Origin of the sequence: Paraburkholderia dipogonis, assembly GCF_042680985.1 — a bacterium.
GTDB classification, from domain to species: Bacteria; Pseudomonadota; Gammaproteobacteria; order Burkholderiales; family Burkholderiaceae; genus Paraburkholderia; species Paraburkholderia phytofirmans.
This window is the reverse complement of the sequence record NZ_JBHUFR010000013.1, coordinates 313,848-370,164: the sequence shown is the minus strand read 5'-3', so window position 1 is coordinate 370,164 and position 56,317 is coordinate 313,848. Positions and strand designations below refer to the sequence as shown.

At 61.8% G+C, this 56,317-nt stretch carries 55 protein-coding genes (1 of these 55 running past the window's edge); 22 read left to right on the top strand and 33 right to left on the bottom strand.

The window, feature by feature from the left end; genetic code table 11:
- Nucleotides 1–609: the 5' portion of a GntR family transcriptional regulator gene (locus tag ACFSNN_RS19255; RefSeq protein ID WP_134463013.1), read on the bottom strand. The gene continues 132 nt to the left of window position 1, outside the view; 609 of the gene's 741 nt are visible here — the first part of the coding sequence; the start codon lies at nucleotides 607–609; its stop codon lies beyond the left edge, outside the window.
- A gap of 334 nt (nucleotides 610–943) precedes the next feature.
- On the opposite strand from ACFSNN_RS19255, the gene ACFSNN_RS19250 reads away from it, so the two are divergent.
- Both ACFSNN_RS19250 and ACFSNN_RS19245 read left to right on the top strand, forming a co-directional pair.
- Entirely contained in the window at nucleotides 944–1,375 is a 432-nt protein-coding gene (locus ACFSNN_RS19250) for a VOC family protein (RefSeq protein ID WP_134463011.1), read from the top strand.
- Between the two features lie 143 nt (nucleotides 1,376–1,518).
- A complete protein-coding gene (locus ACFSNN_RS19245) occupies nucleotides 1,519–2,832 on the top strand; it encodes an MFS transporter (protein WP_134463009.1) in 1,314 nt (437 codons plus the stop codon).
- Between the two features lie 82 nt (nucleotides 2,833–2,914).
- Here ACFSNN_RS19245 and ACFSNN_RS19240 read toward each other — a convergent pair whose 3' ends face one another.
- The 4 genes from ACFSNN_RS19240 to ACFSNN_RS19225 form a co-directional block, all read right to left on the bottom strand.
- On the bottom strand, nucleotides 2,915–3,265 hold the full coding sequence (locus ACFSNN_RS19240) for a DUF190 domain-containing protein (RefSeq protein WP_134463007.1): 351 nt from the start codon (nucleotides 3,263–3,265) through the stop codon (nucleotides 2,915–2,917).
- Nucleotides 3,266–3,419: 154 nt separating this feature from the next.
- Nucleotides 3,420–4,634, bottom strand: coding sequence for a mechanosensitive ion channel family protein (locus ACFSNN_RS19235; protein ID WP_134463004.1), 1,215 nt, complete (start codon nucleotides 4,632–4,634; stop codon nucleotides 3,420–3,422).
- A gap of 227 nt (nucleotides 4,635–4,861) precedes the next feature.
- On the bottom strand, nucleotides 4,862–5,350 hold the full coding sequence (locus tag ACFSNN_RS19230; protein WP_134463002.1) for an SRPBCC family protein: 489 nt from the start codon (nucleotides 5,348–5,350) through the stop codon (nucleotides 4,862–4,864).
- Between the two features lie 101 nt (nucleotides 5,351–5,451).
- Nucleotides 5,452–5,925 carry a VOC family protein gene (locus tag ACFSNN_RS19225; RefSeq protein WP_134463000.1) on the bottom strand — a complete coding sequence of 158 codons (474 nt, stop codon included), beginning with the start codon at nucleotides 5,923–5,925 and terminating at the stop codon, nucleotides 5,452–5,454.
- 232 nt (nucleotides 5,926–6,157) lie between these two features.
- Here ACFSNN_RS19225 and ACFSNN_RS19220 point away from each other — a divergent pair, with 232 nt between their 5' ends.
- Nucleotides 6,158–6,592, top strand: a complete 435-nt coding sequence (locus ACFSNN_RS19220) for a MarR family winged helix-turn-helix transcriptional regulator (RefSeq protein ID WP_134462998.1) — start codon at nucleotides 6,158–6,160, stop codon at nucleotides 6,590–6,592.
- A gap of 65 nt (nucleotides 6,593–6,657) precedes the next feature.
- Here the strand turns inward: ACFSNN_RS19220 and ACFSNN_RS19215 are convergent, their stop codons facing one another.
- Nucleotides 6,658–7,431 (bottom strand): enoyl-CoA hydratase, encoded by a 774-nt coding sequence (locus tag ACFSNN_RS19215; protein ID WP_134462996.1) that lies wholly within the window; start codon nucleotides 7,429–7,431, stop codon nucleotides 6,658–6,660.
- 453 nt (nucleotides 7,432–7,884) lie between these two features.
- Between ACFSNN_RS19215 and ACFSNN_RS19210 the strand changes: the two genes are divergently transcribed.
- From ACFSNN_RS19210 to ACFSNN_RS19200, 3 genes are read left to right on the top strand one after another with little or no spacing between them, the layout of a single operon-like run.
- Nucleotides 7,885–8,973 (top strand): sugar ABC transporter substrate-binding protein, encoded by a 1,089-nt coding sequence (locus ACFSNN_RS19210; RefSeq protein WP_134462994.1) that lies wholly within the window; start codon nucleotides 7,885–7,887, stop codon nucleotides 8,971–8,973.
- Nucleotides 8,970–9,971, top strand: a complete 1,002-nt coding sequence (locus ACFSNN_RS19205; protein ID WP_134462992.1) for an ABC transporter permease — start codon at nucleotides 8,970–8,972, stop codon at nucleotides 9,969–9,971. The genes ACFSNN_RS19210 and ACFSNN_RS19205 overlap by 4 nt, the downstream gene beginning before the upstream one ends.
- Nucleotides 9,971–10,741: an ATP-binding cassette domain-containing protein gene (locus tag ACFSNN_RS19200; RefSeq protein ID WP_134462990.1), complete on the top strand. Its 771-nt coding sequence runs from the start codon at nucleotides 9,971–9,973 to the stop codon at nucleotides 10,739–10,741. The genes ACFSNN_RS19205 and ACFSNN_RS19200 overlap by 1 nt, the downstream gene beginning before the upstream one ends.
- 90 nt (nucleotides 10,742–10,831) lie before the next feature.
- Here ACFSNN_RS19200 and ACFSNN_RS19195 read toward each other — a convergent pair whose 3' ends face one another.
- Together ACFSNN_RS19195 and ACFSNN_RS19190 are read right to left on the bottom strand one after the other, a co-directional pair.
- Nucleotides 10,832–11,368, bottom strand: coding sequence for a chromate transporter (locus ACFSNN_RS19195; RefSeq protein ID WP_134462988.1), 537 nt, complete (start codon nucleotides 11,366–11,368; stop codon nucleotides 10,832–10,834).
- Nucleotides 11,369–11,402: 34 nt separating this feature from the next.
- Complete coding sequence (locus tag ACFSNN_RS19190) at nucleotides 11,403–11,972, bottom strand: chromate transporter (protein ID WP_134465571.1); 570 nt, start codon at nucleotides 11,970–11,972, stop codon at nucleotides 11,403–11,405.
- A 460-nt stretch (nucleotides 11,973–12,432) separates the two neighbouring features.
- Between ACFSNN_RS19190 and ACFSNN_RS19185 the strand changes: the two genes are divergently transcribed.
- From ACFSNN_RS19185 to ACFSNN_RS19175, 3 genes are all read left to right on the top strand, one after another.
- Nucleotides 12,433–14,067, top strand: a complete 1,635-nt coding sequence (locus tag ACFSNN_RS19185) for a D-alanyl-D-alanine carboxypeptidase/D-alanyl-D-alanine-endopeptidase (RefSeq protein ID WP_134462986.1) — start codon at nucleotides 12,433–12,435, stop codon at nucleotides 14,065–14,067.
- Nucleotides 14,068–14,222: 155 nt separating this feature from the next.
- A complete protein-coding gene (locus ACFSNN_RS19180; RefSeq protein WP_134462984.1) occupies nucleotides 14,223–14,531 on the top strand; it encodes a death domain-containing protein in 309 nt (102 codons plus the stop codon).
- A gap of 52 nt (nucleotides 14,532–14,583) precedes the next feature.
- Nucleotides 14,584–15,432, top strand: a complete 849-nt coding sequence (locus ACFSNN_RS19175) for a transposase (RefSeq protein WP_244322940.1) — start codon at nucleotides 14,584–14,586, stop codon at nucleotides 15,430–15,432.
- Nucleotides 15,433–15,499: 67 nt separating this feature from the next.
- Here the strand turns inward: ACFSNN_RS19175 and ACFSNN_RS19170 are convergent, their stop codons facing one another.
- From ACFSNN_RS19170 to ACFSNN_RS19150, 5 genes are all read right to left on the bottom strand, one after another.
- Entirely contained in the window at nucleotides 15,500–15,709 is a 210-nt protein-coding gene (locus tag ACFSNN_RS19170; protein WP_116122157.1) for a hypothetical protein, read from the bottom strand.
- Nucleotides 15,710–16,126: 417 nt separating this feature from the next.
- On the bottom strand, nucleotides 16,127–16,759 hold the full coding sequence (locus ACFSNN_RS19165; RefSeq protein ID WP_134462980.1) for a response regulator: 633 nt from the start codon (nucleotides 16,757–16,759) through the stop codon (nucleotides 16,127–16,129).
- On the bottom strand, nucleotides 16,737–18,398 hold the full coding sequence (locus ACFSNN_RS19160; RefSeq protein WP_134462978.1) for a response regulator: 1,662 nt from the start codon (nucleotides 18,396–18,398) through the stop codon (nucleotides 16,737–16,739). The genes ACFSNN_RS19165 and ACFSNN_RS19160 overlap by 23 nt, the downstream gene beginning before the upstream one ends.
- The gene (locus ACFSNN_RS19155) at nucleotides 18,395–20,560 is read right to left on the bottom strand and encodes an ATP-binding protein (protein ID WP_134462976.1); all 2,166 of its coding nucleotides are present in this window, start codon (nucleotides 20,558–20,560) and stop codon (nucleotides 18,395–18,397) included. Before ACFSNN_RS19155 ends, ACFSNN_RS19160 begins: the two co-directional genes overlap by 4 nt.
- A 197-nt stretch (nucleotides 20,561–20,757) precedes the next feature.
- A complete protein-coding gene (locus ACFSNN_RS19150) occupies nucleotides 20,758–21,099 on the bottom strand; it encodes a hypothetical protein (protein ID WP_134462974.1) in 342 nt (113 codons plus the stop codon).
- A gap of 255 nt (nucleotides 21,100–21,354) precedes the next feature.
- Between ACFSNN_RS19150 and ACFSNN_RS19145 the strand changes: the two genes are divergently transcribed.
- Nucleotides 21,355–22,236, top strand: a complete 882-nt coding sequence (locus ACFSNN_RS19145) for a hypothetical protein (RefSeq protein ID WP_134462972.1) — start codon at nucleotides 21,355–21,357, stop codon at nucleotides 22,234–22,236.
- Nucleotides 22,237–22,434: 198 nt separating this feature from the next.
- On the top strand, nucleotides 22,435–22,932 hold the full coding sequence (locus tag ACFSNN_RS19140) for a hypothetical protein (protein WP_134462970.1): 498 nt from the start codon (nucleotides 22,435–22,437) through the stop codon (nucleotides 22,930–22,932).
- Nucleotides 22,933–22,955: 23 nt separating this feature from the next.
- On the opposite strand, the gene ACFSNN_RS19135 is transcribed toward ACFSNN_RS19140, so the two are convergent.
- Entirely contained in the window at nucleotides 22,956–25,202 is a 2,247-nt protein-coding gene (locus tag ACFSNN_RS19135) for a sensor histidine kinase (protein ID WP_244322938.1), read from the bottom strand.
- Between the two features lie 386 nt (nucleotides 25,203–25,588).
- Here ACFSNN_RS19135 and ACFSNN_RS19130 point away from each other — a divergent pair, with 386 nt between their 5' ends.
- From ACFSNN_RS19130 to ACFSNN_RS19120, 3 genes are all read left to right on the top strand, one after another.
- Complete coding sequence (locus ACFSNN_RS19130) at nucleotides 25,589–26,908, top strand: MFS transporter (protein WP_134462968.1); 1,320 nt, start codon at nucleotides 25,589–25,591, stop codon at nucleotides 26,906–26,908.
- Nucleotides 26,909–26,957: 49 nt separating this feature from the next.
- A complete protein-coding gene (locus ACFSNN_RS19125) occupies nucleotides 26,958–27,926 on the top strand; it encodes a dihydrodipicolinate synthase family protein (protein ID WP_134462966.1) in 969 nt (322 codons plus the stop codon).
- Nucleotides 27,927–28,041: 115 nt separating this feature from the next.
- A complete protein-coding gene (locus tag ACFSNN_RS19120; RefSeq protein ID WP_208949570.1) occupies nucleotides 28,042–29,118 on the top strand; it encodes a LacI family DNA-binding transcriptional regulator in 1,077 nt (358 codons plus the stop codon).
- 28 nt (nucleotides 29,119–29,146) lie between these two features.
- Here ACFSNN_RS19120 and ACFSNN_RS19115 read toward each other — a convergent pair whose 3' ends face one another.
- The 15 genes from ACFSNN_RS19115 to nac all read right to left on the bottom strand — a co-directional run bounded on the left by ACFSNN_RS19115 (nucleotide 29,147) and on the right by nac (nucleotide 42,212).
- Entirely contained in the window at nucleotides 29,147–29,902 is a 756-nt protein-coding gene (locus ACFSNN_RS19115; RefSeq protein WP_134465568.1) for a glucose 1-dehydrogenase, read from the bottom strand.
- A 36-nt stretch (nucleotides 29,903–29,938) separates the two neighbouring features.
- Complete coding sequence (locus ACFSNN_RS19110; RefSeq protein ID WP_244322937.1) at nucleotides 29,939–30,460, bottom strand: gluconokinase; 522 nt, start codon at nucleotides 30,458–30,460, stop codon at nucleotides 29,939–29,941.
- Nucleotides 30,461–30,572: 112 nt separating this feature from the next.
- The gene (locus ACFSNN_RS19105; RefSeq protein ID WP_134462962.1) at nucleotides 30,573–31,421 is read right to left on the bottom strand and encodes a transporter substrate-binding domain-containing protein; all 849 of its coding nucleotides are present in this window, start codon (nucleotides 31,419–31,421) and stop codon (nucleotides 30,573–30,575) included.
- 85 nt (nucleotides 31,422–31,506) lie between these two features.
- Complete coding sequence (locus tag ACFSNN_RS19100; protein WP_134462960.1) at nucleotides 31,507–32,235, bottom strand: amino acid ABC transporter ATP-binding protein; 729 nt, start codon at nucleotides 32,233–32,235, stop codon at nucleotides 31,507–31,509.
- Between the two features lie 27 nt (nucleotides 32,236–32,262).
- The gene (locus tag ACFSNN_RS19095) at nucleotides 32,263–33,012 is read right to left on the bottom strand and encodes an amino acid ABC transporter permease (protein ID WP_085230658.1); all 750 of its coding nucleotides are present in this window, start codon (nucleotides 33,010–33,012) and stop codon (nucleotides 32,263–32,265) included.
- 1 nt (nucleotide 33,013) lies between these two features.
- Nucleotides 33,014–33,715, bottom strand: coding sequence for an amino acid ABC transporter permease (locus ACFSNN_RS19090; RefSeq protein WP_134462958.1), 702 nt, complete (start codon nucleotides 33,713–33,715; stop codon nucleotides 33,014–33,016).
- Between the two features lie 339 nt (nucleotides 33,716–34,054).
- Entirely contained in the window at nucleotides 34,055–35,065 is a 1,011-nt protein-coding gene (locus ACFSNN_RS19085) for a 2-hydroxyacid dehydrogenase (protein ID WP_134462956.1), read from the bottom strand.
- 249 nt (nucleotides 35,066–35,314) lie between these two features.
- On the bottom strand, nucleotides 35,315–36,073 hold the full coding sequence (locus ACFSNN_RS19080; RefSeq protein WP_134462954.1) for an SDR family oxidoreductase: 759 nt from the start codon (nucleotides 36,071–36,073) through the stop codon (nucleotides 35,315–35,317).
- Between the two features lie 171 nt (nucleotides 36,074–36,244).
- Nucleotides 36,245–37,012 (bottom strand): LamB/YcsF family protein, encoded by a 768-nt coding sequence (locus ACFSNN_RS19075; protein WP_134465567.1) that lies wholly within the window; start codon nucleotides 37,010–37,012, stop codon nucleotides 36,245–36,247.
- Nucleotides 37,013–37,038: 26 nt separating this feature from the next.
- The gene (locus tag ACFSNN_RS19070) at nucleotides 37,039–37,506 is read right to left on the bottom strand and encodes an acetyl-CoA carboxylase biotin carboxyl carrier protein (RefSeq protein WP_134462952.1); all 468 of its coding nucleotides are present in this window, start codon (nucleotides 37,504–37,506) and stop codon (nucleotides 37,039–37,041) included.
- A gap of 3 nt (nucleotides 37,507–37,509) precedes the next feature.
- The gene (locus ACFSNN_RS19065) at nucleotides 37,510–38,517 is read right to left on the bottom strand and encodes a 5-oxoprolinase subunit C family protein (protein ID WP_134462950.1); all 1,008 of its coding nucleotides are present in this window, start codon (nucleotides 38,515–38,517) and stop codon (nucleotides 37,510–37,512) included.
- Nucleotides 38,514–39,185: a 5-oxoprolinase subunit PxpB gene (gene pxpB, locus ACFSNN_RS19060; RefSeq protein ID WP_244323071.1), complete on the bottom strand. Its 672-nt coding sequence runs from the start codon at nucleotides 39,183–39,185 to the stop codon at nucleotides 38,514–38,516. The genes ACFSNN_RS19065 and pxpB overlap by 4 nt, the downstream gene beginning before the upstream one ends.
- A gap of 83 nt (nucleotides 39,186–39,268) precedes the next feature.
- Entirely contained in the window at nucleotides 39,269–40,621 is a 1,353-nt protein-coding gene (gene accC / locus ACFSNN_RS19055; protein WP_134462946.1) for an acetyl-CoA carboxylase biotin carboxylase subunit, read from the bottom strand.
- A 6-nt stretch (nucleotides 40,622–40,627) separates the two neighbouring features.
- Nucleotides 40,628–41,149, bottom strand: coding sequence for an acetyl-CoA carboxylase biotin carboxyl carrier protein (gene accB, locus ACFSNN_RS19050; protein ID WP_134462944.1), 522 nt, complete (start codon nucleotides 41,147–41,149; stop codon nucleotides 40,628–40,630).
- Between the two features lie 127 nt (nucleotides 41,150–41,276).
- Nucleotides 41,277–42,212, bottom strand: a complete 936-nt coding sequence (gene nac / locus ACFSNN_RS19045) for a nitrogen assimilation transcriptional regulator NAC (protein ID WP_134462942.1) — start codon at nucleotides 42,210–42,212, stop codon at nucleotides 41,277–41,279.
- A 274-nt stretch (nucleotides 42,213–42,486) separates the two neighbouring features.
- On the opposite strand from nac, the gene ACFSNN_RS19040 reads away from it, so the two are divergent.
- The 6 genes from ACFSNN_RS19040 to ACFSNN_RS19015 all read left to right on the top strand — a co-directional run bounded on the left by ACFSNN_RS19040 (nucleotide 42,487) and on the right by ACFSNN_RS19015 (nucleotide 49,167).
- On the top strand, nucleotides 42,487–43,695 hold the full coding sequence (locus ACFSNN_RS19040) for an aspartate transaminase (RefSeq protein ID WP_134462940.1): 1,209 nt from the start codon (nucleotides 42,487–42,489) through the stop codon (nucleotides 43,693–43,695).
- Between the two features lie 121 nt (nucleotides 43,696–43,816).
- Nucleotides 43,817–44,926, top strand: coding sequence for a porin (locus tag ACFSNN_RS19035; RefSeq protein WP_244322936.1), 1,110 nt, complete (start codon nucleotides 43,817–43,819; stop codon nucleotides 44,924–44,926).
- Between the two features lie 172 nt (nucleotides 44,927–45,098).
- The gene (locus tag ACFSNN_RS19030; RefSeq protein WP_134462938.1) at nucleotides 45,099–46,241 is read left to right on the top strand and encodes a Re/Si-specific NAD(P)(+) transhydrogenase subunit alpha; all 1,143 of its coding nucleotides are present in this window, start codon (nucleotides 45,099–45,101) and stop codon (nucleotides 46,239–46,241) included.
- A gap of 10 nt (nucleotides 46,242–46,251) precedes the next feature.
- Nucleotides 46,252–46,584, top strand: coding sequence for an NAD(P) transhydrogenase subunit alpha part 2 (locus ACFSNN_RS19025; RefSeq protein WP_134462936.1), 333 nt, complete (start codon nucleotides 46,252–46,254; stop codon nucleotides 46,582–46,584).
- A complete protein-coding gene (locus ACFSNN_RS19020; RefSeq protein WP_134462934.1) occupies nucleotides 46,581–48,020 on the top strand; it encodes an NAD(P)(+) transhydrogenase (Re/Si-specific) subunit beta in 1,440 nt (479 codons plus the stop codon). The genes ACFSNN_RS19025 and ACFSNN_RS19020 overlap by 4 nt, the downstream gene beginning before the upstream one ends.
- 112 nt (nucleotides 48,021–48,132) lie before the next feature.
- On the top strand, nucleotides 48,133–49,167 hold the full coding sequence (locus tag ACFSNN_RS19015) for an L-idonate 5-dehydrogenase (protein WP_134462932.1): 1,035 nt from the start codon (nucleotides 48,133–48,135) through the stop codon (nucleotides 49,165–49,167).
- 115 nt (nucleotides 49,168–49,282) lie between these two features.
- Here the strand turns inward: ACFSNN_RS19015 and ACFSNN_RS19010 are convergent, their stop codons facing one another.
- From ACFSNN_RS19010 to ACFSNN_RS19000, 3 genes are all read right to left on the bottom strand, one after another.
- Complete coding sequence (locus tag ACFSNN_RS19010) at nucleotides 49,283–49,951, bottom strand: RraA family protein (protein WP_134462930.1); 669 nt, start codon at nucleotides 49,949–49,951, stop codon at nucleotides 49,283–49,285.
- Between the two features lie 193 nt (nucleotides 49,952–50,144).
- On the bottom strand, nucleotides 50,145–52,718 hold the full coding sequence (locus tag ACFSNN_RS19005; protein WP_377689074.1) for an ATP-binding response regulator: 2,574 nt from the start codon (nucleotides 52,716–52,718) through the stop codon (nucleotides 50,145–50,147).
- 28 nt (nucleotides 52,719–52,746) lie between these two features.
- Entirely contained in the window at nucleotides 52,747–53,784 is a 1,038-nt protein-coding gene (locus ACFSNN_RS19000; protein WP_106312789.1) for a 3-oxoacyl-[acyl-carrier-protein] synthase III C-terminal domain-containing protein, read from the bottom strand.
- A 591-nt stretch (nucleotides 53,785–54,375) separates the two neighbouring features.
- Between ACFSNN_RS19000 and ACFSNN_RS18995 the strand changes: the two genes are divergently transcribed.
- Nucleotides 54,376–54,573 (top strand): hypothetical protein, encoded by a 198-nt coding sequence (locus ACFSNN_RS18995; RefSeq protein WP_134462926.1) that lies wholly within the window; start codon nucleotides 54,376–54,378, stop codon nucleotides 54,571–54,573.
- 104 nt (nucleotides 54,574–54,677) lie between these two features.
- Here ACFSNN_RS18995 and ACFSNN_RS18990 read toward each other — a convergent pair whose 3' ends face one another.
- Entirely contained in the window at nucleotides 54,678–54,863 is a 186-nt protein-coding gene (locus tag ACFSNN_RS18990) for a hypothetical protein (protein ID WP_012428083.1), read from the bottom strand.
- A 785-nt stretch (nucleotides 54,864–55,648) separates the two neighbouring features.
- On the opposite strand from ACFSNN_RS18990, the gene ACFSNN_RS18985 reads away from it, so the two are divergent.
- On the top strand, nucleotides 55,649–56,317 hold a 669-nt coding region (locus ACFSNN_RS18985), incomplete at its 3' end, for a type 1 glutamine amidotransferase family protein (protein WP_465263558.1).

Genomic DNA, 56,317 nt, shown 5'->3' with positions numbered 1-56,317 from the left:
GATATTCAGTGCGCGCGCCACTTCTTCGTCGGCGATTGCGCCGCCCAGATCTTCCACCACGCGCACGACCGAAATCCCGAAGTGCTCCTGGTAGAAGCCATAAATGGAACCGCGCCGTGCCTTGAACATCTCGGCTTCGAGCGTCGGGAACACGTCGAGCGGAAACCACAAACGATCGAGCATGACAGGCACGTCGTCATGCAGCCGGAGATTGTCGGCAGTGGCAAGCCGTGCGCCGCGCGCCAGCTTGAGCGTCGCGGCGAGTTCCGGGCTCGCGCGCTCCTTGCCGAAACGCAGCAGGCGCGCGGTGACTTTCAGTAATTCGCCGTCGGTATCGACGAAGCTGAAGTAGTGGTCGAACGCATGTTCGTCGGCGAACTTCGCGACGATCGTGCCGCGCCCTGCCCGGCGAATCAGCAGACGCTCGGCCACCAGTTCTTCGACCGCACGGCGAATCGTGCCGATGCCGACGCCGAATACCTCGGCTAGCTGCGGCTCCGTGGGGATCTTGTCGCCGGCCGTCCATTGGCCGGTACGAAGGCGCTCGAGAATACCGGCGCGGACGATTTCATAGAGCGGTTGCTCTCCCGGAGTACGAAGTCCTGGCATTCAGGTCAGTGTCAGAGTGAAGAAAAAGGAATCGGAAAAAGAGGCTCTATCCGCGCTGGGATGGCCGCGCGACGCACACGTTTCATGCGCCGCTTGCGGTCCGATTCGCGGCCCGCATGGCGAATTCCGGAAGGATACAGGATCGACACCCAAATGCATCACCGCGACACGCGCCGAGTTCTTGGCGACCGCGAAGATTGAAGACAATCGGCATCGACCCAAATCCATCAATTAATTCGAATCATTCGAATGATTCGATTGACTATGGCGAGATGACGTTTTAGACTGATCTTCATCGCGCAACCACGCGCGCTTACATCAGAGGAGATGAGCCATGCCGAATTTCATCAAGCACATTGCATTCAAGGTTGAAGACGTCGAGAAGGAACGCGCGTTCTATGAGAACGTGTTCGGCTACAAGCACGTGAATACGGTGCGTCGCAAGGGCAAGAACGGCGACCACATTTCGCATCATCTGACCGACGGTTATATGGACCTGACGTTGATCCACTATGAGCAATCGGATTCGGACGAAGCCGACTTCGCCGGCCCGGCGCCGTGCATTCACCACATCGGCATGGAAGTGGAAGACCTTGACGCGTTCATCGCGCAAATCAAGGAAAACGGCGGCGAAATCCTGACGGCGCCCGGTCATCTGCCGGTCAAGTTCCGTTCGCCGAACGGCCCGGTTGCGGAAGTCGTGCCCATGGAGCGCTGGGAAAAGAAGACGCTCGCCGCCGGCGTACACGGCGAAGTGCTCGAGTAAGTAGTTCAGCTTCGCGTTTCAGCTCGCATTACACCAATTCAATAGCGAGCTATTCGACGTACGGCGACGTGGGGTGATCCCGCGGCGCCGCGACACTAAACGCAACGGCACGTGCCGTTGCGTAGTCGCAAGGAGGAGACAAGATGGAATCGATCCGCCGCCGCAACCGCTTTTCCGCGACGACAGGCGTACTGATTGTCCTGTGCATCATGTCGTTCCTGATGTATGTGGACCGCACCAACATTTCCACCGCGGCTCTCGCGATCCGCCGCGATCTGCATCTGAGCAACTCGCAGCTTGGCATCGTGTTTTCCGCTTTTGCGCTGACCTACGCGCTCGCGATGATTCCAGGCGGCTTTATCGGCGACCGTCTCGGCGCCCGCAAGATGCTCGCCGTATGCGGCGTGCTGTGGGGGCTCGGCACGCTCCTCACCGGCTTCGCCGGCGGACTGGGGACGCTGCTGCTCGCGCGCTTCGTCGTCGGGCTGGGTGAAAGCCCGATTGTGCCCGCTTCGGCCCGCGCACTGACCGCTTGGATGGAACCCGAACGGCGCGGCTTTTCGCAAGGCATCACGCATGCCTGCGCCCGGCTCGGCAATGCATCGACGCCGATTCTCGTCGCCGGTTTGATCACCGCTTTTTCGTGGCACATCGCGTTTATCGTGCTCGGCGCGGCGAGTCTCGCGTGGGTCGTGCTGTGGGTCTGGTATTACCGCGACAATCCCGCCGATCATCCGGGCATCACGCCTCAGGACATCGCTCGCCTGCCCGCGAAACTCGGCAAGACACGCGTGCCGATGCGCTGGCCGCCGCTCTTGCGCGCGCTTTGGCCGGCTACTGTAGTGAGCTTCTGTCACGGCTGGATTCTGTGGTTCTTTCTCAACTGGATGCCGTCGTTTTTCGCGCAGGCGTATCACCTGAATATCCGGCATTCGGCTATCTTCAGTTCGGGGATTTTCCTGAGCGGCGTAGTCGGCACCACGCTTGGCGGCTCGCTCAGCGATCTGATGCTGAAGAAGACCGGCGACATTCGCCGCTCGCGTCAAACGTTGATTACCGTCGGTTTTCTCGCACCGATCGTGTTCTTCGTGCCGATGTTTCTGCATACGTCGTCGACGCTCGCCGCGCTCTCGCTGGCTGCCGCGCTGTTTCTCTCTGAACTGGTCACCGCGCCGCTGTGGGCCGTCGCGATGGATCTCGCGCCCAATCACGCGGCGACCTCGAGCAGCATCATGAACACGGGGCTCGGCATTGCCGCATCGGTGTCGCCGCCGCTGGTCGGTTGGCTGGTCGATACGATGCATTCATGGCAACCGGTGTTCGCGCTGTCGATGTTCTTTCTCGTGCTCGGACCGATTGCCGCGCACTGGATTCGCCCCGACCGTCCCTATCTCGGCGAGCCGGAAGCAGAAACGAAAGAAGCCGGCGGTTTTGCGGCGCAGATGGATGCTTATTAAACGCGCCGCCCGGTCGGCGCATGTCGGTTAGCGACGAGTCGTGTGCGTCGAACCTCGCGGCGTGTGCGTACGAAATCGCAAGCTAGGATTTCGCGGCGTTGCCGTTGCCATTTCCATTGTCATCCCCGATGACGCCGAACTCGACGGGCGTCTTCACGTAGAACAGATGCACGCCATCGGCGCGCAGCCGGTCGAATAACCGGTCGGCTTCTTCGCTCGTCATCGCCATCACGACGGACAAAGGCTGGTCCGCCAACTCGAAAAAGTGCGCGGAGTGAATGCGGTGATGGTGACCGATTCCTTCGCAGGCCGGTATCACCGTTGCACCGCGCAAACCGAGTTCGCCAGCAAGATGGACGAGCCAGTCGGCCAGCGGCTTGCCGTGATGGCGGCGATCCTGTTGAGTAAAGAAGGTGACCTGATAGCCGTTCATGTCGGTGTCTCCCGTCCGGCTGGATCGCTGCCGATATTCCCGTCAGCTGAGAGTTGGGGGCGCGGCTAACCCTGCGTCGCCGGTTCGGCGCAGTCGTTGGCATCGTCAGCCAAGCTATGAAATAAGTGTAGATGCCGGGCAGAACTACTGCCAGCTAAGGCTGCCGGGATGCCGGGTATTCCTGCTGCCAGCAGCGCAGGCCGAACAGCGGCACGAGCCCATAAGCGTGGTCCAGCATGTCCGACTGCAGTATTTCGTACGGTTCCCAGCTGGTTTCGCCGACGTAGAGAAAAATCTCCAGCGCGACGACGGGCTGGCTGGACTGCACCTGGCGAATCACAACAGGCATGTCGTGGCGGATCGCCGGATGAGCGCGAAAATGCGCGCTCAGATAAAGGCGGTAAAGGCCGAGATTCGTGCGGCGCTGCGCGCCGGCGGGCGCAAATGCCGCGAGCGGCGGGTCGATATCGCTATGCAGGCGGGCGAGCAGCGCCTCGTCGGGAAAGCGGACCGTGTCGGCGTCGAAATGAATCGAGTGCTTGACACGTCTGCCGCCCGACTCGGTCATGCCGCGCCAGTTCTTCACACCGTTCGTCAGCAAGACGTAGCTCGGCACCATGACGATCGAGTTATCGAAGTTCTGCACCTTGATCGTGTTCAGCGCAATGTCGATCACCGTGCCATCGGCGACGAAGCCGGGCACTTCGATCCAGTCGCCCACCCGCAGCATGTCGTAGGCGGCGAGCTGAATACTTGCGACGAAACCGAGCAGCGTCTCGCGGAAAATGATGATGAGCAGCGCCGTCATCGCGCTGAGGCCCGTGAGGAAGTAAGCGGGCGAACGCTCGAGCAACACCGAAATCACGGCGATCAGCGCGATCACATAGAGCACGATGGTGGCGATCTGCAGGAAGCTCTTGATCGGCCGCTCGCTCGCGGAGGGGAAGTGACTGTAGCGCTCGCTGACGCTGTCGAGGAACGCCAGCGCGGCGCGCAGCACCGTGTACACCATGTAGCAGGCCGCCAGCACCGACAGCGGATGCCCGAGCGCGGCGATCAGCGGGAACGTGATGCCGGAAAGCAGCGGGCCTGCCGCGTAGACGATCGCGGCGGGCACGAGCGGCGCGAGCCGATGAAAGACCTTGTGGCGCTCGGCGGCTCGCAACCACTTGTGCCGTTCCTGGCGCGCGAGGCGGCTGACGATCAGCAGCATGATCGAACGCGTCAGGTAGTAACAGATCGCGCTGGCCAGCAGAATCGCGACCAGCAGCGCCACGACGAGGAGTATCGCGATCAACTCACTGTCGGTGTAGACGTGGAAGTGATGCCAGTCTGGTCCGCTTTCGATACGCAGCGCATTGTCGAACATGGTTTCTCCCATTGCCGGCAAACCTGGCGCGGCCGCGGCGATTCACGACGCTCGCCGCTCACGCACTTTCTTTTCCACCGCCGCCGCAGCAATGTTCGCAACGTGTGAATCTGCAAGAAGGCGAGCTGCAACCGTTCCAGCGGCTCATGAACGGCACACCGCATCGTACAACTCGCGGATTGGTAATTGCACTGATTGAACGCTGCCTTGTCCCGGATCGAGATACATCATCCCTGCTCGATGCCAAGGAGGCGCGCGTCCAGCCGCCGCGCTAGCGCCGCGCCGCCCTCGCGCATCACCGCGTCATGGTTCCACTGGAAAACCGGTCGCAACAACGGCGCCAACGCATTCATCCATGCGCGTTTCGTATGCACGCACCAGTCATAGCGGACCACGGTCAGATTGCGCCCGTCGGCCGAAAAGCTCCACCGGCCGGCGCCTTCGACGTCGCCACTGGCCTCACCCTCCAGCGCGATCAACGGATCGACGCGCGTCACCCGCATATCGAACACGAGGCGATAGGGCAACCGCCCCTTCCACGTGTAGCGCTGAACGACGCCTACGCCTTGATCCGAACCCGCCTCCAGCTGGTCCACGCGCTCGACGTTATGCCACCATTCGGGCCAGCGCGCCGAGTCCTGGATTGCCGCCCACACGTCCTGCACTGGCGCATCGATGCGCCAGATGGTGGAAAAGCGGTATTCGACCGTGCGCAAGCTGCCTCCATTCTTAGTATTCTTCTAGAGATTCTGGCAGATGCTCGCCGCACTTGCCATCACAGGCGAAACAGCGAAACGCGCGACGTACGGGGCCTTTGTTAATCCGTCGGCCCCGAATAGGCGGATTTCAACGCGGCGATGTCGAGCTTCACCATTTTTTGCACGGCATGGGCAACTCGCCCGGCCTTGACTGGATCGGGATCAGCCAGCATGTCGAGGACATCGGCTGGAACGATCTGCCACGAGACGCCGAAGCGGTCTTTCAACCAACCGCACTCCTCGGGTGAACCGCCGCCCTCTAAAAGAGCGTTCCAGTAGCGGTCGAGTTCCGCCTGATCGTCACAGTCGACCATCAGGGATATCGAGTGGTTAAACGGATCGAGTGGCCCGGCACTCATGGCGATGAAGGGCTGCCCAAAGAGAACGAATTCGACAAGCTTCGTGGAACCGGCGCTCGGCACCGGAGTGACCCGAATAACGCGTGAGTCGGGAAAGATACCTGCATAAAAAGCAGCCGCCTCTTCAGCTTCCGTGGAATACCAGAGAAACGGTGTGATCTTTTGAATCGCCATGGCACATCTCCTTTCAGTGATGGCTGAATGCGCAGGCAAACCGCATGCTGCCATTGAAACGACGAAGGAAGACCATCGGAATCGACATGCCAGGAAGCAAAAGTTCACTTTCTTATCAGCGTCGGCCGCGCCTGCCGTCGATATGACTTATGCTAAGATAAAAGTTCGCGCACGAACTAAATTTCAACAATAACAGCGCCGTCCTTCGGAGCGCACCAGGTGAGGTTGAATCATGGATCATCGGCTCGTGTATCTGCTCAATGTGGGCCAAAAGCGCTTGCATAGGTGGTCGCAGACTCGGACAGCCGCAGGTGGAGTCACTGCGGCGCAGGCCGGCCTGCTTTTCTTCCTCGGAAAAAACGATGGAGCTCTCACGAACGAGGCGGCCGCGGCGCTCGATCTCAAGGCGCCGGGAATGAGCGGGTTGGTCGATAGAGCTGAGCGGGCCGGTCTCGTGGAACGCCACTCCGACGAACTCGATGGGCGTGCGTCGCGACTTTGGTTAACGGCCGCCGGACGCGCCGCACTCAAGCGATCGAAGTCGGGTCTCGCCGAGTTGAATGCCCGCCTGACGGAGGGATTTACGGAGTCCGAGATCGATGTGGTTGCCCGCTGGCTGACGAGTTTGCAGGACAGGTTTCCCGACGCCGACGAGGAAACAGCATAGGGCGACACCTGAACACGGCGGCACCGCCGTGCCGCCGTTTTGTGCAGCAGTGCGCGCCCCTCCCATCAGCGCGCGATCTTCGTGAAGTCTGGCCGGCGTTTTTCAGCAAACGCCAGGAACGCTTCTTTCGCCTCCGCGCCGGCAAGCCGCTCCATGAATGTGATGCTTTCCCGATCCATCTGGGCTGTCAGCCGCTCTGCGTCCCGCATGAGCCGTTTCGTTGCTGTTAGTGATCCGTAGGGCCTGGTGGCAATTTTCTCGGCAATCCGGCGTGCTTGCGCGCGCAGTTCCGCAGCAGGGACCGACCGATTGGCGATGCCCCAGGCAACCGCGCTATCCGCCGAAACCGGCTCGCCGAGCGCGAACATTTCGAATGCCCTGACATGTCCAACGTGGAACGGCAGAAGGTAGCTCGACGCGGCTTCAGGAACCAAGGCCAGGTTCACGAACGGGGTCATCAATTGCGCCTCCTCTGACAGCAGCACGTAGTCGCAATGGAGCAACATCGTCGTGCCGATTCCCACGGCCTTGCCCTGAACGGCGGCTACGACAGGCACTGTCGCGTTAGCCAGAACCCGAAGAAAGCGCACTACGTGACGTTCCTGCGGACCGTTGCCCGTAGCCTGCGCGGCGAATTCCGAAAGGTCGTTACCGGCTGTGAATGTTTCCCCGTCTGCCTGAATCAACAATGCGCGAACGTCGTCATCGACATTTGCCCGCTCGACTGCATCCGCAAGCGCGCCATACATCACGTTTGTAATGGCGTTCATTTTTCCTGGTCGCGAGATCGTGACGGTCAGCACGCCATTTGCAAGCTCTACATTCACTTCTGCACTCATTGCTTGATCTCCAAAGATTTGCTCAGACTATCCAGGGGTATGCACGTCGGGCACATTTGAGCGCACCAACATGTTCGCATGCGAAGTATATTCTATTCGCATGCGAAGTAAACGTGTTTGTCGTCGGCAGGTGGGCCCGCAGCAAGCTTTTCAAAAAAGCGCTTTGCCTGTCGCGAATCCCAATAATTGGTCTACAGATGCCCCAAAGCGCGAGCGAAAATGGAGCGAATTGCTCGCCGGTGATTCACTAGTCAGAGTAGTTAAGGGTATACATCGATTAGTAGCCAAAAGTGCGTGATATAGCATTTTCGAGGGTAGTCATGCGTACGCGCGTGCACGTGGGCATTTCGAAAGGAATGGTGCCCGGCTCCGGTGCCTGTCTTGCCGGAGCTTTTCCTGCTTGCGCCGTTACAACCAGTAAAACGTTCGACAACTGAGAGACGGGAGACTGAGATGGCGCAATCGAAGGAAGACAAGGACGAAGTACAGGGCATGCGTCGCGGACTGCTGCAGGGTGCGGGCCTGTCTGCAGCACTGGCGCTAATGGGCGGAATGGGTGGAATGATCTCGTCGGCCCAAGCGGCGGAAGGCGGTTCGTTTCCGGCGCACAAACGATGGAAGATCGTCTTCGTCAACCATGTCACGACGAATCCGTTCTTCGTGCCCACGCAATACGGCATTCAGGACGCGACCGCCTTGCTGGGCATGGACTATCAATGGACCGGCTCGGCCAACGCCGACATCGGCGAAATGGTGAATGCCGTCAACGCGGCGATTGCCGCGAAAGCCGACGCAATCGCAGTCCCGATCGTCGATCCCAAGGCGTTCGACAAACCCATCCAGGCCGCGCTCGACGCCGGCATTCCCGTTTTCGCCTACAACGCCGACGCGCCTTCGGGTTCCACGAATCCACGCCTTGCCTATATTGGCCAGGATCTTTATCTGTCCGGTTATCAGATGGGCGAGCGGATCGCGAACCTCATCGATAGCGGCCTGGTCGCGCTCTTTATCGCCACGCCGGGCCAGCTCAACATTCAGCCCCGGCTCGATGGCGCGGTGGCCGCAATCAAGAAATCGGGCAAGAAGATCGACGTGCAAACCATCGCCACCGGCGCGACCGTCAACGAAGAACTCTCGAAGATCAAATCCTTCTATCTCGGCCACCAGGATCTCAAAGGCATGTTCGCGGTGGACGCGGGCAGCACGCAAGGCGTCGCCGTGACAATGAAGGAATCCAATCTGCCGTCCAAAGGCGTCCACGGCGGCGGCTTTGACCTGTTGCCGCGCACGGTCGATCTGATTAACGAGGGCTTCCTCGATTTCACGATCGACCAGCAACCGTACGTGCAGGGTTTTTATACCGTGGTCCAGGCGTTCACCTTTCTCGCCTCCGGCGGACTCGTCGGGCCGGCCAACGTGAATACGGGTTTGAAGTTCGTCACCAAGGGCACAGTCGATCCGTACCTGAACACGTCGACGCGCTATGAAGGCAAGAGCACGAAAGCCCAGATCGTGCCACGCACGGGTGCGATCAAAGGGTGACGTCTTCCGTGACGGACGCCCAAAAACCCGCCAAACGTCCGAGGCGCTGGTCAGGCGCGCTCGGGCGATCCAGCGAGATCCGCATCTTTGCGGTGGCGCTCATCCTTTGCATTTACTTCGAGACGGTCAACCATGACTTTCTGCTGACGGGCGCTAGTCTGCAGAATCTCTCGCAGTTCATCGCGCCAGTGGCGATCATTGCGTTTGGCGAGATCATGCTGATGATCGGCGGGGAGATCGATCTTTCCGCCGGGATGGTCTTTGCGTTTGCGCCTTTCATCATGTATTTCGCCATCGAGGCGGGCTTGCCGCCATGGCTCGGGATGCTCACCGGCGTGGTGGCCGCGGGCATCGTCGGGCTGATCAATGGGGCGGTGACGGTGTACCTGCGCATCCCTTCGTTCGTGACGACGCTCGGCACCTTGTTCTTCGTGAACGGCCTCACGCTGACGATCTCGCGAGGCACGCCGGTTTCGCCACCGGAAAATTCAGCGTTCGCGGCATTCATGGGCGGATGGGGCTACAGCGAAATCATCTGGACGCTCGCGATCGCGGCCTTCATGCACGTGCTGCTGCGCCACACACGCTGGGGTTTGCATACGATCGCTTCAGGCGCGAATCCGCTGGGCGCGAGCGAAGCGGGCATTCAGGTCAGACGCCTGAAGCTCGGCAACTTCATTCTTGCCGCGCTGCTCGCCGGACTGACCGGCATCCTGGAAGGTTTCCGCATTACGTCGATCGATCCGCAAGCAGGCGGCAACCAGATCATGTTCCTTGCCGTCGCCGCGGCCGTGATTGGCGGCACGCCCCTCGCCGGGGGATCGGGCACGATCATAGGCGGGCTGATCGGCGCGGCGGTGCTTGGCATTCTCAACGACGGCTTCACGCTGATCGGCATCAACGCCTTCACCTTCAACATGATTCTCGGCGCGGCGATTCTCGGCGCCATGATCTTCAACATCCACGTGGTTCGTCTCGCACGCAAGGGGGAGCTGTAATGTCCGACGTGCTCGAGGCGCTGCGCGGCGAAGACATCGTCAAACGTTTCGGCGCGGTCACCGCGCTCGATGGCGTTTCGCTGACGCTAAGACAGGGCGAGATTCTTGGCGTACTCGGTGATAACGGCGCGGGCAAATCGACGCTGATCAAGATTCTGACCGGCTTTCATCAGCAGACAAGCGGCAAGCTTTTTGTCGGCGGCGAGGAAACGATGCTGCGCTCGGTCGATCACGCCCGTTCACTCGGCATTGAATGCGTCTATCAGGATCTGGCGCTCGCCAATTCGCTGAGCATCTATCACAACATGTTCCTGAATCGGGAAATCATCCGCAGAGGGCCGTTTCGGCTGTTGGACAATCGCGCCATGCGCGAGCGCGCCGCGGAGTGTCTTGAAGAAATCGGCGTGCACGTGCCTTCGGTCGACCTGGCGGTCGAGCAGCTTTCCGGCGGGCAGCGGCAGGCTATCGCGGTCGCCCGCGCGGTCAATTCAAATGCAAAGATACTGCTGCTCGACGAGCCGCTCGCCGCGATGGGCGCCCGCGAGGCGGGGCTCATCATCGACCTGATCCTTCGGCTCAAGGCGAAAGGCGGCTTGTCTATCGTCATGATCATGCACAACTACGCGCAGACGCTCGACATCGCGGATCGTGTGATGCTGATGCAACGCGGACGTGTGACTTATCAGCGTGAGGCAGCCAGCACATCCGTCGAGGAGCTGATGGAAATCGTGCGACGCGAATACCGCGCAATGCGGGCATCGACGCACTGAGACGCGCGCCGAACGCGCGCAGAATCTGCCGCGCGAAAATCATCTCCTGCAAAGCATCGACCGGCAGATTGCGGGCGCGTCGGCGCCGGACTAGAGCAAGCCCGCGAAGTGCAGCACGACAAACGACCCCGCGCCGCCCGCTATCAACACCAACGCGTTGATTCGAGTCGCCATCACCAGCACCGTCGCGATTGCCGCGGTGAGCCACGCTATCCAGCCGCCGTCGAGTTGCTTCATCAACACGTAGACGGCGGCCAGAATCAGACCGGTGGCAACGGGCCGCAGACCCGCCTGTAATGCGTTCAGCCAGCGGGCGCCTTCATGCCTGTTCCACACGTGCACGACACCGCACATCAGGAACGCCGTTGGCCCGAATAGAGCCAGCGTCGCCACGAGCGCGCCGCCCAAGCCGCCGACCTGCCAGCCGATCAACGTGGCCAGCAGCGAGCCAGGACCCGGCGCGAGGCGCGCAATCGCGAAGTCGTTGAGAAATTGCGCGTGCGTCATCCAGTGATGCACGTCGACGACTTGCCGTTGGATCTCGGCGATGATCCCTTGCCCGCCGCCGACCGTCACGATCGAAAGCGGCGCAAAAACCGAAAACAGTGCGATGAGATTTCTGGACACGTGATGTGGCTGGTTGAAAGTTGCCCGACTGTCGTTATTGCTGCCGCGGCGAACGGACGTATTCATAGCCGACGCTCAATGCGCCCGCTATCAACACTGTCCACACGAGCGACGCCCTGAATAACGCCACCGCCGTGAAGGTCGCGATCAGCATGAGATACGAAAACAGGCGCCGCGGCAGCCTGCGCGCGGCGGTGATCGCCATCGCCGCGGAAAGGCCGATCGCTCCTGCCGCCGCACCGGCCAGCGCGATATGCGTGAGCGGGAGATAGGCGATGGCCGAGAAGAACGCGCCGAGCAGCACGATCACGATGGCCGGCGGAAAGATGACTCCGCAAAATCCGGCCAGCGCCCCACGCCAGCCCAGCAAGCGATAACCGATCCAGATGGCGAGGTTCTTGATGTTGACGCCCGGCAGCGCCTGCGACAACGCCAGTCCGTTAAGGAACTCGTCTTCGCTCAACCATTGCCGGTCATGCACGAATTCGCGCAGGAACCAGCCGCTCAAGCCGCCGCCGAAACTCGTCAGGCCGATGCGGGAAAAAACGACAAACAGGCCTAGCGCGGTCACCTTGACAGGCGCCGGCCCATCGCCTTGCCCGATAGCTTCGCGTCCCGGTGCCGGTTCGAGAAACTCTCGGCCGTCAGTGCCATTAGTGTCGTTATTGCCGTTAGCCAATACCCTCTCCTTACGAACTGCGCGGCAGAGCCGGTGAATACGGACGCGCCATTGACGTTGTTGCGGCCACAACGACGCAATCACCCCGCCGAGCCCTGGTGCTAAATAATAGCTGCAATAAGCCGGCCCAAATCCCCCGTCATGAAACGACGCCAAAGCTTCGCCGCCCGCACGTGAGGGCGAACAGTGTCCTTGACACCCGTTCAGGACGGTATTTAATTTCACTATCTGGCGGGCGGGTCTAAAAAAAACAGAAGTACATTGACCTGCTGTTGCCGGACCTTCCGATGCCGTAATCTCGCCGTGACGGGATGCATCCGCTGCGAATCGAGCCGCTTAACGTACAGTCAGGTGCAGTCAAGTGCAATCACGCCGGAGACATGCCATGAGCCCGACAATCGATCGACAGTGGAAATGTTGGGCCGCAATCGCAAGCGCCGTTCTGCTGGTGTCATGCGGCGCATCGCTCAGTTCGAATACGGCGGTTCCCGATTCGATCATGCAGGTGATGCAAAAACCGGTCTACAAGAACGCGACGTGGTCGATGCAGGTGGTCGATCTCGACTCCGGCCATGTGATCTACGACCTGAATTCGAGCGCCCAGATGTTGATTGGCTCGGTGCGCAAGCTCTTTTCAGTCGGCTCCGCGCTGAATCAACTGGGTGCGCAGCATCAGTTCGTCACACCGGTTTACCGGCAGGGCACGCTCGATGCGGGCGGCACCCTCACCGGCAATCTGATCCTGCTGGCAAGCGGCGATCTGACCATGGGCGGCCGAGCCAACCCGGACGGCACGATCGCCATCACGAACTTCGATCACAACGAGGCCAACTCGCTCGGCAACGCGATACTCGCCACGCCCGACCCGCTCGCCGGCTTCAACTCCCTCGCGACGCAGGTGGCGGCGGCGGGCATCAAAACGATCAAGGGCGATGTCGTGATCGACGATCGCCTTTTCCAGCCGTTCGACTTTCGCGGTGAATTCAACGTGCGGCCGATCTTCGTCAACGACGACGTGGTCGACGTCAGCCTGAACCAGAGCGCCGAAGGCTCCGCCGTTCCATTCGACTGGCGCCCGAAGACGGCCGCGTTCAGTGTGCAATCCGCGCCCGCGACGGGCAGCGCGGCTTCGCAGCTGGATGTCGAACTCGCGCCTGAACTGCCTTCGTGCATCGGCTCGCCGGGTTGTATCGGCAACATAACCGGCAACGTGCCGGCCGGTTTCGTGCCGCCGCTGACGAACGCCTACCCGCTGATCCGCACGTTCCGCGTGACCGAGCCGTCCAATTACGCCCGCACGGTCTTCATCGAAGCGCTGGCGCGCGCGGGTGTCTCGGTTACGGCGGCGCCCGTTGCCGCCAATCCGGTTCAATTGCTGCCCGCGCAAGGCTCGTATTCGAGCGCGATGCAGGTTGCGCAACTCACTTCGCAACCGTATGAGCAATACGTCCGATACATCATGAAGGTCAGCTATAACATCGGCGCCGATACGAGCCTCATGCTGTTCGGTCTCGCACGCGACGATTCGACGACGCTGACCGGCGCGTTAGCGGCGGAACAGGTGGAGTTGTCCACGACGTTCAAGATCGCGTCGAACCAGTACCACTTCATCGACGGCAGCGGTGGCGGCGACTCGACCGCGAGCGGCACGGCGGTCATCGCCATGCTCAGAGGCATGAGCACGACGCAGGTCTTTTCGCCCTACTTCGACGCGTTGCCGGTGCTGGGCGTGGACGGATCGCTGGCCACCATCACCGCGTTCGAATCCGATGCGACGCTTGCAGGGGCGAAAGGCCAGGTGCATGCGAAAACCGGCACGTACGTCACGGAGAATCCGAACACGCCAACCTTACCGTTCCTGAGGGGACAATCGCTCGCCGGCTATATCGATGCGAAAAGCGGCCGCCGGATCGCATTCGTCCTGACGGTGAACAACGTTCCTATTTCGGGCATCAGCGACGTGCTAGCGGTCTTCCAGGACGAAGGCACGATATCGGCGATGCTCTGGAAACTGCAGTAATGCCGCGCGCCCGCTCTGCGCGGCGGGCCTGCTAAGGATTCCCTGACCCAAAGTTCAGCATCGCCCCCTCTCATTTTCTTGATCTCCTGACAGCCTCGCGAAAACTGGCCGCATACGATGAACGCACGCCGATCGTCCTTCATCCGAGTGCTGCCATGGTTCCGTATCTGTCTGAAAGAGAAAACTCGATCGAGCACGTCAACGCGACGTGCTTACGCCTCTTCGACAGGTGGTGCGAAACCAGAAGCGTCGTGCCGCTGACGTATCTGCTAAAAGCCTGGCCGATGATGAACGGCGACCCCGAAACCCTCCGGCGTCTCGCAACCGCGTTGCGCGAGATCAGACGGCAACATCTGCACGACTCCAACGACGCCGCTTTTCAGGAAGTCTGCGAGCTATCGGATTGTGTCGAGGATCTGCTGGACCTTTCATCCCTGCCAACGTGGCTGGCGAGCGGCTGGTAGCGCGAACGGCGACAGCCGCGCCCGCGCAATGCAATGGGTAGGGGAGGACAGCGTGCATTTCGACGAAATCAGTGACGAAGAGTGGCTGCAGCTCGCGCCAGTCCTCGCGGATCCCCCGATTGTTCACCGGCAGCGCGGCCGGCCACGCGCATCGGTTCGCGTGGTGGCGAATGCCGTGCTATGGGTACTGACGACCGGCGATTCCTGGTCGATGTTGCCGAGCCACTACCCGTCGGCGCCGACGTGCCGGCACCGCTTCGAGGCGTGGCGTTCGAGCGGCGCTCTCGCGGAGATGTACCGGATCCTCTTAAGCACCGGCCGCAGGTTTCGGTGCGGTCCGCAACTGACACTGCAACGCCGCGACGCCCTGACGCGCGGCATCGACCGCCAGACTCGAGACGAAGGTTGTCGCCGGGTGTTCTGGAGAGACCAGGCGTCGTGGCAGGCACCGCGCGAAACATGGCAGTCGTCCCAAACGGCGGATACGTTCAAGGATATCGCGCGCGAACTCCCGAATCCTGCCAACTCCGCGCATGCCTTACCCGAGTGCGTCGAACCCCGCGCGCCGGTGACACCCCTCCATTCCATCCATCGAATCGACTCGCCGTGGATGGGCCTCGCATCGAAAGGCCACACCGAATCCGACCCGCGCGGCTACGTCATCTACATTGCCGCCGATCGGCTGGCGAACGCCCGTTTCCGCGGATGGGCCGAGATCGTGCGCGATGACCGGCGAGTTGCGCGCTCAGGGCTGATCGGTCCGAGCTTCAAGAACTGCGAGACGGCACGGCAATACGCGCTCGAATGGGCGCGGCGGTGGATCGACGAAGAAAGCGGTGAAGACGGCGGCGCCGCCGAACTGGCCGGCGGCGTCCGTCAGCAAAAAACGCGCTCGGGGTGAGCCGCGTACCGACGCGGCGGATACCCCGGTGCGTCAATGCGTCCGATGCGTCGATGCGTCCAGCGCGTCAATGCACCACGCCGAAAATCGCGTTGACGCCCTCCGCGGGCGTCAGCCCCACGTCGAAGTAACCTTCCAGCCTCAAAGCGGTCGCGTCGTCGAGTATGAAAGGCGGCCGGATGAAGCCGGTCGCGAACGCGTGGTCGTACCAATCGCTCAACCACGCGCGCAATTTGGTTTCGTGGCCCGACAGCGTCCCCAGGTTGTCTGCGTTCATCGATAATCTCCTTTGTCCGGCCTCGTTCATATCAACCCACGAGCGGCTCGAAGCTCATTCTGCACAGGTTCTTTGCCGGCGGAAATACGTGCCAGGTACCGTCGTCGTGCCGGAAGAAGAACAGCAGGATCGGACCGTCCGGACGCCTGATTTCGACGCATACCCGGCAAGTCTGACCGTCCGGCGAACCATGCAGCGTAAGCACACGGACCGGCAGCGTGCCTGCCGTCGCCAATAATTTATCGCGCAGTCCGCGTAGTGAGCTTTTCGTCGCATCCACATCTGCCCCCGCACTTCAGGTTCCCATTTGACAATCGTGGAACAACGGCGAGGATTCTTCAGTCAGCAGCGCCGGATTGTTGATTCGGGAAATGCTGCTTCGAGCCTCAGGATATCCCTAAAGGCTCCGTCACTTCGTCACTCCGTCACCAAACCGTGCCTGACTGCATACCGGATCAGCTCGGCGTTGTTGTTGAGGCCGAGCTTTTGCATGAGACGCATCTTGTGGGTGCTGATGGTCTTGGCGCTGAGCGAGCACGATTCGGCAATCTCGTTGATGCTTTGACCGGCCGCCAGCATCCGTAATACCTGAAATTCACGGTCGGACAACACCTCATGCGGCGGCGCATCGCCGGAATGCGTTTCGAAGACCATGGCGTCGACCAGTTTCGGATCGATGAATCGCCCGCCTCCCGCCAATTTACGGATCGCCGCGAGCAGCACGTCCGGATCGCTGTCTTTCGTTACATAGCCGGTCGCGCCGGCGCGCAGCGCGCGCGACACGACTTGCGCCTCGTTGTGGATACTGAGCACGAGGATCGGCAAGGGCGGCTGCTCGGCGCGTACGCGCCGGATCAGGTCGACTCCGCTGATGCCGGGCATGGTCATGTCCAGCAGCACGAGGTCGAAGCGCCTCGCGCGCAGCCGGTCGAGCACTTCCGAACCTTGCGTGGCTTCGGCGGCGACGACGATATCCGTGGTCGTCGCGATAATCTGTTTCAGGCCGCCACGCACCACGGCGTGGTCGTCAGCAATCAGGACGTCGATCATTTTCTGCCCCGCCTGTAAGCGGAATGTGAATGGAAATAGCGGTGCCCATGCCCTGCGCACTGTCAATTGTCATCGCGCCGCCGATCAGACGCGCGCGCTCCTGCATGCCGAGCAGTCCGTAGGAATAACCTGTGCGCGCCATGCCGGGATCGAAACCGCAGCCGTCGTCGCTCACGTGAAGGTCGAGCGCCGCCGCCGTGCTGGTCAGCGTCACGTCGGCTCGCGTGGCATGCGCGTGGCGCCCGACGTTGGTGAGCGATGCCTGGACAATCCGAAATACGGCGGTGGCACAAGCCTCCGGCAGCACCGGTTCGCCTCCGTTGATATGCAGCTGGCAAGGAATGCCATGGCGTCGAATGAAGTCCTCCACGAGCCACTCCAATGCCGACACGACCCCGAAATTCAGCGCCACCGGCCGCAGATGGTTCGCGACATTGCGGACCATCCAGATTGTCTTCTCGACGAGTTCGCGCATGTCGTCGGCTTTGCGCATCGCGTCCGGATCCTTGCCGAGACGCATCTTCAGCAGCGACACGTCCATCTTCAACGCGGTCAGCAACTGGCCGAGTTCGTCGTGAATCTCCATGGCGATGCGCTTGCGCTCTTCCTCGCGAATCGCCTCCATATACGCGGACAATTCGCGCAACTGATTGCGCGATTCGAACAGCTCCTGCTCGATGCGCTTGCGCGCCGTGATATCGCTGAGGCCCACGTAGATCGCCGGGGCATCGCCGAAAGTCGCCACGCGCGCGGTCGCCATGGCCCAGAACGGCGAGCCGTCCACGCGCCGCATGTGGACTTCGCTGTTGTTGAAACTGCCCTCCGTGCGCAGATGCGATACGAGCCGGTCACGATCGGCGGGGTCGATATAGAAGTCGACGATATTGGTCAGCGTGCGCATGCCGGTATCGAGGCCGAACAGTTCTCGCAGCGGCTCATTCACATACAGGATGACGCCTTCGGGCATCGACGTGATGCACAGCGGGATCGGGCTGGTTTCGACAATCGTGCGAAAGCGCGCTTCGCTCGCCTGCAATTTCGCTTCCGCACGGCGGCGCTCGTCGATCTGGGCGGACAGCCGCACGTTCGACTCCGCGAGTTGCCGCGTGCGCTGCTCGACCTGCTGTTCCAGCGCATCGCGCGCGCTCGACAGTTCCGTCTCGGCCTGCTGGCGCACCGCGACCTCTTTCAGAAGCAGGCGGTTCTGCACGATGAGCTGCCTGTGCATCACGCGCAGGGCGAGATGCGTTTCGATGCGCGCCATCATTTCGTTGACGCGCACAGGCTTGGCCACGTAATCGACGCCGCCGGCCGAGAAACCCTCCACCATGTCTTCCGCGCCCGTCAGCGACGTCATGAAAATCACCGTGATGTCGCGCGTGCGCGCGTCGGCCTTGAGCCGCCGGCAGGTCTCGAAGCCGTCGATGCCAGGCATCTTCACGTCGAGCAGGATCAGGTCCGGCTGGGAAAACAGCGCGCGTTCGAGCGCCTCTTCGCCGTCGAGCGCAACGAGCACCCGAAAGCCGCGGTCCGTCAGGCTTTCCACGACCACGCCGAAATTCGCCGGCGTGTCGTCCGCAATCAGGATGGTCGGCCGTTCGCCGGCCTCCACGTTGGCCTCCACGTTCAGCTCGTTCATGGCTTGGGCTCGACATTCAGATGCCGCTCGACCAGATGGAGAATGGCTTTCGACTGGTAGTCGCGAGCGAGCGCGCAGAGTTGCGCGGTGAACGAGCGATAACGTGAATCGCCCGCCGCCACGCTCTCGGCCCAGACGATAATCTCATGCATGTCGCCAAGGCGGGCAAGATGATGCAGTTCTTCCATCTGTTGCCGAGGCACGGCCGCCAGACCGATTTCGGGCGTCGCCGCGCGAGTGGATAGCGGCGGCGACGCATGGCTCCACTTCAGTCCGAGCAAAGCGGCGATCTGTGTCAGCAGCGCTTCGAGGTCGACCGGTTTGGACAGAAAGGCGTTGACGCCCGCTTCGATGCTCATCGCCCGGTTGACTCCGGATGGGCTGGCGGACATGGCCACGATGGGGACATTGGCGAACTCCTGCAATCGACGCAGGTTGCGTGTCAGGTCGAAGCCGTTCATCTCGGGCATCACGATGTCCGTGAGAATCAGCGCCGGCCGTTCGCGCTGCGCCTTCTCCAACGCCTCGCGACCGTTTTCCGCCTCGACGGTATCGAAGCCGAGACGGCCCAGCAGATCCACGACAATCGCGCGATTGATCTCGACATCGTCGACAATCAGCACCTTCCTGCGCGGCCCCTCATAGCCCGTCGCCGTGGACGAGAGCGGCGCCGGCTCCGACGTCTTGCGCAACACGGGCGTCACGCTGGCTGCCGGCAGTTCGAAGCGGAAGGTACTGCCCTGCCCGATCTGGCTTTCCACCTCGATCTCGCCACCCATCGCGCGCACGAATTCGCGGCTGATGGCCAGACCGAGGCCCGCCCCGCCGGCTCGCCGCTCGGCCGCGCCCAGTTGCTCGAACGGCTCGAAGATCGTATTCAACTGATTGTGACCAATGCCGATCCCCGTGTCGCGCACTTCGAAACGAACGTGGTTCGACTCGGACCTCAAGATATGCAGGGTGACGCAGCCCGCATCAGTGAACTTCACCGCGTTGGCAAGCAGGTTGAGCATGACCTGCCGCAGGCGCCGCTCATCGGCACGCACGCCGACCGGCGCATCCCCGGTGATTTCGCAGATAAAGTCGAGACGCTTCTGCTCCGCTTTCACATCGATGATGTCGCGAATGACATCGACGAACCCCGCCAGCGGCACGTCGCCGATTTCCACACGCAGCTTGCCCGCTTCGATCCTCGCGAAATCGAGCGTGTCTTCGATCAATGTCAGCAGATGTTCGCCACTATGGCGGATGGACGACGCGCGTTCGCGCTGCCGCTCGCTCAATGCGGCATCGCTTTCGAGGATCTGGGCGTAGCCGAGAATGCCATTCAGCGGCGTGCGCAGCTCATGGCTCATATTCGCCAGGAATTCGCCTTTGGCCCGGTTGGCCGCTTCCGCCAGATTGCGTGCTTCGCGTTCGGCCGCCGTGTCCTGTTCGTCGCGATACGCGCAGTACAGCCGCGCGCCCATCGCGTTGAATGCGGCCGCCACGCGATCCAGTTCGTCCGGCTCGCGCCGTTTGCGCCGCTGGAGACTGAACGGCCTGGGCGGTTCACGGAAATCGTAGCTCTCCACCGTGCGCGCGATGGCGGCGACATGCCGCATCACGAGACGGGACAGAATGTAGACGATGAACAGCGAGATCAGAAAGGTGTTGGCGGCCTGAGTGACGAGGATCATCACCGCGGTACGCGTCAGCTCATGGTATAGGTCGAGCAGCGTCGCCTCGACGTAGAGCCTGCCGATCTCGCGCTCCTTGCCCTGCACGTTGTAGAAGAGCGGGAATTCGCGGGCGATGACGGGACCGGCCGAGCGCTGGCCGGCACTCACATAGGCCGACTGCCCCGCTTTGCCCGTCTCGCGAATTTCCACGGCACGAATGTCCGCGAGACGCAGAATGCCGTTCAACTCCAGTTGCAGTTGCGAACCGTCCAGACGCCAGAGCGCTTCCGCGAGACTGTCGCGATTGCTGCGATCGATGTCCGCAAGGCGATTTTCAATCTGCTCCACGCCGCGGTAGTAGTCGCCGTAAAGCTGCAATCCGGTCAATAACACAGTGACGACGCAACTGACCAGCAGCACGGTCACGAGAAGCCGCGATACAAGGCTGCTCCTGAAGCTGCCGATCAAACTCCACCATGCGTCGAACAGGTTGTGCTTCATACATCCCCGCGAGTGCTACGGTTCTTGTTTCGTCTATTCTGCACTCGTTGCCGCCGAGCGGCCCAGACCAATCGGTCGCCGCATCGGCAGGGAGGCGATTTAACATTTGCCTTCCCCGGCCACCCAGTCACTCTCATTTTCTGGACTGTGCCGGCGCTCATTCCGGATGAACGCGTTCCGACGAATCCGATGTGAATCTACATGACGTACAGGCTCGGCTCGATAGGCGGAGAATCGTTGATCGCCCGCGGCAAGCAGATTCGCGGATACAGCAGAATCTCATCGATGCACGACGTCAGCTCGCCGAGGATCGGCCGCACGCGGCCGCCGAGCGCGTCGGGGTTCGATATCCTCAGTTCGCGCAATCCGTCCGACAATTTTTTCACGGACGCGTACCCCCAATCCGGCAACGGCCAGCAGTGCAACAGATAGCTGAGCGGTATGACGCTTCTGCTTTCACACCAGATGTCGAACAGGCGCTCGCACGCGGTGTTGAGGAATTCAACCGCGACTTCGCGGCTTTCTGAATGACCGTTCATAACGGGTCCGCTGATATAGACGATTTCGATAGTCCATCCTAGGGAGACCGTTGGCATCACACAGTCAGGAAGCCCGGAAAAATGCACTTCCGATCGGCTGAATATGCCGTCAGGAAATCCTGAATGGTCCTGACAAAGGGATTACACGGTTTGTCTGCACTGGCAAGACGTGGCACGATGAAGCACCGACAGGGCGAGAACCCGTGCGGACAAGCGCCGGTTTGAGCGCATCACTGCTGTTTCGAGAAACTATCCATGCATCGCAGGCGCTTTGTTCTGGCCGCGCTGAGTGCGGCGGGCAGCACGCTTCGCGCGCGTGCCGCCCCTGCCGACCCTCCCGTCCATTTCGACATCGTCTATCCCCGCATCCGGCCTACCCGCGACGTGCAAGTCGCGTTTGCCCTCGCCGTGCTCGATCTGGCCATGAAAACGGCCAACGCCTCGTACACGTTGCGATCGGCCGACATCGAAATGGAACGCGGCCGCGCGCTCGCCGAACTGGCCGGCGCCGACAATATGATCAATCTGCACTGGACGAGCATGGAGGCGCAAGCCGAGCGCGGCCGGAACGTCGTGCGGATTCCGATACACCGTGGGCTGATTGGCCACCGGGTGTTCATCATCCGCAAGGAACGGCAAGCCGATTTCGACAAGGTCGAGCGCTTCTCCGATCTCAAAGCGTTCATGTGCGGCCAGGGACTCGGCTGGATCGATACGAAAATCCTGAAAGCAGCCGGTCTGAACGTCCAGACCTCGACCTATGACACGATGTTCGAGATGACCCAAGGCGGTCGCGTCGACTTTTTTCCGCGCGGCCTGGTGGAAGCATTTGCCGAACTCGACGGACGCCGGCAGCTGGAACCTGACCTCGTGGTCGAGAACCGGCTGCTGCTGAAGTATCGGTCGGATTTCATTTTCTATGTCGCAGCGGGCCATGAAGCACTGGCACAGACCATCGAAGCGGGGCTCGTCGCCGCGTATCGCAATGGCGCATACATGAGGCTGTTCAACACCCATCATTACATTCAGGATGCGCTCGCGCGCGCGGATATCGCATCCCGGTTGATCTTCACGCTCGACAACCCCTTCCTTTCCGAAGCGGACCGGAGGATTCCAGACGAGTACTGGATGAGCTGATGTCGCCGGCGGCGGCTTTCTTCCGTTGGCAAAGAAAGGGCAATGCCTGGGCCAAAATCAGGAAATCCTGACATCAAGCTGCTTCGGGTGCCGCCGTATACATGGAAAGACGGCGCGAATCCCCCGGCGCGACGTCGTTTCAAAGGCAAGCGGGGTCATTCATCGCCACTCACGAACCTTACACATGGACATCGACAGGTGAAGCCGCACACGTTCGTCCTACAGGCGCGGCTTTGCGATCGCGCCACGGCGCTCACGACGCGCATGGCCCAGGCGCATGACAAAGCGAAGCAACTGGTCGAGCGCGCCGAGGGCTGCCTCGCGGTGCTGGATCACGTGCGGCAGGGCACCTCCGCCTCATCCGACACCTCACTCGCTGACGATGCGGGTCCGCTCATCGCGGCGCTGCATCGCGCGGAAAGCGACTGGCACGATCAGCTGCAGATGTTGAAGGCGCTGCTGACCGAACTCATGCATCAAAGTCAAAGCAACCGCGGCGAGATCGAGTCGCTCGCCGCGCTTGCGTTTCGCTCGCAGACGACTCCTGAAGCAATCGCCGCAGCCGAGCGCGCCGCCGAAGCGCACCAGTCCCACTTTCAGGAACTCGATGAGCAACTGGAAGTGGCGCGCGCATGGTTCGAACGCTTCGATATGCAGATCAATGCGCTTGTCGCCCATTTGCGGAAATCGCCTTGAAGGTTCAATCAGGTTCCCGACTGCTATGAAGCGTCGTCGACCGGTATGCACACGGTGATCGACGTGCCGCTGCCCGGCGCGCTGCGCACCGAAATCTCGCCGCCCAACATCAGTACGCGTTCTCGCATGCCCACCAGCCCGAACGACTTCATCCGCGCCGCCATCGAATCGAAGCCGCAGCCGTCGTCGCTTATTTCGAGGACCCAGCAGCGGCCGGTCTGTTCGAGCGAAATCGTGACCTGGGTCGCCGCGGCATGACGCGCGACATTCGTTAGCGCCTCCTGCACGATGCGAAACAGTGCGATTGCCCGCGCCTCGTCGAGGACCAGACTATCGTCAGGAATCCGTAGATGGCAGGCCACCCGGCCGTCGCGCGAGAATTCGGCGGCCAGCCACTCCAGCGCGGCGACGATGCCGGCATCGATTGCGGCGGGACGCAGCGATGCAACCACATTGCGGACCACCTGCATGGTGTCGTCGGCGAGCGCCAGCAGGTCCCGGAATCGTCCGGCCAGCGCCGGATCGTCTCGCGCGAACTCGATTCGCATGGCCGATACACCAAGCCGCAGCGCCGTCAGTTGCTGCCCCAGTTCATCGTGCATCTCGCGGGCAATACGCTTGCGCTCTTCCTCACGCGCGGTTTCGCGCAACGACGTCAACTCCTGCAACAGCGCATACGATTCGCGCAAACGGAGTTCGGCTTCCATTCGCTCGGTGATATCGGTCCAGATCGTCAGCGCACCGCGTATGTCGCCGTTAGCGCCGTGTTCGGGCACCGCGCTAACGTGCCAGCCCACTGGCTTGCCGTTCTTCTCCGACGTGAGATCCACCTTCGCGCCGATGCCGCTTGCCATCACCTGCTCCAGCGTGGCGGTAATCATCCGCAACTCGGGCATTACGCTGTCCGATAGCTCGGCAGGCGCTTTATCGATGGCGTCCGCCGCGCGCATCCCGTTGACCTGTTCGAACCGCGGATTGACGTAGCTGTAGCGACAGTTGCGGTCGTAGCGAACGATCATCTCCGGCGCGTTTTCGGTCAGCGTGCGAAACAGTTGCTCACTGCGCTTGAGTTCGTCGATGTCGCGGCAGATGGCCAGCACGGTGGCGACCTGGCCGTCGGCGGCAAACTCCGGCACCATCCGCATGTGCCCCCAGCGCACCTCGCCGTTGGCGTTACGGAAGCGCACTTCGTCCATGCGCTCCGTGCCGGTCTCAAGGACGCACCGCAGCCGGTCCCGATACCGTGGCACATCGACCACCGGCGACTCGTCCACGCTTTCCGTGCCCATGGCTTCGTCGGCCACCGGCGGCAGGATCGCGCGCAGCGCCGGATTGGCGTAGATGCGCCGGCATTCGCGGTCGAAGCGCGCAATGTAGTCCGGCGAATGCTCGACCAGCGCCCGGAATGCCTGCCCGCTCGCATGCAAACGCTCTTCCGCCTGCTTGCGTTCGGTAATGTCGCGCCCCAGCGCCAGTACGCTCGTGATCTCGTCGTGCAGCCCGCGCTCCGCGAGAATGCGCACGTGGTGATAGCTCACGTCATTCGCGCCGTCGCGCAACGTGAGTTCGTGCGTGCGTTCCGCGCCCGTTTCGAGCGTGGCCGCCAGCGCATTCTGATAAGCGACGAACTGGGGATCGGCGGTGTGTTCGGTTGGCGTCGCACCGAGCATTTCGTGCAGGGGACGGCGCAGTATCGCGGCGAGTCCGGAGTTGGCATAAACCAGCCGGCAGTCGAGGTCATACCGGCAAATGATATCGGGCGTGCTTTCCGCGAGGCGGCGGAATTGCGCCTCGAGTTCCAGTTGCGCGATCAGAAGCTGCTCGGTGCGCTTGCGCTCGGTAATATCGCGCACGAGCGCGAGGTTATACGGTTGGCCTTCGTACTCGAAATAGCTCGCGCTGATTTCCACCGGCAAGGTCGTGCCGTCCTGGCGGCGCTGCATCGACTCGATCATCATCGAGCCGTTCTCGCGCAGCTCTTTCCAGGCGCCGCGCCACCGTTCAAAGTTCCACTCGGGATCGACATCCATCACGCGCATTCGCAGCAACTGCGCGTGACTGTATCCGAGCGTGCGGCAGGCCTCTTCATTGACGTAGATGAAGCATGCATTCTGGTCGATCAGATAGGCAGCATCGCTGACCAGGTTGAGCGCGCAGCTCTTCAGGTGCATGAGCGCATCGGGCTCGGCCGCGGGGAGCTCGAGGCGCCCATCATCCTGCCGGGTCGCGGCTGCCGGTGCCTTGCGTGGGTCACCGCTGATCTCTTTCATTGAATTCCGCGCGTGTCGGGTCAGAAGTTGCGTGTCGTCGTCGATAACCGGCCGCGTCCGGCTGTGTCGCGGGCAGGGCAGACAACTTACTCGATAAGCATAGCCCGGAAAGCGCCGGCGAAATATTCGGTCTGGCGCCAGGCGAAGAAGCAATCAGCCGACGCTTCGCTTTCAACAGCGTGACATTAGTCGGCCAAACGCCGGGGTTTACCCTTCAAGGCATCGCTATCGCTTGCAATCTCTTCGAAGAAAGGCCCAAAATGTAAGCGCTATCATTTGGATATGTGACGCAAGGTTGCTGGTAAAAACCCCATGATTCGCGCAAAGTGCCGTCAGATGTAAGCGCTAACATTAGTGACAGAACGAAACATTCGGAGACAACGATCATGAGCGCAACACCGAGCCTCGAGCAGGCGCCACCGAGAATCCGCCGCGCCCAGGTCGTGGCGCTCACGCTGCTGATGGTGAGCGGCATCGTCAACTATCTGGACCGCGGCACGCTCGCAGTCGCCAATCCGTTGATCCGTCACGACCTCGGCCTGTCGCTCGGACAAATGGGGCTGCTGCTCTCCGCGTTCTCGTGGAGCTACGCGCTCTTCCAACTGCCGGTGGGCGGTCTCGTCGACCGCGTCGGGCCGCGCAAGCTGCTCGGCATCGGCCTGATCGTGTGGTCGCTCGCGCAGGCGTCGGGCGGATTCGTCTCGACCTTCGGCTGGTTCATCCTCGCGCGGATCGTGCTGGGCATCGGCGAGGCGCCGCAGTTTCCGTCGGCGGCCCGCGTGGTCAGCAACTGGTTTCCGCTGCGCGCGCGCGGCAAGCCGACCGGCATTTTCAACTCGGCGTCGCCGCTCGGCACGGCGCTCGCGCCGCTGTGCCTGTCGGTTCTCGTCGTGGAGTTTCACTGGCGCTGGGCCTTCATCGTGACGGGCGTGCTCGGTCTCGTCGTGGCGCTCGTATGGCTCGCGGTGTACCGCGACCCCGTCAAGGCGACTATGACCGAAACCGAACGGCACTATCTCGAAGGCGACGAAGCGGACCGCAAGCCGGCCCCCACGGTCACCTTCGCCGAATGGCGCTCGCTGTTTTCGCACGGCACGACGTGGGGCATGCTGATCGGCTTCTTCGGTTCGGTGTACCTGAACTGGGTGTACCTCACGTGGCTGCCCGGCTATCTGACGATGGAACGCCACATGAGCCTGATGCACACGGGCGTCGCGGCATCGATACCGTTCTTCTGCGGCTTTCTGGGCTCGCTGACGGCCGGCTGGTTCTCCGATCTCATCACGAGCCGCAGCACGAGCCCGGTCGCGAGCCGCCGCAATGCGGTGGTGATCGCGATGCTCGGCATGGTCGCGTTCACGATTCCGGCGGCGCTCGTCGAGAGCAACACGATCGCGATCGTGTGCATCTCGGTGGTGATCTTTCTGGCGAATGCCGCATCCGCGAGTTCATGGGCGCTCGCCACTGCCGCCGCGCCGCCGAACCGCGTCGGCTCGCTCGGCGCGATTCAGAACTTCGGCGGTTTTCTGGGCGGCGCGCTCGCCCCGATCCTGACCGGCTATATCGCGCAGAGCTGGTCGTTCGTCCCCGCGCTGCTGACGGCCGCGGGCATCGCGTTTATCGGCGCGATGAGCTACCTCCTGCTGGTGCGCAAGCCGATCGAAGACCAGTCCACCCCGACCGAACCCGTGCGAGCGCCCGCGTGAAACGCGCGCGCCGCCAGACTCAACGAACCCTTTCCGGGAGATCACGAGCATGACCACCTCCAAGCAATTCGCCACGTCGATCGAAGGCATCGTCCCCGTGATGCTGACGCCGTTCGACGACGCCGGCGCTATCGATTACGCCGGACTCGAACGCCTGATCGAGTGGTATATCGCGCATGGATCGGACGCGCTCTTCGCCGTCGCGCAGTCGAGTGAAATGCAGTTCCTGACACTCGCCGAGCGTGGCACGCTGGGACGCTTCGTCGTCGACAAGGTGGCGGGCCGCATTCCGGTCGTCGTCTCCGGCCATATCAGCGACGACCCCGACGCGCAGGCCGAGGAACTCAACGTCGCCGCCGCCACCGGCGCGCAAGGCATCGTGCTGGTGACGAACCGGCTCGACCCGAAGCAGCAAGGCACGCAGACCTTCACGGCGAATCTCCGGCAACTGCTCGCGCGCCTGCCGTCCGACCTTCCGCTCGGTCTGTACGAATGCCCCGCGCCCTACCGCCGCCTTCTCTCCGACGATGAATTGAAGCTGTGCATCGACACCGGCCGCTTCATCATGCTGAAAGACGTGAGCTGCGATCTCGCTACGGTCCAACGGCGCGTCGCGCTCGCCGAAGGTTCGCCGCTGAAAATCCTGAACGCCAACGCGGCCATTGCGTGGGACGCGATGAAGGCGGGCTCCGCCGGTTTCAACGGCGTGTTCACGAATTTTCATCCGGATCTGTACAAGTGGCTGCGCAACGATGCGGCGCAAGACCCGGCTCTGGCAGAAGAACTCGCTACGTTTCTCGTGCTCGCCGCGGTCTCCGAGTCGCTCGGCTATCCGGCGCTCGCGAAGATCTATCATCAACGGATCGGCACGTTCGACTCCATTCGCTGCCGCGTGATCGACTACGACGTGCGCGAACGCTTCTGGGCCCTCGACGCGGTGCTCGATAAGATCGTCGCCGGCACCGAGCATTTTCGCGGCCGTATCGCGGCCCTCGGTGCGAACCGCTCGGTTCGCTAGGCGTAGGGCCGGTGGAGGATTTCCGGATCACAGGTGGATCCGCTAAAGCCGTCACGCGCGTCCACGGCGGTAAGATGGCGGGCGTTCCCCGATTCACTCTGCGCTCTCCAACCTGATGCCTGACTCTCTCGACCCGCCGGCCGCCGCCCGCACCCAGACGAACCGCGTTCGCCGCAGCACGGGCCGCAGCGTGCTTTCCGATGTGGCCAAGCTCGCGGGCGTCTCCACGGCGACCGTCTCGCGGGTCTACAACGAGCCGGACAAGGTCTCCGCGAACGTGCGTGAGCGCGTCGAGCATGCCGCGCTCACACTCAACTGGTTTCCGAATGCGGCGGGCCGCGCCCTCGCCTCCACGCGCAGCCACATTGCCGGCATCATCATTCCGACTCTGGATGATCGCGTGTTTGCGTCACAGGTAAGCGGCATGCAGGCGGCGTTCGCGGCGCGCGGCATCACGCTGGTGCTCGGCTGCTCGAATTACGACCCCGCGCAGGCGCTCACGCAGGTGCGCGCGATGCTGGCGCGCGGCGTGGAAGCAATGGCCGTGGTAGGCGAGGCGCATCCGGCCGAACTCTTCGATGCGTTGCGGCTCTACCGCGTGCCGTACGCGGTCACGTACGCGTATCGCAAGGACAGTCCGCACACCTGCATCGGCTTCGACAATCATGCGGCCTATGCGGAGATCACCGAACATCTGATCGGCCTCGGGCACCGCGCGTTCGCGGTCTGCATCCAGCCGACGCGCGACAACGACCGTGTGCAGGCACGCGTCGCGGGCATTCGCGCGACACTCGAACGTCACGGCCTCGCGGTCCGGCCGGGGCATATGTTTGAAGGCGAATCGACAATGCGATTTGGGCGGCGCAGTCTGCGCACGATCTGGCAAGCGTCGGGCGAGCGCCCCACCGCGATCGTCTGCGGCAACGACCATATCGCGCTGGGCGTATTGCGCGAGGCCGAGGAACTGGGCATTGCGATTCCGGGCGAATTGTCCGTCACCGGATTCGACGACCTGGAAATGGCGCAGGAAATCCGCCCCGCGCTGACCACGATGCGCGTCGACACCTACGAGATCGGACGGCTTGCCGCGCAGTATCTGCTCGACACGCTCGACGGTAAGCGTCCGCTGCACGGGCACGAGGTGCATGCGTTGTTTCAGCTCAGGCAATCGACGGGACCGGCCGCGAGATAATCTCGCGGCGCGATGCCTCGACGACGGACTACAGTGTGGCGGTCACGCCGCCGTCCACGTAAAGAATGTGGCCGTTGACGAAGTTCGAAGCGTTGCTCGCCAGGAAGACCGCGGCGCCGACGAGATCTTCCACATCGCCCCAACGCCGCGACGGCGTGCGTCCAATCAGCCACTTGCTGAAGGTCTCGTCCTTGACGAGCGCCTCGGTCAACTCGGTCTTGAAGTAGCCCGGCCCGAGACCATTCACCTGGATGCCGTGCTGGCCCCAGTCGATTGCCATGCCTTTCGTCAGCATCTTCACGGCGCCCTTGCTCGCGGTGTAGGCGGCAATGTTGGGACGGCCCAGTTCGCTTTGCACCGAACAGATGTTGATGATCTTGCCGCGTTGCCGCCCGATCATATGCCGCGCCACGGCCTGCCCGACCAGGAACACGCTGTCGATGTTGGTCTTCATCAGTTCCTGCCACTGCTCGTGGGAAAACTGTTCGAGCGGCGCGCGACGCTGCATGCCCGCATTGTTGACGAGAATGTCGATTGCGCCGATGTCGCGCTCGATATTGACGATCGCATTTTCCACGTCATCTGCCGATGTCACGTCGAAACTCGCGGCGTGGACAGTGGCGCCCTCGTCACGCAAACGGCTGACCGCCTCGGCGAGGCGCGCCGCGCTGCGACCGTTCAGAATGATTTCGGCGCCCGCGCCGGCTAGTCCTTTTGCGAGCGCGTAACCGATTCCGGTACTCGATCCCGTGATGAGCGCACGGCGCCCCGACAGATCGAACATGTTCAGATTGCTGTTCAACTCAACCTCTCCTTGATTCTAGTCTTCCGATTCCCATGACGCCTCGGCGGGCCTGCTTAACCATTGCATGACCTCTCTCAGGTTGCAAGCGCTGTCTCGTGACGCGCAAAGATGCAGCACACCCGCCTCGCCCACCGGCGGCTCGAGCGTATCGAACTGATCCGCGACCAGCGTTGCGGGAAACTCATGATCGGCCCGTCCCGCCACGCGCGCAATCGCAACCGACAAGGGAATGTCGAGAAATACGAAGCGCAGCCCGGCGACACGCGCGCGCAACCGCTTACGGTAGCCCCGCTTCAATGCCGAACATGACAGCACGGCGGCGCCTCGACTCTCGTCCATTTTCGCGCCGAGACGATCCAGCCATGGCTCGCGGTCGCCGTCGCACAAGGCGATCCCGCGGCACATCTTGTCGCGGCTTTGCGCCGAATGGTGCTCGTCCCCTTCGATGAAAACGCCCGCCAGCGCAAGCGCCAATTCGCGCGCGAGCGTCGACTTGCCCGAGCCCGACACGCCCATCACCACTATCTTGTCTGTCACGTTGCACAATCCAGCCACGTTGTTCCGGCAATCGATCGGCGGGATCGCGCCGGCCATTCGACAGGCACGGTGCGCCGCTCAACGCGCACCGCTGCGTCGCACGCTTACCGCTTCAGGACACCGGTGTGAACTTGAGCTGGTTGATCGGCGTGACCTTGTCTGTGCGAGTCAGACCGTAAGGCGTCTTCGGTCCGAGCCACTTATTGAAGATCATGCTCATCTCGCCGTTCTGTTCCAGCGTAGCGAGCGCCTTGTTGACCGCACCCAGCATGGCCGGCTCGTTCTGCCGCAAGCCCACCGCGATCGGCTCGACCAGCATCGGCTCCGACGCGATCGCCACCGCGCCGTCCGTGCCGTCCACCTGCTTCGCGATCTTCGTGGCGGTCATCTGATTGGTCACGAAGCCCTTCACCTTGTTCTGCTCAAGTGCGAGAAAAGCGGAACTGGTATCGTGGAAAGTGACCGCCTGGCCATCCTTGATCGAAATCGGAATCGACTGCGCGGATGTCGAGCCGTCGGCGGCGCTGATCTTTTGCCCCGTGAAATCAGCCAGTTTCTTGCTGGCGTCGGCCTTCTTCACAACCAGAACTTCTTTGGTGGAATAGTACGAATCGCTGAAGGCAATCTGCGTGGCGCGGGTTTTCGTGTACGCCAGGTTCGCCACCACGATGTCGACACGTCCGAGCTTCAATTGCGGAATGCGTGCTTCCACCGCCAACGGCTCCAGCTTCGCCTTCACGCCCAGTTGCTTCGCCACGGCGTTGCAGAGGTCCACGTCCATGCCTTCGAGCTGACGCGTCTGCGCATTCGGATACGAGAACGGCTCGACATTCGAATACACGCCGCAACTCAATTCGCCGTGACTCTTGATGTCCGCCAATTGATCGGCGTGGGCCGGGGCAATCGACGCGAGCGCACCGCCAAACACCAACATCCCCGAGAAAATTTTCTTTACCTGCATCGTGATGCTCCTGAAGTGTATGTGTAAAGCAACCCATTGCTGATGGAAGGTGGGCAATCTGAACTACCGTGGCGAACCTCTCGCCTCAATGCGTACGAAGGTCGGATAGGAATCGTTGCGCGCGCTCGTGCTTGGGACGCAAAAAGAACTCTTCCGGCTCCGCCGTTTCGAGAATCTTCCCTGCATCCATGAACCACACGCGATCGGCGACTTCACGCGCAAAGCCCATCTCATGCGTGACGCACATCATCGTCATGCCTTCCTGCGCGAGACTCTTCATCACATTCAGCACTTCGCCGACCATTTCAGGGTCGAGCGCGCTGGTTGGTTCATCAAACAGCATGGCCGGCGGGTCCATCGCCAGTGCTCGTGCAATCGCGACACGTTGCTGCTGGCCGCCGGACAACTGCGGCGGGAACGCCTTGGCCTTGTTCGACAGACCCACGCGCGACAGCAAATCCGCCGCCTTGCGTTCCGCTTCCGCTCGCTTGAGGCCGTTCACGCGCATCGGCGACAGCGTAATGTTGTCGAGCACGGACAGATGCGGAAACAGGTTGAACTGCTGGAACACGAAGCCGACCCGGCTGCGGTATGCATTGAGACCCAGCTTCTTGTCATGAATGTCCTGACCATCGAAAAAAATCTGGCCACGGTTGATCTCCTCGAGCCGGTTGACGGTGCGAATCAAGGTTGACTTGCCGGAACCCGACGGCCCGCACACCACCACCACCTCGCCTTGGCGAACCTCGGCGTTCACGTCCACGAGAGCGTGATATTCGCCGTACCATTTGTCGACGCTGGAAAACTTGATCATGCGAATTACCTCGAAATGATTGAACGCCTAGTTCTCGGTGGGCAGCGGATCGGCCAGCGCGACGGCGTCGGCCTTGCGGGTCTTCGCCACGACGCCGGCACGCTTGCGTGTCACGCGCCGCTCCAGGTACTGCGCCAACTGCGTCAGCGCATAACAGAGGGCGAAGTAGCTCAAGGCGAGAATCAGGTACACCGGAAACGGCTTCGTCAGCAGCCGGTTGTTGATCTGATCCGCCGCGAAGGAGATCTCCTGCACGTTGATGATGTAGCCGAGCGAAGTCTCCTTGATGGTCGACACGAACTGCGTGACCATGCTCGGCACCACGTTGTAGAGCGCTTGCGGCAGGATGACCGCGCGCATGGTCTTCATGTAGCTCATGCCGAGCGCACGCGACGCTTCGGCCTGCCCTTTCGGCAATCCCTCGATGCCCGCGCGAATGATCTCGCCGAGATACGCGGAGTCGTAGATCACCAGCGCGCACAGCATCGTGACGAATCCGGTGACCGGATAGCCGGTCAGCACGGGCACGAGAAAGTACACCCAGAAGATCACCATCAGCAGCGGAATGCCGCGCACCATGTAGACGAGTCCGGTGGCCGGCGCCCGCAGAAAGCGCAACGGGCTGATACGCGCCAGGGCAACCAGAATCCCCAACGGAAAGGCAATCACAAGTGCCGACAGCGACAGCAGTATCGTCAGCACGATGCCGCCTAACGGCCCATGCGGATACTGCCCGATGAGCAGCAGTGTCCAGTTGTCGCGCAGGATGTCGAACATGTCACTTCACTCCCGGAATGCGGTAGTGCATCGCGATTCTCGCGCCGCCCAGCATGATGACGAGCGACAACCCGAGATACACCACGGTGGCGACGAAATACGATTCGAAGGACAGGAAGGTTTCGTTCTCGATCTGCCGGGTCACGTACGTCAGCTCCGCGGCGCCGATCGCCATGGCGAGACTCGTGTTCTTGAACAGCAGGACCGCGTGATTGACCATCGGCGGAATCGCGTTGCGCAGCGCTTGCGGCAGAATCACGAAGCGCATGCCATTCAGGAAGTTCAAACCCAGCGCGCGCGAGGCTTCGTACTGACCGTAGGAAATCGCGCGCAGGCCGCTGCGAATGTCTTCGGCGAGATAAGCCGCACTGCACAAACCGATCGCGATGACCGCGAAGATGAACTGACCATTGTAGTGATTCAGCACCGTTTGCAGCGAGTCCGGCAAGATGTTCGAAATGCCGAAGTACCAGAACAGGATCTGGACCAGCATCGGCACATTGCGATGGTAGGCAACGAACGTCGCGACGAAGGCCGTGGCGATACGATTGTTGGTGAGGCGAATCAGCGTGAGAAGAATGCCCACCACCAGCGAGAGCGCCCACGCCAACGCGGCCATCGCGAGTGTGAGCTCGATCCCGTGAAGAAACAGCGCGCCGTAGTCGCCTTGCAGCACTGTCGCCAGATCAAAATGAAGTTTCATGTTGCCCATCCCAATGGCTCGGATCGAAGCAATGACCCCGGTCTGAGTCGACCTGCGGCGGCATCGCTATTCCTGCGAGAGTCGCCGTCGACTCTCGTGTTGAATTGATACTAGCTCGCAAAAAAAGGGCGTTGCAGAGGCCTTTCTTCTGGCGCAATAAGTTTCGGGAATGATGAAACGGGAGGGTTTCCGGCAGGGGAACAGGTGTGCAGTTGCATGGTGTTTGTCTCCTGTATGCAGCGCCTCTTCGGACGCCTCATCAGTGGATGCGCGCCTTTTTTCAGGCGCGCACATTTCTCGTGAAACGGCGCAGGCGCGCCTTGGCGCGCCGGTCTTCGCTCAGGCAGCCGCGCTTGGGCGAGCCAGCACTTGCGGATTCACCGGCGTCGGCGGCTTGCCGGCCGAGGCGCCAATGCCCAGCGCGGCGAGCAAATTGTCTGCGCAAAGCGAAGCCATCGCGCGCCGCGTGCTGACGGACGCGCTGCCGATGTGCGGTGTCAGCACCACGTTCTTTTGCGCGAGCAGCGCCGGGCAAACCACCGGCTCGCCTTCGAATACGTCCAGACCGGCCGCCGCGATGCTGCCTTCTTGAAGCGCCACGGCCAGAGCCGCGTCGTCCACCACGCCGCCGCGGGCGATATTGGTCAGCGTGGCCGATGACTTCATCTGCTTGAGCTCCACCGCGCCGATCGCATGATGCGAGCTCGCGGAGTACGGCACCACTACGATCAGATGATCGGACTCGCGCAGCAGTGTCTCCTTGTCGACGTAGCGGGCCTTGCAACTCGCCTCGACCTCGGGAGCCAGTTGCGAGCGGTTGTGATAGATCACGCGCATGTCGAAACCGAATGCGCCGCGTCGTGCGATGGCCTGACCGATGCGGCCCATGCCGAGAATGCCGAGCGTCGATCCATGCACGTCGCCGCCGACGAACATGTCGTAGCGCCCGGTCTTGATCCATTCACCGGCGCGCAGGAAGCGTTCCGACTCGGTGATGCGCCGCGCCGTTGCCATCATCAGCGCGAAGCCGAAGTCGGCGGTGGTGTCCGTAAGCACGTCGGGCGTATTCGTCACCAGCACGCCGCGCGCGGTACAAGCCTCTACGTCGACGTTGTTGTAGCCGACGCCGATATTGCAGACCGCCTTGAGTTGCGGGCAGGCGTCGAGCAAGGTGGCGTCGATCCGGTCGCTGCCCGCGGTCATGGCGCCCGTTTTCCCTTGCAATCGGGCGATCAGTTCCTGCTGCGTCCAGATCGTATCTTCCGGGTTGTCGGTCACGTCGAAGTTCGCGCGCAGGCGATCGACGATGTCCGGAAATGACGCACGGGTAACCAGTACCGATGCACGCATGGAAAACCTCCTTATTGAACTCGGGTGATGTCTCTTACGCATGGGCCGTTGGCCGCGCGAGAGCCGTAATGGGTTTCGCCGGGCGCGGCGACCTCGTGGGTCAGCGCGCTCGATATCTCGCGAATGCAATGCAAACGCCGCGACGTCGGCATGAAGGTTGGGCGTGCTCGCGCGCTCAGGATCCGGCCGCGCGCCGCCGGCAGCAAAGACAGCGCCGCCAATCTCGCGCGTAAAAACACAGGCGTAGACTTAAGCGTCGTTACCGGCCGGATCGCGTTTGATCGTCGTCAGCCCACCCGGCACCTGCAGCGTGGGCAGGATTTCCATATTGCTGATGTTCACCGCCAGCGGCGCGGCGATCGCGAAGGCGATGGCGTCGGCGATATCGGACGGCAGCGGCAGCTCGAAACCATCGATAAACTTCTTGCGCGCTTCTTCGATATCGCCATGCACGTGGCCAAAGATATCGGTAGCGACACGGCCCGGGCAGATCTCCGTCACGCGCACGCGCCTGCCGGTCGCATCGACGCGCAACTGGCGCGACAGCGCGTGAATGCCGGCCTTCGTGGCGCTATAAATGGAGTTGCCGTTGAACGTGTAGATGCCCGCGATCGAGCTGATGTTGACGATATGGCCGCGATCGCGCTCGACCATGCCCGGCATGGTGAGGCGCACTAGATGCAGGACAGCTTGCAGGTTCACTTCCACCTGCAAATCGATGTCGTCGGCACCGGCATCCAGGATCGAACCCCTGGTCGATACGCCGGCATTGTTCACGACGATATCGAACGGCACTTCCTGCGTGAGTTTCGTCAGTGCTTCCAGATCGCGCACGTCGATCGCATGCGGAATGCAACCGGTGCGTTCCGCCAGTTCATTCAGACGATCGGCGTTGCGGGCAAGCGCATGCACTTCGAGTCCTTCACGGCGGAAGCGCTCGACGATCGCAGCACCCATCCCTGTCGAAGCGCCCGTCACCAGCGCGGTCTTATAGTCTGAAAACGGCATGAATGACCTCTGTCTGTAGTTCTGAAATGCCGCGCCTTCGAGGCGTGCGGCAGGCCTGTTACTAATGTATATGCCGTGAAAACACGGAGCAAAGACGGATTGGCTTTGCCGCGATAAGGCCGGCTTATGGTTGGCCGACGAGCGGGCTCGCATAAGCCGGCCACGCGCCGCCTAGCGCACGAGCTTCGACACCGGCACCACCCGGCCGCCCGCCGCTTCGATCACGTCGCGCACCGTGCGCGCGAGTTCGACGGCGCCCGGCGTGTCGCCGTGCAGCAGGATCGATTGGACCGGCATCTTGAGCTTGTTGCCGGTAATGGTCGTGATACTGCCTTCTTCGAGCAATGCCTTGACACGCGCCAGCACGGCCGCGCGGTCCTTGATGACCGCGCCCTCGAGCTTACGCGACACCAGCGCGCCCTGGTCGTCGTACGCACGGTCGGCGAGAAACGTTTTGGCCGTGCGAACGCCGATGCGATCGGCGGCCCGCTCGATCTCCGTGTTCGTCGAGACGCTGATGATCACGTCGCGGTCGAACTCGGCGACCGCCCGCACCAGCGGCTCGGCCAGTTCATACGACGCCGCGGCCATGTTGCCCAGCGCGCCGTGAAAGCTCATGTGCGTGACGCGATGCCCCGCCGCTTTTGCAATGCCGGCGAGCGCGCCCATCTGATACACCACATAGTTCGCCAGTTCCAGCGGATCGGCCTGAATCTGCCTTCGGCCGAACCCCATCAGGTCGGGAAAACCCACGTGCGCGCCGACGTCGATCTGGCGCGCCAACGCCATCCGCACGGTCTTGTCCATAATCACGGGATCGCCCGCGTGATAGCCGCACGCGACGTTGGCCGACGACACGATGTCGAGCATCGCTTCGTCCTCGCCCATCGTGTACGGTCCGAAGCCTTCACCGAGGTCCGCGTTCAGGTCGATTTCCACCATTCACACTCCATACTTTGATTGCGCTACGCCGCGGGCGAGAGCTCGAGCAAGGGGGTTCCATATCCGACCGTCGTTCCGTGCGCGGCAAGCGTGCGCGTCACCACGCCGTCGATCGGCGCCGTCACCGGAACACACAACTGCGCGATCTGAAGCAAGCCGACGATGTCGCCCGGTTTCACCTGAGCGCCCGCTTCGACCAGGGGCGTCGAACGCGCCGGATGCATCGTCAGAAAGATGCCTGCGGAACTGGCGCTCACGCTGACGGTTTGCGACTGCGCGCTGTTCGATCCGCCCGCGTTTGCCGCGGCTGAAACCGCACGCGCAACGACCTGCTGCGTCGCGCTCGCATCGGCCGCACACGCGGCCTGCTCCAGCGTCAAACGAACTCTCGTCCCGGGTTTGCTGATTTCGATGAACTCGACACCGACCGCTGCCAGCCACGACGTGATCTGCCGAAGTTCGCCGATATCCACTTCGTTATTTTGGGTCATGTTTCAGTGTCGGGAAGGACGAAAGAGCTCAACGAGATTGCGCACTTTGACGAGATAGGCGTTCAGTTCATCCAGTGCCGCGACGGCCTCCGGATAGGTCGTCTGAACGAAGCGAATCTTCGTACCGATGCGCGCCTGCGCGAGCCGCCACAAATCCGCTTCGATCACCGTGCCGATCTTCGGATAACCACCCGAAGGCTGCGCATCCCGCAGCTGAATGATCGGCTGGCCGCTATGCGGCACCTGAATCACGCCCGGCACGATGCCATGCGAACGTTTCTCGATCGCATGCGTCGCGACCAACGACGGACCGGCGAGGCGATACCCGTAGCGATCGCTCTGCGGCGTCACTTTCCAGCCGTCACGCCAGAAAGCCTCTAGCGATTGCGGCTCATAGCAGTCGTATTCGGCGGCGGGCAGCACGCGGACCGCTGTTTCGCCCGGCTCGGCTGCGGGAACGGACAACGGCGCCGGCAACGAGTACTCCGGCGGCACGGTGCCGAATCCGGCAGCGTGTACGGCCTCTTGCGACACAGCACGCCCGGCCGGTTCCACCGCATTCAGCACATCGCCTTTCTGCAACTGACGACCGTTGTAGCCGCCGAACTGACCACGCAACTGCGTGCTGCGCGAGCCGAGCACCACCGGCACATCCACGCCGCCGGCAAGCGAGAGATAACAACGCGTGCCGCTGGCCGGCACGCCGATCGTCAGCACGTCCCCCTGTTTGGCCTGCACTGTCCACCACGGCAACACCGGCCGCTCACCCAGGCGCGCCGCGCAATCGGCGCCTGTAATGGCAAATGCAAGGTCTTCGAGAAAGCGGATGCGAAACGGGAACATTGGAATCTCGATGCCGGCCGCGTCGTCCGGATTACCGAGCAACAGGTTGCCGACCGCAAGCGCGAGCCGGTCCATCGCGCCGGCCGTGCCGACGCCGTAGCGCAGATAGCCTTCGCGCCCCTGGTCCTGCACGGTCGCGAGCGCGGACGAAGACAGTATCTCGATCATGGAACAATCCTCTCGACGCGAAAACGGATCATGTCGCCTGGTGCGAGCGTCGCCGGGTTCTCGCGCGCCGGGTCGAAAAACGACATCGACGTATGGCCGATGGTGTTCCAGCCGCTCGGTCCCGCGGATGCCGACACACCCGTCTGCACACCGCCGATCGACACCGCGCCGCCGGGCAAGCCCAGCACCGGCACCTTGCGGCGCGGCGTGGCGATACGCGGATCCATGCCGCCGAGATAGCAATAACCTGGATGGCTGCCGAGCGCATAGACGGTATAGAGCGGCGCGCAGTGCAGTTGCACGACTTCATCGACGGAAAGCCCTGTGTGATTCACGACGTCCTGCAGATGCGGCCCGAACTCGCCGCCGTACTCCACCGGCAGTTCCACGACGCGGCCGTCGATCTGCAATTCGCCGGCCGCGGCCCACGCGTCGCGCAATGCGGCGTCGAGCGAATCCAGGTCCGCCGGCGGCGTGAAAAACGTCAGCATCAGATTCGTCACCCCGGGCACCGCTTCACGCACGCCCGGCCATGTTTCGACCTCGCGCGCGAGCGCCCAGACGCGGCGCTGCGCATGCAGATCGAGTGCGCCCGGTGCTTCGAACAGCATCGCCGTGGTGCCCAGCATGCTGATGCGAAGCAACTGCTCCGATTCGTCCTGTTTCATTGCAAGGGCAGTCCTGTGTGAATCCGGTCGTAGCCGTTCGACGACGTCCGCGTATGCGATCGACGCCTGTTCAACGGTCAGCGTCATGTCTGTTTCCTCCTGGCGAGCCAGCGCTCCAGATGATGAATGTCGACCCCGCCTGCGGCGAATCCTTCATCTTCGAGCATGGCCCGATGCAACGGCACGTTGGTGTGAATGCCTTCGATGCGCATCTCCGAGAGGGCCAGGCGCATGCGCGCCAGCGCCTCGTCGCGGCTTGCGCCATGCGTGATCACCTTGGCGATCAGCGAGTCGTAATAAGGCGGTACGACAGCGCCGCCGCTCATATGCGAGTCCACTCGCACGCCGTTGCCGCCCGGCACTTCCCACACGGAAATCTTCCCCGGACACGGCACGAAGGTGAATGGGTCTTCGGCATTGATCCGGCATTCCAACGCGTGGCCCTGCGTGCGAATGTCCGACTGGCGAATGGTCAACGCGTGCCCTTGGGCGATGCGAATCTGTTCTCGCACGATGTCGATACCGGATGTCATTTCCGTCACGGGATGCTCGACCTGCAAGCGCGTATTCATTTCAATGAAGAAGAACTGATCGTTCTCGAACAGGAATTCGAAGGTGCCCGCGCCGCGGTAGTTGGTCTGCCGGCAGGCCTCGACACAGCGCTCGCCCACTTGCCGGATCAAGTCCGGATCGATGCCGGGCGCGGGCGCTTCTTCCAATATCTTCTGATGACGCCGCTGCAGTGAACAGTCTCGCGAACCCAGCCACAGCGCATTGCCGTGCGTATCGCACAAAACCTGTATTTCGACGTGACGCGGATGCTCGAGAAACTTCTCGACGTAAAGTTCGGGCTTGCCGAAGGCGCGGCGCGCTTCTTCACGCGTCACAGAGACCGCTTCGAGCAGTTGTTCGGGACCGGGCACGACGCGCATGCCGCGTCCGCCGCCGCCGCCCGCTGCCTTGACGATCACCGGATAGCCGATTTCTGCGGCGACGCGCAGGATCTCGGCGGGGTCGTCGGGCAAGCCGCCGTCCGGGCCGGGCACGCAAGGCACGCCGGCCGCGCGCATGGCGCGCTTGGCCGCGACCTTGTCGCCCATGGTGCGAATCGAAGTGGGTTCAGGGCCGATGAAGGCCATGCCTGCGGCCTCGACCTGCGCGGCGAAGTCCGCGTTCTCCGACAGGAAACCGTAACCAGGATGAATGGCTTGCGCGCCGCTCACGTGCGCGGCGAACAGGATCGCAGTCCGGTTCAGATAACTTTGCCCCGGCGACGCCGGGCCGATGCACAGCGCCTCGTCGGCGAGACGCACGTAGCGAGCGTCGGCGTCGGCCTCCGAATGCACGGCGACGGTTTGCAGACCCAGTTCGCGGCAGGCACGCTGGATTCGAAGCGCGATCTCGCCACGGTTGGCGATCAGTACTTTATTGAACATGATGGGTCAGCCGATCCGGAACAGCGGCTGGCCGGATTCGACCTCGCTGCCTGGCGTCACGAGAATCTCCAGAACAGCGCCGCTGAACTCGGACTCGATCGCGTTGAACATTTTCATCGCTTCGATCGTGCAGAGCAATTGCCCTTCTTCGATCGTGTCGCCGGCATTCACGAAGGGCGACTCGTCTGGTGCCGGTGTCAGATGAACCACGCCGAACATGGGCGCGCGAACGAGTTGCGGTTCCTTCGCGGTTGCGGAAGCGGCGGACGCCGCGGGGATTTCGCGCAGTGTGCCGGTGTCGGCGGATCGAGCGGATGCGGCATGCGGGGATTGCGTGCCTTGGGCGGTTTGGGTGCTTTGGGTTACTGCCATGGCCGCAGCTTGCTCGCCCGCTGGCGCAGCGGCCTGCCTGGTGCGCCGTTTCGCCTTCACGAGCTTGACCCGTTCCTCGCCCTCGATGACTTCGAGCCTGGCAAGCGGCGATTCCGCCAACAGGTCGATAAGCGCCTTAATCTTCTGGAGATCCATCACTGAGTCCGTAGCCGGTTGGATGCGCGCCGGCTCACTGCAAGCCGGGCGATCGACGATGGACTCAATGTATCCGTCACATAAAAATTGCGCCAAGACGGTTTGGCTTTGTAGCGATAAGGCGCGCTTATGTATCGGCGGTATCGGCGCCGGGCTCGAAGCGCACGTCGAGCGCGAGGTCGCCCGCCAGTTCCAGCAGAATGTCCTTGACCGCCGCGGCCGGCTCGGAAAGCGGCAGATGGTCGGACAGACAGACCGAGAGCGGAATCTTGATGACAGGCGAAACGATCCGGCACTGCACGATATCGCCCGCTACCGCGACCACGCGCGCGGTGGAATCGGGCAGGATCGTCGCGCCGATACCCGCGCTCACCGCCGCCGAGAGCGTCGAAGCCGATTCGATTTCGGCCACCACTTTCGGGATCATCTGCACGCGCGCGAAGCCTTCGTCGACATATTTGCGCAGATAGTTGTACGGACGCGGCAGCAGCAAAGGCACGTCGCGCAATTCGGTCACGCCGATCTGCTCCTGCGTGATGCCCATGCTGCGCGGCGCGACAAGGAACAATTCCTCGTTCATCAGAAGCTGGAACGACAGGCCGTGCACGGGCTTGTCGCCATACAGCACGGCCATGTCCATGCGGCCGTTCATGATCAGTTCGCTCAGCGTCGTGCCGAAGTTCTCGTTGATGTACAGCAGGATGTCCGGATGCCGCGCGCGCACTGTGCGCAGCAAAGGCAACGAGAGCGCCGAGGCCCCGGTGCCGGGCGCGAGCCCCACCGAAACCTGGCCAGAGAGCGTCTGGCCCGCGCTTTTCACGTCGGCCTGCGCCTGTTCGTACTGGCGCAGGATCAGTTGCGCGTGCCGATACAACGTAGCCCCTGCCTCGGTGGCGGTGACGCCGCGTTTCGTGCGCACCAGCAGTTGCTGCTGGAACTCGTCCTCGAGCGTGATCAGCTGCTGGCTCAGCGCCGGCTGGGCGATATGAAGCACTTCGGCGGCCTGAGTCAGGCTGCCGATATCGACGATCTTCACGAAGTACTTCAAACGCCGCAGGTTCACGGTAGTCGCGTCTCGGATGTTGGGGGATGGCAACAATGATAGGGCAAGCGCAGCGCGCCGCACAGTGCCTAAAAAACGCCTCGCTCGCTTCTGCAGGCCGGGAAAGGCGCTCTGTCAGCGTATTCCCGCATGGACCACGGCTATCGGAGCCGGACTCGCGCGCGTGTCGGCTTGTCATAAGCGGATGTTATTGCCCCAGCGGAAAGACGTCTTGGCTTGAACTTTTTCTCACGCTTAATGTGAAGGCTCGTTAAATGCTGTTGAGGAGTCAAGTGTGAGTGCATCGCGCATCGCCGCCCGCGTCCAGCGAATCAAACCTTCGCCGAGCAGCGCCGCGGCCGACCGCGCCGCGGAACTGCGGCGGCAGGGCAAGACCATCGTCAACCTCGTGGTCGGCGAACCCGACTTCGACACGCCTGCGCACATTCGCCAGGCCGCTTTCGAAGCGATGGAGCATGGCGAGACACGCTATACGCAAACGGCCGGCACGCCTGCGTTGCGCGCCGCCATCGCCGCGAAGCTGCAACGCGAGAACGGGCTTTCATACGATCCGAAGCACATCATCGTGACGTGCGGCGCCAAGCACGCGATCTTCAACGCGCTCGCCGTGACCGTGGAAGCCGGCGACGAAGTCCTGATTCCCGCGCCGTACTGGGTGTCGTACCCGGACATGGCGCTCGCCTGCGACGGCGTGCCGGTTGTCGTGCCCTGCACCGAGGCCGACAGTTTCAAGCTCACGGCCGCCACTCTCGAGGCAGCAATCACGCCGCGCACGCGCTGGCTGATCATCAATTCGCCGACCAACCCCACTGGCGCGACCTACACCGCCGAAGAACTGCGCGCTTTAGCGGACGTGCTGCTGCGTCACCCGCACGTGCTGGTGATGATGGACGACATCTACGAGCACATCCGCTTCGAAGGTGAAGCGTCGCAGCATCTACTCTCGATCGAACCTGAACTCGGTTCGCGCACGCTGGTCGTCAACGGCGTGTCGAAGACTTACGCGATGACCGGCTGGCGCATCGGCTACGCCGCCGGCCCCGCCGATCTGATCGGCGCGATGGACACGCTCCAGTCGCAATCCACCAGCAACGCCAGCTCGATCAGCCAGGCCGCGGCGCTCGCCGCGCTCACCGGCGACCAGAGCTTCGTGCGGCAGTCCGTGCGGACCTACCGCGAACGGCGCGACCACGCGCTCGAAGCGCTCAACGCGATTCCCGGCATCAGTTGCAAGACGCCCGGCGGCGCCTTCTATCTGTATGTGAACTGCAGCGGCATGATCGGCCGCGCCACGCCGCAGGGCAAGCGCCTCGAAGGCGACGTCGACGTGGTGCTGTATCTGCTGGAGCACGCGGGCGTCGCACTGGTTGCCGGTTCGGCCTATGGCGTCTCTCCTTTCTTCCGGATGTCGATCGCCACGAGCATTGAGATCATCGAAGAAGGCTGCAGGAAGATCGCCGCCGCAGTCGCCGCTTTGAACTGAGAGTACGGCGACGCCGCCCTGCACGGCGGCGTCGCTCAGTAAAAAGACATGCCGCGCCGACAGGATGCGGCAGTCGGTTTGGAGCTTTCCATCTTTCGTCAATCTGCAAGGGGATCTATTCGTGAAAAAGCATACTTTAGGCATACTAACTGGATTTGGACTGGCCCTCTCCGGTATCGCGCACGCGCAATCGAGCGTGACTCTCTACGGCATCATCGACGAAGCCGTGCGCTACGACACCCACCAGAACAAATCCGGCGGGAAGCTTTTCACGATGGGTAGCGGCGGCGAGATTCAGGGAAGCCGCTGGGGCCTGCAGGGAACCGAAGATCTCGGCGGCGGCATGGCCGCCATTTTCCAACTCGAAGGCGGCTTTACGCCGAATACCGGCGTGACGCAGCAATCCACGCCGTCGGGCGCGGCGCGCCTGTTCGGCCGTACCGCGATGGTCGGGCTCAGCACACCGTACGGCACGGTGACGGCCGGCCGCCAATACACCCTCGTGCACGAAATGGGCTGGATGCACGATATCTATGCATTCGCCAATTACACCGGCACGGTCGGCTTTCAGGGCGCGGGCCTAACGGGCGGCGGACGTCTCGACAATACGGTGCGCTATACGTCGCCGACGCTTGCCGGCTTCACCCTCAAGGGCGCGTACACGTTCGGCCAGACAGCGGGCAGTATTCATCAGAACTCGTCGCCGGCCGTGAGCCTTTCCTATGACAACGGTCCGTTGAGCGTCGGCGCGGCTTATCAGATCGTCAACAACATCGGCGGCCTGAATCCTTCGACGACCGCTTACGGCAGCAGCTATTTCGGCGTGACGATTCCCGACAGCTCGCAAAAGATCTTCACGGCGGGCGCGACCTATAAATTCGGCCCGGCGAAGGTGTACGCCTCGTATATCTACAGCCACGTCTATCCGGCGGACTATCGCAACGACTCGTTCTCCACGGCGCTTCAGTACACCATCACGCCCGCGCTCGTGCTCGATCTGCCGTTCTATATCGACTTCGTCCACCACGCAGGTCAGAGCGGCACGCGCATCACCGGCGGCCCGACGCTCGACTACTTGCTGAGCAAGCGCACCGACGTCTATGTCGGCGTGGACTACAACCATCTGACGGGAGCTTGGACCACCCTCGCCGCCGCGTCCGGCTCGAACCAGCCGTTCTATGGCTTCAACTCGCTGTTCGAAGCCGCGATCGGTTTGCGCCACAAGTTCTAGCATTCGCGGCAAGCATCCTTCTCCGGCGTCCCTCGATGCCGGAAGCACGCATGACATCGCCAAACCACATCGGGACGCGTAGCCGCGTCCCGATCGTCGACGCACGTCCCCGCATTGAAAAGGCGGACCTCGATCCGCCCATCCCATCCATTCGCTTCAGGAGGAAACACTCATGAAAATCGGCATCCCTGCCGAAAGCCGCGCCGGCGAAACGCGTGTCGCCGGCACGCCGGAAACCGTCAAAAAACTCACCGCGCAGGGGCATATCGTTCTGGTCCAGCGCACGGCAGGTGAAGGCGCGCACTTCCCCGATACGGCCTATGCGCAGGCGGGCGCCACGCTGGTCGAAGCCGCCGAGGCATTCGCGGCCGACCTCATCCTCAAGGTGCAGGCGCCGACAGAAACTGAGCTTCGGCAGATGAAGCGCGACGCTTTTCTCGTCGGCATGCTCAATCCGTTCGACACCGATCAGGTCGCAAAAATTCGCGCCGCGGGCGTGACCGCTTTCGCACTCGAATCGATTCCGCGTACGACGCGCGCGCAAAGCATGGACGTGCTGTCGTCGCAAGCCAATATTGCCGGCTATAAGGCCGTGCTGGTGGCTGCCAGCTTGTACCAGCGCTTCGTGCCCATGTTGATGACCGCCGCAGGCACGGTCAAAGCCGCGCGCGTGCTCATTCTCGGTGCGGGCGTCGCGGGATTGCAGGCGATTGCAACGGCCAGGCGTCTTGGCGCCGTGATCGAAGCATCGGACGTGCGTCCCGCCGTCAAGGAACAGATCGAATCGCTGGGCGCCAAATTTCTCGACGTGCCGTGCGAAACCGATGAAGAGCGCGAGGCCGCTCAAGGCGTGGGCGGCTATGCGCGGCCCATGCCGCCCTCGTGGCTTGCACGCCAGGCCGCGTTGGTGCATGAGCGGGCCAAACAGGCCGACGTCATCATCACGACCGCGTTGATCCCCGGCCGCACCGCGCCCACCCTGCTCAACGATGACACGGTCCGAGCGATGAAGCCGGGCTCGGTGATCATCGACCTCGCGGCGGGCAAAGGCGCAAGCGGCGGCGACCGGCGCGGCGGCAACTGTCCGTTGACCGAAGCCGATGCCGTCGTGCTGCGGCACGGCGTGCAGATCGCGGGCTATACGAATCTGCCGGCCATGGTGGCTACCGACGCCTCCGCGCTGTACGCGCGCAACGTGCTCGACTTTCTGAAGCTGATCATCGACACCGAAGGCAAGCTGAAGATCGACACCAGCGACGACATCGTAGCCACCACCTTGCTGGGTCACGACGCATCGATGCTGCAAACCGCCTAAGGAGACTGCGATGGAACTCATCACTCACACCACGACCAACCTCATTATCTTCGTGCTGGCGATCTATGTGGGCTACCACGTCGTCTGGAACGTGACGCCCGCGCTGCATACGCCGCTGATGGCCGTCACCAACGCGATATCCGCGATCGTGATCGTCGGCGCCATGCTGGCCGCGGGATTGACCGTGGGCGGCGCGGGCAAGGCATTCGGCGCAATCGCCGTCGCGCTGGCGGCGGTCAATGTGTTCGGCGGCTTTCTCGTCACGCGCCGCATGCTCGAAATGTTCCGCAAAAAAGAGGCTAGAAAGCCGGCCGCAAACGCAGTCAACGGAGTCGCGCAATGAGTATGAATGTGGTCACGTTGTTGTATCTCACCGCCTCCGTGTGCTTCATTCAGGCGCTCAAAGGGTTGTCGAATCCGAAAAGCGCCCGGCTCGGCAACGTCTTCGGCATGGCCGGCATGACGATCGCCATGCTGACGACGCTCGCGTTGATCGCGAAACAGGCGTCGTCGCTCGGGTCGGATCTGGTGCTCGGGCTGGCGGTGCTCATCGCCGCGCTGATCGTCGGAGGCGCGATCGGCACCGTGGTGGCCGCGCGCGTCGAGATGACCAGGATGCCCGAACTGATTGCGGCGATGCACTCGCTAATCGGGCTGGCCGCCGTCTGTATTGCGTATGCGGTGGTGTCCGAGCCGTCCGCTTTCGGATTGACCGCGGTCGGCGGCGAACTGCCGTATGGCAATCGCGTCGAGTTGTTCATCGGCACCTTTATCGGCGCGATCACGTTCTCGGGGTCCGTGATCGCATTCGGCAAGCTGTCCGGCAAGTACAAGTTCCGGCTGTTTCAGGGCGCGCCGGTCGTGTATCCAGGACAGCATGCGCTCAACCTCGCGCTGGCATTCGCCATGGTCGGCTTCGGCGTTGCGTTCTTTCTGACGCAGTCGTGGTTGCCCTTCATCGTCATGACCGCGATTGCGTTCGCGCTCGGCGTGTTGATCATCATCCCGATCGGCGGCGCCGACATGCCGGTGGTCGTCTCGATGCTCAACTCTTATTCCGGCTGGGCGGCCGCGGGCATCGGTTTCTCGCTGAACAATCCGATGCTGATCATTGCCGGCTCGCTGGTCGGCTCGTCCGGCGCGATTCTGTCGTACATCATGTGCCGGGCGATGAACCGCTCGTTCTTCAGCGTGCTGCTCGGCGGCTTCGGCGCGGAAAGCGCCGCCGACAGCGTAGCGAAACGCGAGCAACGGCCCGTCAAATCGGGCTCCGCCGACGATGCCGCGTTTCTGCTCGGCAATGCCGAATCGGTCGTGATCGTGCCTGGCTACGGACTTGCCGTCGCCCGCGCGCAGCACGCGCTGAAGGAGTTGACCGACAAGCTCACCGACAAAGGCATCGACGTGCGCTATGCGATCCATCCGGTGGCGGGCCGCATGCCCGGCCATATGAACGTGCTGCTCGCCGAAGCCGAGGTGCCGTACGACCAGGTATTCGAAATGGAAGACATCAACGCGGAGTTCGGCCAGACCGATGTCGTACTCGTTCTCGGCGCCAACGACGTGGTCAATCCCGCCGCGAAGACCGACCCGGGCTCGCCGATTGCGGGCATGCCGATTCTGGAGGCGTACAAGGCACGCACCGTGATCGTCAATAAACGGTCGATGGCTTCCGGCTACGCGGGTCTCGACAATGATCTGTTCTATATGGAAAAAACGATGATGGTGTTTTCCGACGCCAAGAAGGTCATCGAAAACATGACCAAGGCGCTCGAATGAGCATCCATAAGCGGCAAGTATCGGCCCAGAAGAGTTTGGTCTTTGTCGAGCAGACCGTTAGACGCTACCTTATAGCGTGCTGATCCCGCATTTACCGTTATAGGCACTTACCATGCATGCACTCGTCATTCACGCACCGCTCGATCTGCGCATCGAGGAGGTGCCCACGCCCGAACCGGAAGCCAACCAGTTGCTGGTGCGGGTTCGAGCCGGCGGAATCTGCGGCTCCGATCTTCACTATTTCAATCACGGCGGTTTCGGCACGGTCCGCATCAAGGAACCGATGGTGCTCGGCCACGAAGTGTCTGGCGCTGTCTCGCGCGTGGGACCCGGCGTGACGGACATGCCGGCCGGTACACGCATCTCCATCAGTCCGAGCCGGCCTTGCGGGTTGTGCCAATACTGCCAGCAAGGGCTGCAAAACCACTGTCTGGATATGCGCTACTACGGTAGCGCGATGCGCACGCCGCACGTGCAGGGCGCGTTCCAGCAGGAAATCGTGATCGACCGTTCGCAGGCCCACGTGGTGGCGGATTCGTTGAGCGATGCCGAAGCCGCCATGGCCGAGCCGCTCTCCGTTGCATTGCATGCGGTGCGGCGCGCGGGTCCGCTGCTCGGCAAGCGGGTGCTGGTGACAGGTTGCGGGCCGATCGGCGCGTTGATCGTGGCCGCCGCGCGCCGAGCCGGCGCCGCGACGATCGTCGTGACCGATGTCAACACGCTGCCGCTCGATAGCGCGAAAAAGGTCGGCGCGGACCTCGCGATCAACATCGCCGAAACGCCGGACGGGCTGAAGCCGTTCGCCGTCGACAAGGGCACGTTCGACGTTCTGTTCGAGGCGAGCGGCAACGCGGCGGCCTTGCGCGGCGCATTCGACGTACTCAAGCCGCGCGGCGTGATCGTCCAGGTGGGACTCGGCGGAGATATCGCCTTACCCATCAACGTGATCGTCGCCAAGGAATTCGATCTGCGCGGCGCGTTCCGTTTCCATGAAGAATTCGCCGTGGCTGTCGAATTACTGAACAAGGGTTTGATCGACGTGAAGCCCCTGATTTCAGGCATTTTCCCGTATCAGGATTCAGTCAAGGCGTTTCAGACCGCCGGCGATCGCTCGAAGTCGATGAAGGTGCTGGTGAGTTTCGATTGAATGGAGAGTGTGTGATGCGGCGATTGCGTAACTGCATGGCCGCGTCACGAAGGATCATGAAAAAGCCGACGTCGAAACGCAGACGTCGGCTTTTTTCCTTCACACCGCGCGTTGCTCAGTTATTGCAGCGCGCTTCGAGCGCGTCGATGAACGCGCGGTTCCAGCGGCCGTCCTTCATCGCCCGCATGGTTTCGGCCTCCGCTTCCAGAACGGCTAGCGCCTTCTCGATCACATGCGCGGCATCGTCCTGCGGAATGGCCAGCAAGCCATCCTGATCGCCGACGACGATATCGCCCGGATTCACCACCATGCCGCCCACCGACACCGGCACGTTGATTTCGCCTGGACCGTCCTTATACGGACCGCGATGCGTGACGCCACGTGCGTACACCGGAAAATCTCGCTCGCGAATTTCCGCGACATCGCGAATCGCGCCATCCACTACCAGACCGACAACACCCACGTGAGCGGCATAGAACGACAGAATTCCGCCGACCACGGCGTTGTTGAGATCGCCACCCGCGTCCACGACCAGAACGTCGCCAGGACGGCAAAACTCCAGCGCGCGCAAGTAAGTCAGGTTGTCGCCGCCGCGCGAGCGCACCGTGACCGCGGTGCCCGCCATGGTCTGCTTGCTGGGCTTCTGATACGGATGCAGTCCCACACTGCCGATATTGCGATGCATGTTGTCGCTGAGCGCGGAGACAGGAATGCCACGCAACGCGGTGAGAATCGTCTCGGCGGCTTGAGCGGCCGAAGGGTTTTTCCTGATGGCTTTATACATGGTCGATCTTGGCTTCCAGGTGGCTGATATACGGCTATAACGGTATATCGCCCTCGTGAATCACGCCAAGACGGCTTCGTTCTTGCACGATAGCAAACGCTTATGAAGCGCGATTCTCCGCGTGTTTGCGCCTGGAGCGTCGGGATCTTGCGGGCTTGAGGCCAGACCGGATCACTGCCCCCTGCACCGCCCATCAATCACTCACAGCGTTCCCGTGATCGCCACGCGCTTTGGCTGAAGCGAAAAAGGTCTGCAACGCGGGGGCCGAATGGTCGCTCAACGAGCAGATTCGCGCCAGCCAGTCGGCTTCCGCGGGCCATTCCCCTTCCACCACGCGCGGATAGATTTGCCGCACGAACTGATGCAGCGCCTTTGCGCCGATATTGCCGCTGATGCCAAGCAGGACGTGCAAGGCGCCATGCGTCGATTCGAGGTCGCGGGCCGCCACGCTGGCGGCGAGTTGCGCCACGGTCGAGCGAATCTGTTCGATGCCGTTGAGGAACGTCTGATCCAGCAAATCGAGCGCCACCAGTTCCTCGAGGTGTTTCTCGTCGAGCAGCGGGCCTTCCTTGATCGGCGCCGGCTTGTCGGCTTGCACGGCGGGTGTCTGCGCCGGTTCCGCTTTGACCGGCGCATGCGACGCACGTTGCTGGGCAAACTGTCTTGCAAGAGACGCGTAAAGCGCGCCGATCTGCACGGGCTTGATCATGACCTCGTTCATGCCCGCGGCGAGACATGCCTGCACGGCTTTCATATCGGATTGGCCGGTCAATGCTACGACGGGGATCTGGGAATAGGCGTCGGCCCGCGCGCGGATCGACGCAGTCGTTTCCACGCCGCCCATTCCGGGCATGTTCATGTCCATCACGATGGCATCGACGGTGTCGTCCTCCTCCAGCATCGTCAGCACGGCCGGCCCATGCTCGGCCTCGACGACACGCGCGCCGCATCGCTCCAGATAACCTTTGGCAATCCGCCTGCTGTAGGTGTCGTCGTCCGCCACCAGAATCGTTTTGCCGGCGAATCCGTCGAATGGATGGCTGTGATCGTGCCGATTGCCGCTTTCGAAGAGCGTCTTGAGCGCGGTGATCAATTCCACCGGGCTAACGGATTTGCTGATCATATCGTCCATGCCGGCGCGCCGGGCGAGCACCCGCGTCACATTGACCGGCTCCGTCGTGAAGGCGGCGATCAGCACATTCCGGTTCGGGTGTTGATGGTCGGCGCGGATCGTCTCGGCGGTGGTGTAGCCGTCCATGACCGGCATATTGATGTCCATCAGCACGAGGTCGTGCGGCGTCGACTGTCGAAGCACCCTCAATGCCGCTTCGCCGTTTTCCGCCTCGCTCACCTCCGCGCCGACCTTCGACAACGCGCGGCGGCTTCGCGCCCGCTGGGCGGCATCGTCGTCCACGACGAGAATGCGTTTGCCGGCAAAAAATGGCGTGGCACGCTCGAAAACCTTCTGCTCATGCTCTGCCACCTCGCGGCTGGAGACGGCGGGGAATTGCAGCGTGAACTGCGTAAATTTGCCGACTTCCGAGCGACAGGCAATCGTGCCGCCGAACGCGCGCATTGCGCGCTGGCAATAGGCAAGGCCGAGCCCCGTACCCGCCGAATTGCCCGCGGTACGGAAAGGCTCGAACAGATGCGGCAGGAGGTCGGCCGCGATGCCGGGGCCGGTATCATGAACCAGCACCGTCTGGCGGTCGATCGTCAGCGTCAGCGTTGCCAGAGGATGCGCGGCAATGTGATGCAACGCGTTCTTGATCAGATTGAACAGCGTGAACAGATAGACGGTTTCGTCGACCTTGAAGATAAAGTCTTCCAGCATCACGAGCCGGACTTTGGCGCGCTCCTTCTGATCGCCGAAACCGTATTCGTCCAGCGCTTTACGCGTGGTGGCCGCCGCGCTCAGATAGGTGAAATGATCCGCGCGGATGGGTTTCGCGCTGACTTCATCGAGCGTCATGGCGATGATGCGCAGGCCTCGGTCAATCGACAATTGGCCGTGGGCGAGATGCCGGTAAAGCAACGCCGCCCTGTCATGCGACATGGCCGGCGACGGATTGGCGTCCGTCACCGCGGGCAGCGCCTCTTCCATGCGATCCAGCACGTGCCTCAGCTGGCTGAGAGGATTGCGCATTTCATGAGCGATCGAACCGGCGAGCGCACGAAACGCCACGTTTTTTGCCTGCGCGACGATGCCCTTGAGGTTGCTGTAACTGAACGTAAGGCCCGCAAAAATAGCGAATGTAAAAACCGGCAGATACGTGTAGAGAAATAACTGCCCGTCAACGTGGAGGGATTGCGGAATGACGACCCTGGCGCATAGAACGGCAAGACCCATCCCCAGAATCAGATTGAGTGCTAACGCAACGACCGACGGAAAGATGGCGATCAGGAAAAACACCATGCCCAGCTCGGCCATCGACCAGAGCATCGAATAGTGACCGGCGATCAGGTAGTAAGTGAAAAAGAACGGTAGCGTATAAGCTACCGTTACAAAGTAGTACCACGGCAGGAAGCGCACGACCAGAGCGGGCCAGAAACGGCGCAATAGCAGCAGCGCACAGGCGGCTGTACCGAAAGCGCGCATCAGCAGGCTTTCGTTGGGTTGAGGGTCGATATACGTCCACCACAGCCAGTAGAGCGGATGTCCGATCGTACCGATTACGCCAACAGCCAGCACGCTGTAGTCCGACACCTTGGCCGAGTCATAAACCAGTCGGTTGAGGTAACGGATGCTCCCTGAAATGGCTCTCATGTCGCGCTTTATCTTGACTTATCCAGCCTCAGAATCTGAAGCTGCTGACGTTGAACGACATGCCGGCGCTGCCGACCCAGCACAGCACTCTGTCGCCTCTCTTCAACCGCCCGCCGTCTTTTGCCAGTGAAATGGCAGCCGGAATCGAAGCCGAAACGAGGTTTCCCGTCTCCGGATAGATGTGATACATCTTGTCGTCGATCCCTACCTTGGCGCCGTAACCCTGCCACGCAGCCTTGGAGGATGCGTGGGTGAAGACGATGTCGATGTCTTTCTTGGGAACTGGCAGTTTAGTCAATACCGCGGACAGCTCGTCCGAATTCTTGTGAAGCTCATGGCCGAATGATGTGAAACGCATGTCGCCGTTCTTACCGATCCGCTCGGTCGGGTGGCAATACCCTTCGTAGCCGGGGATTGGAATGGTGCACAGGTCCGACACTGCCGGCTTCGCGCGGAACGCGAAGGTGAAGTTATCCGGCTCTTTGGCGACAAGCAAGGTGGCGGTCGCCGCCTCGCCAATCGTAAACGACGGCAACGTATATTCGATTTGAGCCTGGCTCTTCAACGCGAAATTCCCCGGATAGAGTGGACCGCCCGCAAGCATATTGAACTCGGCATTCACAATCATAGCGTTTCTGTACTGACCCGACTTGAAAAGGCTGTCGATGATCGCCATGGCCCGGGTCCAGCTCATGCAGGCGTCGACCACGTCGAAACACTCGGCGTTCACGAAGCCAAGCGTGCTGGCCATCATGTGGCTGTTGCCGGGCTCGAGAAACCCTCTTCCAATACCAACGTAAATAAACAGCTCGATATGTTCCGGCTTCAGATACGTTTCCGATAGCGCCTTGCGCGTCGCCATGGCGACGTGATCGATAGGCGACTCGTGGCTTTCACACCAGCGCCGGTTGACCAGTCCGCTTCTGTCGAGCAAGGTCTTGATGGTGCGCATTCCCCGGTCGATGTCGCCCTCGTAATCCCTGGAATGAAATCGAATCATATCGATCACTTCCTCGTTCGTAACGATCCTGGAGGGCAAGCTGACGGCTACGTCTTTAATAAGCATAAAGAATCCATGAATAAACTAACGCGGTGGGTAGAAGTACGTTTTGCGCCATGGCACGGGGTATCTGGGACGCCAGATACCCGGCCTCGCGGCGCTGGTACATTAACGCGTCCACCGCGATTCATGAAAAAAGTCCCGTCTGGCGTGTTGCCAATGGGAATGCCGGGCGGCGGGGTGGGCCCGGGCGCCGGGGGTGGAATGGGTGTGGATCGGGCGGCGACGTTCAGCGGCGTGTCCGTTCGCCCGGGATCAGACCTTTTTCGTGTCCTGTTCCGTCAAGAACGTGACCTCATCCGCCGCATGCGCCCGTAGCCTCCTTCGAGCGACTAGACTTGGCTTCGGTCTTTCGAGGGGGCGCTTCTCTCAAGCGAACCCCACCCCTCGATCTTTCAGCCTGCCGCTCCCTCGGGCGGTAGGCTCTTTTTTTGTGGACCGCTTCAAATTCAGGCAATAGTCGCTCGTGACCTAAGAGGATCAGGCCGATGCATGCCGCCCCCAAGGTTCATCCACGATTGCGATTGCTGTCCTCACCTGTAGGTCGAAGACGACCACAGTTCCAGCGGAAAACCGCGTGACGCTATCGAGGAAAGCATGCAGCTACCAAACGTAGATAACTTCATCAAAGACTCGCAGCACGGCGTCACCTACAACATCTGCGCCTATCGCAAGCTGTCAGATCAGGAGATGACACGCGCGATGCAAGTCTTCATACAACAACAGGGCGAGCGCCAACCGAAGCAAGGGTCGGTCGTCAAGATCTTTTCCCTGCTCGGATTTGGGGATCAGTAGCCGTGTTGAAGCTTTGCACATCCATTGACGGAGGCTGGAAGCGCTCGCCATCGCACGCGCAACAGCATGCCGCGCGGCAAGATGAACCGTGTCGACTAAGCCGTCTAATCCAGCACCGACAGCAGATCGGCGAGGTTCGTGTCAGGCAATCGCTTCGCAACCATGTCCCAGAAGATCACGTCGCGCATTGCGCTGGCATCTTCCGCCGTCTTCCATTCGCGCGCACCGACGATGGAATCGGCCGTTTCGCGCGCCGCGGACACGATTGTCTGAATATCTTGTTTATGCATGAACCCGTTAACGGTCGCATAGCGAGCTTATTTAGCCTCATGCGCAATCGTTTGCTAAAAAAAATTTAACCACTGCCCCCGCTTTGCACGATGCCAGCGCGGTGATCGAAAACCGAACATGGCGCATCACGGAGTTCAAGCGTTCGCCGCGCCCGGCGAGGCGGGACAAGGCGGCCGCCCTGCGGTCCAGGTGAACGGCGATGCATGTGAGCACGCACTGGAATTCGCGCATCCTGAACGTCGGGCGAAATTCTACCTCTTCCGCCACGCCGCACCGTATTGCGGCGCTTATCGGAAAACTTAAGTCCGAAAGGAGCACATTGTTGGGGCCGCCTCACAGCGCCCTGCGGCACATGTTCTCTCTGCATCGGCCGTTGCGGTTAGCGGCAATACCCTGCGCGGTGCAGCAAATGCACCACTTTTGACCCACCAGACTGATCTCTATTCACCACAAAATATTTCGACGCCAATGGACAATGCACTGTCATTGAGCACAATTAGCCCAACAATGATATAAATCGATAAAGGGATGCACTATGCATGCCGCCCTTGTCTGTTGCGATATACGATAATCCTTTCTTAATCTTACGCAATCACGGATCGAATCCGGCGCTCAGCAAGGCTGCTCGCCATCTCGCCGCTCGACGTCCGCAACAGCCAATGTGTTGGTTAATTCAGCCATGAAATACTGACAAGAGAATTACACGTATAGCATGCTCTAATAAAAAAAAGACGGAGTCTTGGGGAGAAGTCTCTGTAGACCACACATTTCCGGGGAAAAATAAATGGATTTGGGACATACTCTGCAGCGCAGTTCGCGCCACAGTGCCGCGCCGATGCAAACGAACGATCTGACTCGCATCGACATCGCGCTGTTCAACGGATTCGCCTTGCCTACGGTCGCCGCACTCATCGAGATTTTCCAGAGGGCTAACTCGTTAGTCGCCGCACCGCGCTCGGGCCGCGCACGTTACGACGTCTCGCTGCTTTCCGCCGCGGGCGGACGCATCGCCAGTTCGTCATCGGTGTTTGTCTGGACTGACGACGTCCAGTCGCACCGAGGCACCAACGAACCACACCTGTTGTTCATTGCAGGGGGCGCCGGCGTGCAGCAGGCATGCCGCGACGAGCGATTGAGCGAGTGGCTTCGCCGCAGGCATCCGTTCAGCGAGATCGTGCATCCGATCGCGGAAGGCCAACTGCTGCTTCAGGCCGCCGGGCTGCCCAGCCGCTACTGCCCGCTTCTCTATGGAGACAGCGAAGCACCCGGCTTGCATCCGGCGCGGTTGACAGAAGCGCCGGGCGCCGTATCGACCGCGCTGCGTATCGTCGAAGAGGATCTCGGTGCCGATCTTGCACAGCGAGTTGCCGAGTCGATCGCGCCGCAACCCAGAACGCCTTTCAGCTCGTCGATCACGCCCGACGTGGCGCCGCAGATCAGCGAGAAGATCCTC

What these genes read in the sequence shown, in the direction of transcription:
- ACFSNN_RS19240 (WP_134463007.1), bottom strand. Translation starts at nt 3,265, where the DNA reads ATGAACGGCTATCAGGTCACCTTCTTTACTCAACAGGATCGCCGCCAT.
- ACFSNN_RS19225 (WP_134463000.1), bottom strand. Translation starts at nt 5,925, where the DNA reads ATGGCGATTCAAAAGATCACACCGTTTCTCTGGTATTCCACGGAAGCT.
- ACFSNN_RS19020 (WP_134462934.1), top strand. Translation starts at nt 46,581, where the DNA reads ATGAGTATGAATGTGGTCACGTTGTTGTATCTCACCGCCTCCGTGTGC.
- ACFSNN_RS19015 (WP_134462932.1), top strand. Translation starts at nt 48,133, where the DNA reads ATGCATGCACTCGTCATTCACGCACCGCTCGATCTGCGCATCGAGGAG.
- ACFSNN_RS19025 (WP_134462936.1), top strand. Translation starts at nt 46,252, where the DNA reads ATGGAACTCATCACTCACACCACGACCAACCTCATTATCTTCGTGCTG.
- ACFSNN_RS19155 (WP_134462976.1), bottom strand. Translation starts at nt 20,560, where the DNA reads ATGAAGCACAACCTGTTCGACGCATGGTGGAGTTTGATCGGCAGCTTC.
- ACFSNN_RS19090 (WP_134462958.1), bottom strand. Translation starts at nt 33,715, where the DNA reads ATGAAACTTCATTTTGATCTGGCGACAGTGCTGCAAGGCGACTACGGC.
- ACFSNN_RS18990 (WP_012428083.1), bottom strand. Translation starts at nt 54,863, where the DNA reads ATGCATAAACAAGATATTCAGACAATCGTGTCCGCGGCGCGCGAAACG.
- ACFSNN_RS19085 (WP_134462956.1), bottom strand. Translation starts at nt 35,065, where the DNA reads ATGCGTGCATCGGTACTGGTTACCCGTGCGTCATTTCCGGACATCGTC.
- ACFSNN_RS19130 (WP_134462968.1), top strand. Translation starts at nt 25,589, where the DNA reads ATGAGCGCAACACCGAGCCTCGAGCAGGCGCCACCGAGAATCCGCCGC.
- pxpB (WP_244323071.1), bottom strand. Translation starts at nt 39,185, where the DNA reads ATGAAACAGGACGAATCGGAGCAGTTGCTTCGCATCAGCATGCTGGGC.
- ACFSNN_RS19070 (WP_134462952.1), bottom strand. Translation starts at nt 37,506, where the DNA reads ATGACCCAAAATAACGAAGTGGATATCGGCGAACTTCGGCAGATCACG.
- ACFSNN_RS19005 (WP_377689074.1), bottom strand. Translation starts at nt 52,718, where the DNA reads ATGAGAGCCATTTCAGGGAGCATCCGTTACCTCAACCGACTGGTTTAT.
- ACFSNN_RS19235 (WP_134463004.1), bottom strand. Translation starts at nt 4,634, where the DNA reads ATGTTCGACAATGCGCTGCGTATCGAAAGCGGACCAGACTGGCATCAC.
- ACFSNN_RS19120 (WP_208949570.1), top strand. Translation starts at nt 28,042, where the DNA reads ATGCCTGACTCTCTCGACCCGCCGGCCGCCGCCCGCACCCAGACGAAC.
- ACFSNN_RS19080 (WP_134462954.1), bottom strand. Translation starts at nt 36,073, where the DNA reads ATGCCGTTTTCAGACTATAAGACCGCGCTGGTGACGGGCGCTTCGACA.
- ACFSNN_RS19105 (WP_134462962.1), bottom strand. Translation starts at nt 31,421, where the DNA reads ATGCAGGTAAAGAAAATTTTCTCGGGGATGTTGGTGTTTGGCGGTGCG.
- ACFSNN_RS19065 (WP_134462950.1), bottom strand. Translation starts at nt 38,517, where the DNA reads ATGATCGAGATACTGTCTTCGTCCGCGCTCGCGACCGTGCAGGACCAG.
- ACFSNN_RS19170 (WP_116122157.1), bottom strand. Translation starts at nt 15,709, where the DNA reads ATGAACGCAGACAACCTGGGGACGCTGTCGGGCCACGAAACCAAATTG.
- ACFSNN_RS19135 (WP_244322938.1), bottom strand. Translation starts at nt 25,202, where the DNA reads ATGAAAGAGATCAGCGGTGACCCACGCAAGGCACCGGCAGCCGCGACC.
- ACFSNN_RS19010 (WP_134462930.1), bottom strand. Translation starts at nt 49,951, where the DNA reads ATGTATAAAGCCATCAGGAAAAACCCTTCGGCCGCTCAAGCCGCCGAG.
- ACFSNN_RS19160 (WP_134462978.1), bottom strand. Translation starts at nt 18,398, where the DNA reads ATGAACGAGCTGAACGTGGAGGCCAACGTGGAGGCCGGCGAACGGCCG.
- accC (WP_134462946.1), bottom strand. Translation starts at nt 40,621, where the DNA reads ATGTTCAATAAAGTACTGATCGCCAACCGTGGCGAGATCGCGCTTCGA.
- ACFSNN_RS19245 (WP_134463009.1), top strand. Translation starts at nt 1,519, where the DNA reads ATGGAATCGATCCGCCGCCGCAACCGCTTTTCCGCGACGACAGGCGTA.
- ACFSNN_RS19165 (WP_134462980.1), bottom strand. Translation starts at nt 16,759, where the DNA reads ATGATCGACGTCCTGATTGCTGACGACCACGCCGTGGTGCGTGGCGGC.
- ACFSNN_RS19100 (WP_134462960.1), bottom strand. Translation starts at nt 32,235, where the DNA reads ATGATCAAGTTTTCCAGCGTCGACAAATGGTACGGCGAATATCACGCT.
- accB (WP_134462944.1), bottom strand. Translation starts at nt 41,149, where the DNA reads ATGGATCTCCAGAAGATTAAGGCGCTTATCGACCTGTTGGCGGAATCG.
- ACFSNN_RS19030 (WP_134462938.1), top strand. Translation starts at nt 45,099, where the DNA reads ATGAAAATCGGCATCCCTGCCGAAAGCCGCGCCGGCGAAACGCGTGTC.
- ACFSNN_RS19125 (WP_134462966.1), top strand. Translation starts at nt 26,958, where the DNA reads ATGACCACCTCCAAGCAATTCGCCACGTCGATCGAAGGCATCGTCCCC.
- ACFSNN_RS19115 (WP_134465568.1), bottom strand. Translation starts at nt 29,902, where the DNA reads ATGTTCGATCTGTCGGGGCGCCGTGCGCTCATCACGGGATCGAGTACC.
- ACFSNN_RS19095 (WP_085230658.1), bottom strand. Translation starts at nt 33,012, where the DNA reads ATGTTCGACATCCTGCGCGACAACTGGACACTGCTGCTCATCGGGCAG.
- ACFSNN_RS19145 (WP_134462972.1), top strand. Translation starts at nt 21,355, where the DNA reads ATGCATCGCAGGCGCTTTGTTCTGGCCGCGCTGAGTGCGGCGGGCAGC.
- ACFSNN_RS19150 (WP_134462974.1), bottom strand. Translation starts at nt 21,099, where the DNA reads ATGAACGGTCATTCAGAAAGCCGCGAAGTCGCGGTTGAATTCCTCAAC.
- ACFSNN_RS19250 (WP_134463011.1), top strand. Translation starts at nt 944, where the DNA reads ATGCCGAATTTCATCAAGCACATTGCATTCAAGGTTGAAGACGTCGAG.
- ACFSNN_RS19210 (WP_134462994.1), top strand. Translation starts at nt 7,885, where the DNA reads ATGGCGCAATCGAAGGAAGACAAGGACGAAGTACAGGGCATGCGTCGC.
- ACFSNN_RS19000 (WP_106312789.1), bottom strand. Translation starts at nt 53,784, where the DNA reads ATGCTTATTAAAGACGTAGCCGTCAGCTTGCCCTCCAGGATCGTTACG.
- ACFSNN_RS18995 (WP_134462926.1), top strand. Translation starts at nt 54,376, where the DNA reads ATGCAGCTACCAAACGTAGATAACTTCATCAAAGACTCGCAGCACGGC.
- ACFSNN_RS19220 (WP_134462998.1), top strand. Translation starts at nt 6,158, where the DNA reads ATGGATCATCGGCTCGTGTATCTGCTCAATGTGGGCCAAAAGCGCTTG.
- ACFSNN_RS19200 (WP_134462990.1), top strand. Translation starts at nt 9,971, where the DNA reads ATGTCCGACGTGCTCGAGGCGCTGCGCGGCGAAGACATCGTCAAACGT.
- ACFSNN_RS19185 (WP_134462986.1), top strand. Translation starts at nt 12,433, where the DNA reads ATGAGCCCGACAATCGATCGACAGTGGAAATGTTGGGCCGCAATCGCA.
- ACFSNN_RS19180 (WP_134462984.1), top strand. Translation starts at nt 14,223, where the DNA reads ATGGTTCCGTATCTGTCTGAAAGAGAAAACTCGATCGAGCACGTCAAC.
- ACFSNN_RS19215 (WP_134462996.1), bottom strand. Translation starts at nt 7,431, where the DNA reads ATGAGTGCAGAAGTGAATGTAGAGCTTGCAAATGGCGTGCTGACCGTC.